Below are 57,671 nucleotides of genomic sequence, written 5' to 3'. Positions count from 1 at the left end.
TGGAGTTGTGGCCGGCTGTCCGGGCTTCGTCGAGGGTGGCTGCGAGGGCGGGCCAGCCGGGTTCGGCGAGGATGCGGTCGGCCAGTTCGGGCAGGGCTTGGCGTACGGCGGTGGCGTGGTGGCGCTGCCGGGCGGGAGCCAGGCGGCTGCCCTGTTGGTGGAGCACGGCCATGGAGTGCCCGGCAGCGGCTGGGTAGGCGGCGCGGAGGTGTGCGGCTGCCTGGTGGGCGGCTTCGGCCTGCTGATCGTGCTGCTTCCTGGCGTGCCAGTGGGCGGCGGCGGTGATCAGGAAGAACAGCATGTCGATGACCATGGCCGTGGTGGCGCCGTCCTCGCCCCGGCCGAGGGCCGGACCGTTGTGGACGAGGTCGCGGGCGGCTCGGCGCAGGGCGTGGTCGTGCCCGCGTGCGGCGCGGACGTGGGAGCGGGAGGCGCGTTCGAAGGCGGCTGCTGCGGCTTGGAGTTCGTGGCGGGTGTGGGCAGCAGAGGTTTTGGCGAGGGCGTCGAGGGCCTCCCCTGCGGCGGCAATCTGTGCGGCGATGACACCGTCGTCGCCGTGGTCGATGACGAGCAGGGCCTGCCAGGCGGCCGTGGTGGTGCGTCGGCGTGCGGACGCGGGCCCGGTCACCCACGGCTGGGACGGCTCCGGGGAGGGGGCTTCCGCGGACGTGGACCAGCGTTCGCGGATCCGGGGCAGCGAGAGGTCCGGGGCGAGCTTGGAGCCGGAGTAGAAGACCGGTTCGCCCTTGCCGTTGCGGTCGTCGGGGAGGGCGACGGTGTAGCCGAGGGTGTCGCCCGAGGGCGCGATGCGCCGCCGGACGAGTAGGCCGGCCGAGGCGAGGCGGTCGAAGAATTCCTCTTTACTGGCTGCGCCGGCCGCCGAGCGGCGGACCGCCTCGCGCAGCTCCTCGCGTGGGGTGCGCTGCCGACCGAGGCGGTCGGCTTTATGGCGTTCGGCGCTGGTGGGCCGCTTGGCGGCAGTACCGTCCCCCGCCGCCACGCGATGGAGGTCGTAGTCGACCTCGATCTGGCGGCATTCAGTCTGGGCGCGTTTGGCGGAGCGGTGGTGGTCGGGGCGGCGGCCGTCTTCGCGGACGAGGGTGGCGATGAGGTGGATGTGGTCGTCGGCGTGGCGGACGGCGGCCCAGCGGCAGCCCGCGCCGTCGCCGGGGTCGATGCCGGTGGCGGCGATGACGCGACGGGCGATGTCGGCCCATTCGGTGTCGGTGAGGGTGCGGTCGCCGGGGGCGGCGCGGACGGAGGTGTGCCACACGTGGGAGGTGGGGCGGGCGTCTTCGCCGAGGAGGTGCAGGGGCTCGTCCAGGAGCTGGGCGAGGTCGGCGAGGGTGGTGCTCGGGTCGCGTCCTGGGTCGGGGGCGAGGCCGTCGAAGGAGGCGACGAGGTGGGGGTCGGTGTGTTCTTCGCGGCGACCGGGGCCGTAGAGGTAGGCGAGCAGGCGGACGGTGTTAGGGCCCTGCTTGTGGATGCGGGGGATCAAGCGGCGGTGCCTTCGGAGTTCGGGTCGGTGAGGCGGGCGGTGACGTGGCGGACATCGTCGGCTGCACGTCGGACGGCGGCAATGGTGTCCTCCAGACCGTCGGGATAGGCACCGCTGTTGAGTGCGCGGGCTGCCTGGTTGAGGTTGTTGTTCGCGTACCCGAGCTGGCGGCGGAGCGCGAACAGGGCGGCCAGGGCGTCCTGGCGACTGGCGATGGCGGCCGCGGTGCGGTCGAGATCGCGGGCGGCGGCGAGTCCGCTGTGGGCAAGGAAGCCGGCGACGCTCATGCCGACCGCCTCGGCGCCGACGGCGACGGTCGCGTGCTCGGCAGCGCTGAGGCGGACGCTGTGCGCGCGGCGCTGCGTACGAGCACGTACGCGGGACTTGCCCCGGTGACGTCGCACCGGCTGCGGTCCGCCCTCGGCCGCAGGCCTTCCCTCCCGCGCCCCCTGGCGCGGGAGGGCGCCTGCCACCCCCGGGGCGGGCACCGGTTCGGACGCACCCCCGACGGGGGAGTGTCCGAACCTCCAACTTGCTCCGCCCGGGGCTGGGGTGGTCATCTCCTGCTGCGTGGAGGGGACTTCGTGGTGCGGGTTGTGCATGTCTGGTCTCCGTGTTTTTCGTCGTTGCGCGGATGGTTGGTGAGGGTGTGCACGCGGTGAAGAAGCGCAGCTGAGTCGGACGTCTGCGGGTTCCGCCGTCGCCTGCGTAGGGCGCCGTGCTCGGTCCCCGTTCCTGACCCCTTGGCCCCTCGTCCCCGCCGCGGTCCCCGGTCCCCTGGGGACCGGTCCCCACGAGGCTTCGGTCCCCAGCGGCCGGTCCCGTATCGGGGACCGTCTTGTGTGTGGGGGGTCTCCGCCTTGCTCGGTCCCCGGGCCGGTGTCCCTGCCTTGGTGACACCTCGCTCCGTCAGGTACCGAGTAGGGCGGTCCCGGCGGGCGAAATCTCCAGGGACCGACTCCGCATGCTGTAGGGGACGGGCGCGAGGACTGGCCTTGTGGCGCCCTGAGCAGCAGTTTCGTGCCTGTGGCGGGCGGGTTGGGCCCCGTTCCTCGGGCCTCGGCGGTTCCCTGGTGCAGGTCCTCACGGTCCCCGGTCCCGCTTCTGTCGCGGCCTCTGGCTGGAGCCCGGTCCCCAACATGCGTCGGGGGCCGGTCCCCGACAGGGACCGGGGACCGACGGGTCGTCAGGGGGACGGTCCCCGTTTTCGACGGGTTCGGTCCCCGCGTACGGTCTCCGCTGGACCTGTCGGGACCCCGCAGGCCGGGGACCGGGGCGAGCACGGTGTTCCAGTGCCCCGGGTGCGGGCAGGAGGGCAGCCCGGGAGGTCAGGCTGCGGGGTGGCGTCTGCGGTCGGGGCCGTCGAGGATGACGCGTTCGGTCATCTCGGCGAGGCGGGAGGCGACGCGGTCCCCGAGGGCGGTACGCAGGTCGGCGGTGGGGAGATTGGTGGTGATCAGGGTGGGGCGCAGGTGCTCGTACCGGTGGTTGATCAGCCGGTAGGTGAGCTCCTCGGTCCACTCGCTCGTCTTGGCCGCTCCGAGGTCGTCCAGGAGCAGTAGCGGGCACTTGGCCAGGGTCTGCAGCTCGCGTTCGCTGTCGAAGCCGGAGCGTGGACGCAGGCGGGCGTACAGGTCGGCGGCGGTGACGGCCTCCCAGCGCAGGCGGACCCCGGCGGCGAGGAGGGCGCGGATGGCGCCGTACGCCTGGTGGGTCTTGCCGGTGCCGGTGGGGCCGGCGATCAGCAGGGACGAGCCCTCCGAGATTCCCGGTGCGCCTGCCGGTCCGGGGCGGCCGGCGCGGGCGATCTCGTCCACCCAGGCGGTGATGTGGGGGTGGTCGGTCAGGGCGCCCCGGTAGCGGGCGGGGATGCGGGCATCGGCCAGCTCCAGCGCGGTGACGGGCTCCGGCGGCTCGTGCGCGGTGGCGGCGGGGCCGAGGCCCCGCTGGGTCAGGATGGCGCCGAGGCGGTCGGCGATCCGGCCGAACTGGTGCGGGTCCCGGGCGAGGGCGGCGGTCATAGGTCACCTCCGTAGGCGGCGGCGACGTCGGCGGGGTTGGTCCACGGCCGGTGGGCGGCGGCGGGCGCGGAGATGGTGGAGTTCATGGCCTCGTGCACCAGGCTGGGCAGAGTGCTCGGGTGCAGGCCCTTGGCACGATGCCGTGCGAGACCCGCCCGTATGTGAGCGGGGTCGATGCCCTCGCCGAGGAGCCTGCGTACCTGCACGCCGAGCTGGCCCAGGACGTCCCGGGGCGGGTGGTGGGCACACGCGGCGGCGTACTCGCCGATCAGGTCCTTCGCCGAGACGGTCTGCGGCGCGGGGGCGCTCGCGCCCCCCAACGGGGTAGTTCCTAGATCCCTGTTCCTAGGTCCTAGATCCGGACCGTGAGGACTCACCGCAGGCTCAGTGAGTCCGCCCCGCGTCTGCGGCGAGGACTCACTGACTCCGCCCTGACCTGCAGATCCGTCGTTCACGGATGTCCCCGTGAGTCCTCCCGGCCGAGTTACGGAGGGCTCCGTGGCCGCTCCGGACGCCTGCGGTGAGAGCTCACGAGGAACGCTGAGATCGTGCCACGGGCACGGGGGATTGCGGACGCCGCTGGGACGGTTGATCTTCTGGTGCTTGGCGAAGGTGACGATGTGCAGGTACCGCTTGCCGTCCCCGCCCTCGTAGCGGCAGATCAGCCCGGCGGCATCGAGCTGGGTGAGGTCGTCCTCGACCTCCACCGGGCCGTGCTCGCGGCGCAGCGACCACAGTTGGCCGGCGATGACGGCGGCCTGGTCGCGGAGGCGGCCCTGGTCGTCGGCCTGGGTGAGCAGGCCGAAGAAGGTCCGCTCGGCGGACAGGGGCACGGATGCGAGGGACTCCGACGCGAACGCCTCGGGCTTGATGGTGCGGATACGGGCGATGTCGATCGACCACCATTCGAAATCAGGGAGAGAGGCAGGGAATCCGGCGACGCCAGGGTGCATGGACAACACAGCCACACCCAGTGTGCGAAAGTCCAGACTTGGTTCTGGAATCATGCACAAGTCGTTTCGCTCGTGGCCTGGTGGCTGTAGAACCGAAACGCCGGTCGGCGAAATCATCGCCGGAAATCGCCGTGTGATCCGCATCGCTCACGGCAGACAGGAATGCCCTTCCGGAAGGGCTGGCGCGCAAGCTACAACACCACCCATGCCGCCACCCCCCCTCGAAATCGGACCCGCCGGACGAGCCGCCGCCCACGTCATCGAACGCATCCGCACAGCCCGCAGCTACTCCCAGTGCGCTAGCTCGCCGACCGCGTCACCGCCCTCGGCCGGCCCATGACCTTCACCGCCCTCTCCCGCATCGAACGCACCGTCCGCCGCTGCGACATCGACGACCTCGTCGCCATCGCCACGGCCTTCGGGGTCGCCCCGCAGGCCCTTCTCACCGGCCAACGCACGCACCTGGAACCGGACGGCGCGGGCGGAATATAGCCGACGATCGCCGGTTAGCCTAACCGGCGATTCTCCGGATGATTGTTGGTCCCGGAACGCCCGTCGTGCCGGTCCTTTCCAGAAGTCTGCCCACCTTCCCAGAGGACGCCTTGCTCGATTATCCTACGCGCCGATTTCAGATTCCCCGCCGCGCACACGTAACTCCGCTTGCTTCCTCTTCTGCTCCGCTCGGAGATCCCGGCCGTACGTAGAAGCCCTATTCGGCGATCTCGCAGCATCGGCGGGGCTTGTTAGCTCCCGCCCCAGCTGGATCTCTCAATTCTCGTCGCTCTTTCTCACGCAAAGGAACCGCCTATGGCCCCGCGTCTGCTGTCCATACCTGCCGTCGCCGCCGCCCTGGACGTCGACCGCCGAACGATCTACCGCTTCATCGCCGCCGGCGAGCTGCCCGTCGTCGACCTGCGCACGGGACCGGCTCGCTCTCGCGTCCGCGTCCCCGCCGCGAGCCTGGACGACTTCATCAACAGCCGGGCGGTCTCCTCGCCCGCGCGGCGCCGCTGAGCAGGACCCAGTCCGCCCCGACGCGAAGCAGGAAGGAACGGAACCGCGTACTTCCGGAAGCTGAAGTCCGGCAAATGGCAGGCGACCGTCCGCAACCGGGCTGGAGACCGGTTCAGCGAGTCGTTTCCCCTCAAGGCACAGGCCCGTGCCTGGGGTACCGAGATGGAGACCCGGTTCGCCCGTGGAAGCATGCGGGATCCCCGAGCGGGCGAGTTGGCGTTCCGTGAGTGGCACGACCGCTGGTGGCAGGCCCGCGTGGTCGAGCCCCACACGCTGCGCGGTGATGCCTCCAGCATCAAGAACCACGTGCTGCCCCACTGGGCCGACTGGGAGATGCGGGCCGTCACCCGCATGGATGTACAGAGCTGGATCCGCGGACTGGTCGAGAAGGGGGTCGGCGCCTCGGCGATCAAGAGGGCGTACAACCTGCTGTCGTCCATCATGCGTGCGGCCGTCGACGACGATGTCATCGCGGTTAGCCCCTGCCGGAACATCGACCTGCCGCAGATCGCGGTCAAGCCGCCGCAGTGGTTCACCCTCGACCAGGCGCAGAGCATCGTCGACGAGCTCCCGGCCCCATGGCGCACCATGTGCCTGCTCGGCTTCTACACGGGCCTGCGCTGGGGCGAACTCGCCGGCCTGCATCGCCATCGGATCGACCAGCGCCGTTCCCGCCTGTTCGTGGTGGAGGTCAACACCAAGAGCGGCATCAAGGAGTACCCCAAGAGTTCGAGGAGCCGCCGGGAGGTCCCGCTCCCGCCACACGTCCTGGACGCCCTCGAACGGCACATCCACCCACTCGGCCGCGACGCCCTGGTCTTCACCACCGTCACCAAGGGCCGCGCTGGTCGTCGGCTCGACGACGGCAACTGGCGCCGCCAGACCTGGTGGCCGGCCATCGGGAACGCCCACTACTTCGACACCGACGGGGAGCAGCTCCCCGTGCCGCACTATCCGCCGCACTCCATGCGCCACACCTGCGCCTCGTGGCTCGTCCAGAAGGGGGTCTCGCTCTACGAGGTCCAGCACCTCCTCGGCCACGAGAGCTTCCAGACCACCCAGCGCTACGCTCACCTACAGCCTGATGCCCACAAGGCAGTGCTCGGGGCGTGGGAGCGGCTGGACGTTCCGCTCACCGCCGCAGCATGAGCGAAGCTCGCCCCGTCCGGTATCGAACGGGGCGGGAGGCGGTTGTCTGCTCAGAAAAGGTGGCTGCGCTCAAAGACGACCAGGGTCGCCTGGTGTGCCGTGTGCACTGCGTCGTAGGTCGATCCTGCTGCAGGCCCTGGTGGCTGAGGCGGTATGGCGAGGATGCCAGGTGCGCAAGACCAGCTGTCCTTTCCCTTACGCGAGGGCGGATTGGACGTCACTGTCGACGGCTTCGCGTACACCGTCACTGTTGCAAGCAGGAGTTCCCGGCGTCCACGGAGCCGGTGCGGCCCGCTCGTCTCGTCGTCGAGCTTGCCCATGGTCTGATCAGTCGGTCCGGTCGCTGGCGGGACAGGGAGAACCGGACCCTTGAAGAAGCCCTGGGCGTGATCCTTGGAGAGATCGAGGTACGGGCGGTGGAGCATGCGCGGCGCAGGCAGGGCGAGCAGCAGGTCAGGGCAGAACCCAAGGTCCGCTGGCAAGCCGCCATGGACGTGGTGAAGGAACGAGTGTTCGCGGTCAACTCGCTGAGTTACTTCGCGAAGAGGTCGGGCGATGTCATGAGGCTGCTGTCCTCAGCGCGTATTGCACGGCATTGGAGCCTCGTATCGGCGAGTTGGACGGCGCTGTGGACGAGTCGGCCTTGAATCGGCCTGGTGCTGGGTGCAGTGGGCAAGGGGCTACGTGGGGTTGATCGACCCCTTGATCCGGCTTCCAGGAATGCCGCACACACGTGAGCCCACGCCGGAGGAAGTGAAGCCATACCTCTAGGGAAGCCTCTACGGACAGGAGCGGCGCGACGGACGATGACGTGAGCGGCCGGTCAAGGTGCAGATGGGATGACTGGTGGGGACGGTGCTCGTTAGCCATCCTTCGCGATCACGAAGGCGCGCAGGTCGGAGAGTGTCCGGGTTGTGCCGTCCACCGTCAACGACCAGAAGGTCCACCCGTCCACCTGGTCGTCGCCAGTTGCCATCCGCGCCGCGGACATGGGTGTGGTCAAGGGCCGCTGGAAACAAATTATGCTGCCGTCCGCCAGCAGGGTAGCCCTGGCTGGGCCCCGCTTCCCTCGGCCTGTCAGCACGATCCCGCCTGCGGAGAACGCCTCGGGAGGTAAGGCTGCTACCAGGGTCCGCAGGTCGATGTGATGGCCCGTCGTCGTAGCCGCTGAGGGCTCGGTTCCGTCGTTGGCGTGTTCGGCGACGTCGCCCCCCGTCCCTCTCTCAAGGGGTGCGCCGTTTTCCGAGCGGTCGTGGGCGAGGAAGGCCAGACGTTCGGCTGCAGTGGCCGCCGCACTCCACTCGGCGGTCGTCTGGGTCAGGTGGTCGAGCTCGGTGCGGGCGTACAGCGCCGCGCCAGCGTGGCCTTCGCTGGCGAGGTACAGCTGGACGAGTCCGTCCACCCTGCCGATCAAGGTAGATCTGCTCTCGATGAGTAGGTCGGAGTTGAGCGCGAGCATGCGTATGGTCTCGTCCACCCGACAGAGGTCTTGTGCCACTTCGTCTTTGGAGTACGGCCGCTCGGGACGTCGCCGGGCATGGCCCTGGCCGTCGAATCCGATGAGTTCGGCATCCTCGACCACAACGGGATCGAGCAGAACCGGTAGCTCATCCTCCAGACTTCCGCCTGCCGATGTGCGTTGCCCGAGTAGGGGGAAGCGGGCTCCCTTCCCAGGTCCGGCGCTCTGATTGCCGTAGCGGGCACCGCCGCTGTTGCAGTGGTGGCAGGAAAGGCGGTAGTTGGCAGGGTCGTAAGCGAGCCACCAGTAACCGCGGCGCTCTGCCTCACCGACGATGACCGACTTCGGCCGGTAGTGGTCTACGTGATAAGGCGAGCGGACGAACCTGGTCTCGCAATACCAGCATTTCTCCCCGATGAGGGCGATCATCCGGTCCCGGATCGCGTCCTCCCGCCACATCTCGCGGAAGGAGAGCTCCTTGTCCGCGTCCTTCGCGTCTTTTTGGAGCTTCTCGAGTTCCGTAGCGGCCCGGTCTGCCCACTTCTGCGGCGCGGTGAGTCCGCTGTTGTCCACGTGGCGCATCGCAATCAGACCCCCCGGGAGAAGCGCTCGTCGAAGAGCACACGTGCGGTCGCTTCGAGCTCCTCGCCCGTCATAGTCCCGTTTCGGGCTCGTTCAACGAGTTCCGTGCGCCGACGGTGCAGCTCCGCCAGGAAGGAAGAGAGCACCTTATCGCGGCGCGATGTGGAGAAGCCCAGTCCATCGAGCTGGTCGGTCACATTCTGGAGCTCCTGACGAGCTTCGGGGTCGTCCTCGGCCACCGGTATGAGGCGGTACTGGGTGTCGATCAGATCCTGCGTGTGTTCGTCGAGTTGGCTTCGGAGGCGGAATAGGTCCGAGGTGAGCAGCCCGCCGGCCCCCTGGCCGCGCGGGGTCGTGTCCGGGACGAGCGCCTTGGTCCGCCCATCGGTGTCCGTGTCAAGCACCCGGATCTGCTGCCGCAGCATGTTCGAGACGAGGAGGGGCTCGTGGGTGGCAGCGATGAACTGCGAGCGCTGTCCATCGCCGAGCATGCTCTGCACGGACGAATACCAGCGTCGGCTCCACTCGGGGTGGAAGTGTGCGTCGGGTTCGTCGAGCAGGAAGAGCGACTCTTGGCCCCGCTGCAGCCGCAGTAGCCCGAGGACGGTGAGGATCTGCTGTTCGCCGGAGCTCAGTTGGTCCGCCCGGACGACGGCGCCGTCCGCCTTGCGGACGCGCACGTCGACGGTCAGATAGCCGGCCATCTGGAGGGTGGACAGGAGCCCAAACATCGACAGGTCGCTGTCGAAGAGATTGCGGAACGAGAGCACGTCCTCGGGGTTGCTTATGGTGAGGGCGAACCCGTCATCGGGGGTGCCAGTGCTGTAAAGCGGGTCCGATTCTGGCACTGGTCCGAAGCGGCCGGATGCCGCTGCCTCGGCGAAGAGGGCGCGCGGCGGCCCGCCCAGCCCCCAGTACGGTAGAGCCGTCAACTCCTCCCCCACCGACGTAGGGGCGCGCAGGTGCAGTGTGGCGGACACCATCCCATCCACCCCGGCCTGTTCTCTGAGGTAGTCGCCGAAAACGTCCGCCCACTGGGCGGCCAGGGAGAGCAGGATCAGGGGGAGCCAGTCGGGCGTGCACAGGAATCCCGGGGCGTACAGCGGGCACGTGATCGGCAGCCCCAACTGTTCCGACCACACTCCCTCCTCGCTCTCCGGCCGGTCTTGCCATGCGAACCAAGACTCCGTCCACTGCTCGCGCCACGTTGCTAGCTCCGCCTCGGCGAAGCGCACATGGCGCTCGAACTCGGAGCCCCAGGGGACCCGTCCGTGGACCTGATAGCCGAAGACGTGGTCAGGAAGATGGTGGAGCCAGTCGTGACGCGGTGTCTCGTCGTGCGATCCGGCAGCGTCTGTCACCCACATGACTGGTTCCACCTCAGCGGATGCCTGCACGATCTCGACGGTCGTGTCGCGGAGCCGGTAGCGCACCTCGTACCCGAAGTCTGTGCGGCCTGTATGGCCGAGGGCGCAGCGGTAGAGAGCCCCGAAGAGCTCCGCGAGCGCGTGCAGGACCCGGGACTTCCCCCCTCCGTTGGGGCCGATCAGTACGGCAATGGCTTGCCCGTTGTCGACGGCATTCTCCAGGTCGAGGGTGAAGTCCCGCAGGCCACAGTAGTCGGGCAGCCTCAGCTGTAGCAGCTGCATCGGTTCCCCCTCAACCGGACCGGAATGTACGGGCACCGCGCGGTGGCGTGAGCTCTTCCGCGAGTCTGGCGAACCGTCGCCAGGCGTCCTCCAACTGTCCAGAGATCTGCTGGGCGATCAGATGCGGTTCTGGAGCGTCTGCCGGCTCCTCCTCGCGCGAGTAGGCGCCGAGGTCTAGGTTGACGCCGGGCCTGGCGAGGAGTGCTCCGACGGAGTAGGGCTTGAACAAGCTTGACGCGGCACGGGTGTCGGGCGGGTGCCCGGGCCGGTAGGCGGCGACGAACGCGTCGAGACTGAAGCCGGGGGAATCGGCGACAGTCGGGTGCTCGGCCCGTGCGTCGTAGACCCAGAGGCGGCGGGTGGCTGGCGATCCGTCGGGGCGGGCTGTGGCCTTCTCGAAGAACAGGACGTTGAGCCTGACTCCTGAGAAGGATCTGGAGAAGCCGGTAGGGAGGCGGAGCAGGGTGTGCACGTCGCACTGCTTCAGCAACTGCCTCCGTACCCGTTCGCCGGCGCCTGTCATGAAGAGGAGGCCGTCCGGTACTACGACGGCGGCCTGGCCGCCGATCTCCAGCAGGGTATAGACGTGCTGGAGGAAGTTGAGCTGTTGGTTGTTGGTAGCCGCCCAGAAGTCCGGTCGGGCGAAGGCGAGGGCCTCGGCGCCGTTGAGGTCAGGTGCGCCGGTGGACGAGGTCGTTGAGCGCCGCTGCCCCAGTGGCGGATCGGTGAGGATGAGAGTGGCCCGGCGGTGGCCGGGGCTCACGGTGAGAGAGTCCCGCACCTCGATGGCTGCCCGGTCGCCGTCGAGGGGTTCGACGCCGTGCAGGAACAGGTTCATGGTGGCGAGACGCGCCGTCGCGTCGACCAGTTCCGTCCCGCGGATCGCGCCGTTGGACAGCCGCTCCCGCTGGACGGGCGGAACGCCCGGCGGTAGCTGTCGGGCGATGTGTTCGAAGGACCGCACCAGGAATCCACCGGTGCCCGCAGCCGGGTCCACGATCGTGTCCTCGACGGTCGGACGCGTGCAAGCAACGATGGCGTCGATCAGTTCCCGGTTGGTGAAGTACTGGCCTGCGGCTGTCCGGTGGTCTTGAGCACACCGGGCGAGGAACGCGTCGAAGACCGGGGCGCGCCACTCTGGCCGTTCGCCCCACCACGAGAGCCCCTCCCTGACCTGCTGGATCAGGTTCTGGAGGCGTGCTGGGTGCCGCAGACGGTTGTGGGCCTTGTGGAAGATCCGGCCGACCACGCCGCCGCGCTCGCCAAGCTCCGCCAGGAGGGCGCCGTAGTACTGCGTAAGCTCCGTTCCTTCGCGCAGAGTAAGTTCGTCCCAGGCATCGTGCCCTAGGACGTCGACGCGGTTGAGAGGTCGGTGCCGCAACTCCTGCGCCGCCTTGAAGAAGAGTAGGTACGTCACCTGCTCGCCGTACTCCAAGGCTGTTAGGCCGTCGTCGCTCAGTCGTGGGAAGGAGGACCAGAGGCGCTCGGCCCGGCGCTCGACCTCGGAAGGTCGGTTGACGGGCCGGCGTCGGGCCGGCGTCATCGGCGGCACAGTCACTGCTCCCTCGAGTAGTACGTTGTTCTCGCTGCTTGGCAGGGCGCTGTGGGGCAGCCTGCCTGCCAGGGCCTGCTCCCGGCAGCCATCGCGTAGCCGGTCAGCCATCGCCAGAGCCCCCTCGGCCGAGGCCGTGGCGGCGGTGAGTTCGCCATCCCGCGCCTCCAAGGAGGCGACGAGCGCGTCCTGTTCGGCGAGCGGAGGAACGGGGACGGGGGTCCGCCGCAACTGGTCGAGTCCCAAAGAGGCCAGACCGGCTGTGTTCCGTGCGGCGCCTTGCAGCTGGCGTCGGCCGGGCCCGTTCGCGTACAGGGCGAGCAGCCGAGGATGCAGGATGTCCCTGGTCATCCGGACCCGGGCCACGTGGTGGTTCGGCACGTACATGCGGTGGGAGGCGTCCTGTTCCCACACTCGGGCGAGGCCGACGCTGTCGGGCTCTCCTCTCAGTACAAATAGGACGTCTCCGGGGCTCAGTCGGTTCGCCTCCGCTTTCCGGGCGTCCAGCTGCATCGTTGGCATCTGGTCGGGTGCCCATTGCTCGCCACGGAATTCGGCCGGGCGCAGGGAACCCACTGCGACTTCGTGTGGTTCGCCGGCGCGTCGGCTGTCTGCCATGGGCCCGCGTACGACTTCGGCCAGCTCGCCGAGGGCGACCCAATGCCATCCCACAGGGACGGCGGGCAGCGGGGCGCGGTGCGCGGTAGTGGAGGGCTCCGGGCCCGCGTGAGGTCCGGTCGTGGTGTGGCCGAGGACGCCGTGGTCTATCACGAGGGTGCGGAGGTCTTCCATCTGCCGCAGTGTGTCGCGAACGGCGGCTTCCTCCTCGGCGACCCGGGCTAGCCAGAAGGCGAGGGAGGTCTTGATTCGCTCCTGCTCGGATCGGGGGGGCAGCGGCAGCCGAACTCGTTCCAGGTCGCGTGCTGCGATGCGATGCAGGCCAGCGCCCTGACGTACGGACGAATCGATCTGGCGGCGTACGGCGCGGGACTCCCACGCCAACACCAAGTACTCCGGGTCGATCAGCCGCTCGTCGACCCGCACCCGCACCATCGTGCCGGGGTACATCGTGGGCCCGTTGGTCTCGCGGACCAGGGCGGCCTGCCCGACCCTTGCCTCCGGCCCGCCATTGCGGCTCAACAGGATGTCACCCGTCCGGATCAGAAGGTTGGCCGCTTCCGCCACCGAGGCCAACGGGCCTTCCCGGGACTCAGCGAGGTCGACCGTCGCCGATCGCAGGGCGGGCAGACGGAGGACGGGCACCCCTCCCTGGACGGCTTGACCGGACCGGCCCGCCGCCAGCGGCTCGCGCAGCAGCTCGCCCAGCGGAACCTCGGCCCAGCCGTGCGGAAGTCCCGCGCTCACGTGAGCACGCTTCGCAGCTCGTCCAGCAGGCGGACCGCACCCTGCTCCCCGAAGGCGCGCAGGAAACCCGACGTACCGCCCCTGAGGGTGAAGGGAACGGCGTCCAGAGATGCGGCGGCGAAGTGTCCGTAGGCTGCCGTGCCGTCCGCGATGTGCTCCATCCACCAGACCTGGTCAGAGTTGAAGGGCCGTCCCGTGCGTCCCTGATGGCCGATCCACGCGTCGAGCCGGTCGAAGACCTGGTCGCGGTAGGGACGCGGGTGCGGCTCCAGACCCGCTTCGTACCGGACGATGGCGAGGAGGTCCATGGGCCCCTTCTGTGCTCGCGGCCGACGGGGATCCGACACAGTGACACCGGCGCGTTCGTACGCGCTCCAGATCCGCTCCGCCGTCAGGCCATGCGGCGGCTGCCCCAGAGACTCAGCCCATGAGTGAAGCCTCCGGACGTCCCTGTCAGCCAGGTGCATTGTGCCGGTGATCAGCTTCCGTGCCGGGCCATTGCCCGCCCGTAGGAAGGACCGCCAACGCTCCATGACCTCGTCGTCGTCGACTGGTGCGGCGGCGGCCGGGGCCTCGTACGCTTCCTTCCCCCGCCCTCGCTTCCGCGTCGTGGAGGGATGACCGGCATGGTGTCGTGTGACGTTGATCGGATCCACGACTACGCAACGGGTCTTGGCCGACGCACCGGGGGTGACCGCTCTCAGTTCCGCTGACGCGATGGGGCGCGTCCCGACCGCGAGCATCTGAAAGTAGCGATTTGAGGACTTGACGTCCCGCAGGAACAGCAGGCATTCGACGGGGGCGATGTCCGTCCCGGTAAGCAGGTCCACCACGACGATGACCCGCAGTTCGACTGTGTTACGGAACTGCGAGAGCAGCCTGTACGGTGATCCGCCTTTGAGCGTCACCTTCTGGCAAAAGTTCGGCCCCTCCCCGAACACCGTGCGCACCGCATCGACTACCTCGTCCGCATGCCGGTCGTTCGCCGCGTAGACGACGGTCTTGGGCAGCACCACATCCCTGGAATCGAGCCCCGCCCGCTCAGGGAACATTGACGGCAAGCCCTCCTTGAATGCCGTCAGCGCGTCGTTGAGTTCCTTGCCGGTCACCGCTGAGTGACGATGCCCGAGGGGCTCTTGCACGTCGAGGCCGAACTCCTCCTCTAGCGTGTCGGCTGCCCACTTCGGTCGCGTAGGAATACTGCCAATGTGGTAGACGGTGATGTCCACCGCTCGGCCGTCGGCGACGGCCTCCTCGAAGGTGTAGGAGCTGATCAGGTTGCCCTGGAAGACTTCCAGAGCCTGGTCCGACGGGGTGGCCGTCAGACCGAGCACCGGGGCGTCGAAGTAGTCGAGCAGAGCACGCCATCGGGAGGAGACGGACCGGTGACAGTCGTCCGCGATAACGAGGTCGAAGGACTCGGGGGGCAGATCGGGTCGGTAGCGGACCCCGGACGCCGGATTGCCCCCGGACAGGACGTTGTGGAGTCGCGGCACGGTGCTCACGACTACCCCCTGGGACGACACGGCAGCCGGGCCAAACCGTTCTACCCGATACGACTCGGTGAACTTCCGGCCATCGTCACTCGGGCCGGAGTACGCCGAGAAGGTCGCCAGTGCCTGCGTCTCGAGTTCCAGTCGGTCGACCAGGAAGAGGACACGGCGGGCCCGGGCATGGCGCAGCAGACGGTGGGCCACGGCGACCGCCGTGATCATCCGGCCGCCCCCAACAGCGATCTGGACCATGGCTCGGCACTCACCCCGTTTCAGCGAGCTCTCGAACGCCCGCACTGCGGCGTACTGAACCGGTCCGAGGGAGTCTCGAGGGGAGTCATCATCACAGAGGTCCGGAAGACGGCGGCGCACGCGGGCCTGGAACGTTGGTGCCTGAGGGTCGGCCGCAGCTTCGCGTAGCCAGCGGGCCACGGTGGCCGGCTGGTGGAAGGTAAAGACCTCCCTGAGGCGTGGCTCGGGGTCATCCCCGTTCCGGAACAGCACCTGGACGCCGTCAGTGGCGTATGTGTAGGGCATCCGCCGCTCTGCGGACGCCGTCCACGAGGTGTCGGCCTTACGGATCCGGGCGATCCCCGCGCGCAGGTCTGTGCCACGGGGCTGCACCTTGACGATTCCCACCGATTGGTCGTCGACACGGAGAACGTAGTCCGTTCCTGCCGTCCAGTCCAAGGCTCCCGTGCTTCGCGCCGCGACCCCGCGCACCGGTAGTTCGTGTGGCCCGTCAGAACCATCCCGCACGATCCATCCCGCCTCGGTCAGCAGGTCCGCGACGCGCCAATCCCCTTCCAGGAGGGCCGAACGTGCCTTTAGGGACCGGCGGCTGGCGGTCTCTGTGGGCGTACGTCGGTCGAAGGACCGCTGCAGCACCGGGACGTACTCGTTTAGTAGGGCGGTCTTGGTGGCAAGGCCGGGCAGTGCCTCTCGCGCAGTTACCGGCCGGCGCGACGAGCTCGTCGGTATGTCGTCCCATTCGGCTGGTGGGACGAATGAGAGTGCGTCACGTACTCCGGTCCGCAACCGGAAGTACCAGACGCCCAGATCGAAGCAGTGCCGCACGAGAAGTCGGGCACGGGACTGGTCGTCTGGTCCGGCCCCGTCGCCGAGTTCAGGGGCTGTGGAGCAGCGCAGTTCGCTCAGTGCCCGGTGCACCGGGCCGTCGGCTGCGCCGTCAACGGACTCTGGGCCAAGCAGCCGGGCGCGCTCTGCTGTCAGCACGTCCGCGAACTGCTGAGCCTGGGCGAGGGACCGCTCCGGGCGTGCCTGCGCTTCAGCCTCGGCACCCGCGCCGTACAGCAGCAGAAGGGGCTCCAGGGGTAGCAGAAAGCCGAAGTTCACGGAAGCAGCGGCCAGCTCCGCAAGGGCTTCCTCAGCGTCTGCCTGGTGCACTCGGCTCACGTCCCCTTCATTCCGCGTCAGTGCCACCGGCGACTGTGGCACGGCGCCGATCAAGCACCCCAAATCTATCGCTTCGGGTCGGGCCTCAAGCCAGCCCGGCGGAGACCGTTAGCCGAGGAACGCTCTGGGTCTCGTCATCGTGATCGGCAACGGGAGGTTCCACCCTAACTTGAGTTAGGAACACCGTTCCTGAGCCCGACCGGTCGCGCAGTTGCTGCCTGCATTGAGGAGACACGCTCTCTCGTCGGCGGGGGCAAGGATTAGCTGTGTCCACTTGCTGACAGGTTCGGTTCCGCAGCCGAGCCTGCCTCGTGACGACCAATCCTTGGTGAAGTCACTCGGCGGTCTTCCCCGGAGAAGTAGGTCTCGCTCGCCATGACGCTCGTTTGACGCTCCAACCACATCACTGCGATCAGATGAGGTTTGAAAAATGCATCTGACCTGCGCTTTTCCCGGTGGTCTGTTGCTGCGACATCTTTCCGATGACGCACCATGTGGAGTGCGTGGCGATTCTGGAGCCGGTCTCGAAGGGCTCCTGACCTGCGGTTTTGTGAGGGCGGGGCTGAGATTCGACGTCTTTCCCTGGAGGAAACAGTTCGAGGTGTGATGGCTGGGATCTGTGGGCTCTGGCCTCGGCTTTTCCGGCGTAGTGGCTGATTGTCGCCTGGTCTGCGGACGGGGTGTCCTGGAAGTCTTGACGCTGAAACGACGCTCGTTCTGACGGGCTTGCAGGTGGGGTCGTACGTGGCACGGGTGGCTTTCAGTGGGCGTCGGCCCCCGTACTGCAGATGTTGAACCAGGTCCTCGGCCGTGACGCGGCCGATGCGCCGCGCGCATACAAGGCAGGCTCGGCGCCAGAGGTCCGCAGACTCGGCAAGGAGGCGCTGCCCGCACTTCCGTCCACCTACGACGACTGCGACGACCTGCTGGCCGTCGCCGCACGGGAGGAGCAACTGGCCCCCATGCTCGAACTCGCCCATGCGGAACGGATTTCCCGGACGCCGCACATCTGGTGGCTGACGTTGAGGATGCAGCCAGGTCGGGCTTTGCGTAGGAGGAGTTCTCGCGGGCCTCACCGGCCGAGGCCCGGCGGGCGTGGCAGAGGCGGCAGCGATGCCTGGAGGAGAGGCGAAGAGACCTGGGGCGATAGCGGAACTCACGCTGCCAGGAGCGGAGTTCACATCCCCCATTCGAGCCGTACCGGCCCTCGCGCCGTGGTCAGTGCCCCGTCGAAGTCCGCGAGACGTTCGGCCAGTGTGGCGGTGGCCACGCGCGGCGGGAGGGCAGCCGAGAACTTCAGGCCGCGGACGGCGCGCGGGTCGACGGTGGGCAGGGTGAGGGAGACCGGGAGTTCGGCGCGGGCGGCCTTCCAGTCGGCGGGGGAGAGGTCCTGGCGCAGGCGGAGATGGATGTCGGAGGGCCGCTGGACGGGATCGGCGAGGTTGCCGAGGGAGGCGGCGAGGGTCGCATTGGCGCGGTAGCCGGCCCAGGTCCACCAGCGCGTGGCATCGGCATCGCGGACCACGAGAGTGCCGGCCGGGTGGACCTCGTGAGGGGCGCGATCGGTGCGTAGCTCGGCGAGGGCAGCGGTGGCGCGGCGGGTGAGCCGAACGTCGGGGTCGGTGCCGAGGAGGACGTCGCGCATGGCGCGGGTGAGGGTGAACGACAGACCGCGCGCCTCGCTGCCCTGCCATTTGGCCACACCGCCGTCCTCGACGGGTTCGACGAACGCGCGGCGGCGGGCCCAGTCGATGAACGTGACCTGCCAGCTGCGCCCGGCAAGCAGGAGACGGCGCGGGCCGGGGCGTTCCTCGGTGAGCACGGTGGGGTCCGTGGTGCCGATCTCGGTGCGCCCGGCGAGGACGGTGAACTCGGGCGGCGCGGTGAAGGAAGCGGTGAGTTCCATGAAGTGGCGGCGGCCGAAGTGCTTCTCGGCCTCGGGGCCGATGAAGAGCATGCCGTCGTCGCTGTCCAGGAAGCCTTCGTCGACCAGATGCTTCAGGAGCGGGGCGGCCGACCGGTCGAAGGGCGCGAGGCCGTTCCACTGGTCCGGCCAGAGCTGGTCGCCGATGCGGTGCTCCTGCAGGGTGAGTGCGAGCAGCTGCTGGGCGACGAGGTGACGGGGCGACGGTGGCGGGGTGACGGGCTCGACCCAGCCCAGGGCCCAGAGGGTGAGCAGCCCGGCGGCCTGCAGCAACGACTCGGTCCTGGTGGCGAGGAAGAGACAGTTGCGGGAGGTGCCGGCGCGGCGGCCGGTGCGGCCGATCCGCTGCAGGAACGAGGCGACGGTGCCGGGGGAGTCGATCTGGATGACTCGGTCGAGGTCGCCGACGTCGATGCCGAGTTCCAGGGTGGAGGTGGACACGATGACGCAGTCGCGCGCCTCGGCGAACGCCTGCTCGGAGCGGGCCCGTTCATCGGCGGAGAGCGAGGCGTGCGAGAGGAACACGGTGACGTCGCGGGCCCGGAGCGCCGCACCGAGTTCCTCGACCTGCTTGCGGGAGTCGCAGAAGACGAGACGCTTCTCGCCGCGGTGCAGGGCGGAGATCACCTTGGCGGCGTTGGCGAGCGAGCCGACGTAGTCGAGTTCGACGTCTCCCGCGGGCCTCGGCAGCGGGGTGTCCCCGGCCGTGTCCGGCAGGGTGATGCCGGGCGCGACGACCCGTCCCGGGCGTTCGGCGGGGCGCGCCCCCTGCAGCCAAGTGAGCAGTGCGTCCGGGTTGCCGACGGTGGCGGAGAGCCCGATCCGCTGGATCCGGTGACCGGCCAGCCGCTCCAGCCGCTCGAGCACGGCAAGCAGGTGCCAGCCCCGGTCGTCACCCGCGAAAGCGTGCACCTCGTCGATGATCACGGCACGGACCCGGCCGAGCATGTGTGTGTGGTCGGTCTTGACACTGATCAGCATTGCTTCGAGCGACTCGGGTGTGGTGAGCAGGAAGTCGGGCGACTCGGTGCGGATACGGCGGCGTACGGACTCGGGGGTGTCGCCGTGCCAGAGCTCGGCGCGGCGGCCCAGCCACTGGGCGTAGGTGTCGACGCGATGGACGAGGTTGTTGAGGAGGGCTTTGAGTGGGGCCAGGTAGAGGACGGAGGTGCCGGTCCAGTGCTGCTCCCGCATGGCGGACAGGACGGGGAAGGTGGCGGCTTCCGTCTTCCCGCCCGCGGTCGGCGCGAGCAGGATCGCGTCCTCGCCGTCCATCAGTGGTTTCACGGCGGCCTTCTGCAGGGGGCGCAGGTCAGGCCATCCGAGCGTGTTGACGATGTGGTGCAGGACGACCGGATCGAGGCGTTCGAGCGGGTCAGGGCCGGGCGGCTGGTCCTGCACGTGGATAGCTCCCTGCGCTTGGTCTTCCGGGAACGGGAGGGGAAGGCGACGGATCAGAGGTCGAGATCGAGGTCGTCGGCCGACGCGGCCGCGGGGGGCGCGGCGAGGTTGCGTTCGGTGGCAGTGAGATCGCTGCTGCCGAGGGTCAGCTTGTAGTGCGCACGCGGATCGAAGTCGTCGAACTGATCGACCCGGTCGAGTACGTCCCCGACCAGCTTCTTCAGGTACAGGCGCGGTGCCACTCCGACTTTCCCGCCCAGCGCCCCGCCCACGGCCCTCGCCAGGTCCGCAAGGTACGCGTCGTCGGCGAGCCGCTTGATCCGCTCGGCGGAGTCGGGAGAGGTGACGCCGTCCGCGTACAGGTCGCGGATGGTGACGCCCAGACCGGTCAGGGACTCCTCGGTGAATCCGGGAAGCCGGATCTGCACGGCACGCGGGTTGTCGAAGCGCGGGTCGGTGGTGAAGTCGGTGGCCAGGCGCTGGGCGAGCGGGGCGAGACGCTGGACGCCCTGCTGCCCGTCGTAGAAGGCGGGCGTGCCGGTGATGACGAGGTAGAGACCGGGGAAGCGGCCGGAATGCACCTCGTCGATGAGCTGGCGCAGGGCGTTGAGGGCCTTGTCACGGGCGTCGGAGCGGACCCGCTGCAGTGTCTCCACTTCGTCCAGGACGAGGACGAGCCCGGCGTGCCCTGCGTCCTTGAGCATGGTCAGCAGGCCTTGCAGAAAGCCGAAGGCGCCGAAGTGGTCGAGGTCGCCGCGGACTCCTGCGCTGCGACGTGCGGCAGCGGCGACGTGCGGCTGGCCGCCGAGCCAGGCCATCACCGCGGCGGCGGTCGCCTCGTCGCCGGCGTCCAGGGACTGCTTGTACCCGCGCAGGGCGGTGGCGAAGGCGGGGGCCTGGCGGGACACCTCGGCCAGGCGGGCGGTGAGCAGCCGGTCCACGGCCTGCGGCAGTTCGCTCTCGGCCGCGCCGTCGGCGAGCGCGTCCTCCTCAAGGGCGTAGAACCAGGCATCGGCGACGGGCCGCAGCGCGCTGGGCGGGAAGCTCGCGGTGGTCAGACGTTCGGTGAGCCGCCGGTAGACCGTCTCCAGCTTGTGCAGCGGGGTCTCGGTCTCCGACACCTGCACCTCGGCCACGGCGAAGGTGCGCCGCTTGGCGCGTTCGCCGAGCCAGCGGGTGAAGAAGGTCTTGCCGGAGCCGTACTCACCGCGCACCGCTTTGAACACCGAGCCGCCGGCGGCGACGGTGTCCAGTTCCTCGTCGACCGCCTGCTCGAAGCGGCCCAGGCCGGTGGCGAGCAGGTCGAGGCCGCTCTCGGGGACGGCGCCGCGTCGCAGTGCGTCCACGACGGCGCGGCGGCGTACGGCGCCGACGGGGGCACCGGCACGAGGGGCTGAGGATCGAGACGCGTTCACCCGGACAGTCTCCCATCAGGGCGGTCGCCGGACCGCCGGAATACCGGCGGACGGATCCGGCTCGTCGTGCTCACGGGGTGCGCAGTCCGAACTGTTCGATCAGCTGGGCCCGGTGCAGGCGCAGGGTGCGGTTGTCGGGGAGGATCTCCAGGATCTGGGCGCCGTCGTAGTTGAGGAGCTGGGCCAGGGTCGCGGCGAAGCCGGGGGCGCGGCCGACGGGCTGGCCCGCACGTTCGGCCAGGGCGGTCATGGGCAGGGTGCCCGCTTCGACGAGGGCGACCAGCGCCTTGGGCAGGACGGACGGGTCCCGCGGCTTTCGGGCGAGCAGGTCCAGCTGTGCCGCGTACAGCTCGGTGGCGACGAGCCGTTCCACGAGCGCGACGGCAGGCGGCTGGGCCTGGGTGGAGGGGGCTTCGGTCTCCGGTGCGGGGTCGGCGGGCTCCTGGGACGCGAGAGGCGCGAGAGGGGCGAGTTCCTCCTCACCGAAGAGACCGATGACGCCCTCCGCCACGGGCGGGGCGGCCTTCTTGGACTGCTTGGCGAGCGGACGCGACGGCGTGGCGACGGGGGCAGCGGTGCCGGACGAAGTGACGGCCTCTGCGCCGGATTCCGTCTCGATGCCCGTCTCGTCCGACCACCACAGCGGAGCCGGATCGCCCAACTCCCGCCATCCTTCCGGTGGTTCGGTTCCGAAGGGCAGCAGGGCGAGCAGCGGGATGGTGAATTCGGCGAGGGTCGCGCCGCCGTGGTAACCCGCCTTGAGGGCGGTGTACCGGGCGTCGTGGTCGCGCAGAGCGACGATGTGCGAGCCGGGCTCCGGCCAGACCACCCGCGGCCCGGCCAGTGCGATCTCGGAGGGTGCGACCGGGCCGCCGGGGTCGCGGTGGCGGGCCGAACCGATGGTGCCTGCGGGTGCGTCGAGCTTGCTGCCCCGCCGTTCGATGACATGGCCGTGGTCGGAGGTCAGGAGCACGGTCATGCCGTTTGCACGCGCGGCCCGCAACAGCGGTTCGAGACCGCCGACCTCCTTGGCCTGCCAGGCGCCGTCCCCGAGTTTCTGTTCCTTGGCAAGCCGGTCGTCGACGGTGTTGAGGACGACGGCGACATGCATGCGCTCGTCGGCGAGGGCCTCACCGAGGGCGGTGGAGAAGGGCGAGCCGGTGTCGGGGCCGCGCAGGTCGTCCTTGTGGAAGACGGCCGCCGGGGCGCCCTGCCAGCAGGAGTGCTGGGGGAAGAGCCGCTTCTCGTCGTTCTGGTCGCCCTTCATCAGGGTTCCGGTGAAGAGCGAGGCGCGCGAGACAGCAGTGAGTGTGGGCAGAGCAGCGGCCACGGCACGCCGCACTGGTGCGCCGTGCGCCCCGGGAACCGGGTCGAACTCGGCCCACTGCTCGCGCAGTTCCTCGCCCAGTTCGGCCGCTATGGCCGCGCTCATCCCGTCCAGGAGCAGCAGCAGGACCCGGCGCCCCGGCTCGGCGACGACCGGCGCGACGATCCGCGTCAGGAGAGACTCGACGGTGAGCAGGGAACCGGGGGAGCTGCCGTCCGCCGTCCACACCGCGAGCCGTTCGCTGAAGGCGTGGTCGAGCGTGCGGCGGGTCCGCCGCACCTGGTCGCCGATCCGGCTGTACGCGGCGGCGAGTACGGAGTCCGGGTCGCCGCCCGCCTCCAGGTGTTCCAGGGCGCGGTCGGCCCAGCCGAGTTCGCGGATCTGGCGGTCCGTCCCGTCGGTCACCGACCCGATCTCGTCCGACGGGTTCCCGGCCAGCCACCGTTGCAGCCGTACGGCCATCCGGACCCGCTCGATCCGGGCCCGGGTCTCACCGTCGCCGGTGGCAAGGGCGTGTGCGCGGAGCGCGGTGACGGAGTCCGTGACCGCTTCGGTGGAGCCGCCGGTCAGCGCGTGACCGGCCGCGGTGAACCGGGCGTCGAGCCCGGCGGACAGGAGCGGACTGGCGGTGGCGGCGGCCTGCGCCCCGAACTGGGCGACGAGCTGTGCGGCCCGGGTCAGGACCGGGTCGGCGAGACGGTGCTCGCCCCGGTCGATGAGATCGCGTACGTACGCCTCACCGCTGCGGGCGAAGGAGGCCAGGAGCCGGTCGAGTTCATCGCCCTGGGCGGGCGGCTGCTCGCCGAGCCATCGTTCGGCCCGACCGCGCGCACGGTACAGGTTGTGGTCGGCCTCCGCGTGTCCCCACAGGGCGGCGCAGACCACCGCGTACGCAGCTGCGTCGGGGCCGTGCTCGGCATCGACCAGGGCGGTGATCACCCTGCCCGTGGAGCCACCCTGCTCAGGTGCGGCGAGGAAGTGGGCGAGGCCGGCCTTCTCCGGTCCGCGCAGCTCGCGCAGGAGGTCCGGGCCGCCGGGAGTGAGGGTCCACCGGAACAGGGCGACGGGGTCGACCCGGTCCGCCTCCCCTGGCAGGACGCGTCCTGCCAGCGTGTCGCCGCTGCTGTCGTCGAGGCGGAGGCGCCGCCGGGCCAGCCGGGTGAGGGCTTCGTCGCGGGAGAGCACCCCCCTGCCGATCGAGCGCCAGCCCCGGGTGCCCGCCGCATCCAGGAGCGCTTCGGCCGCCCAGGTCTCGCCGCGCAGGCGGGTGTCGAGGCCGCTCGCGCCGAACGCCTCCTGCACGACTTCCCAGTTGTCGACGGACCTGATGCGGCGACTGTAGACGCGGGCGAGCAGACCGGGGTCGAGCTCGGTGTTCTCCCGGTCGGTGAGGACGACGAGGACCCGCGGCTCCGACGGGACCTGCGCCTCCAGGTGGTCCAGGATCTGCTCGTGCACCGCGAGGACGGACGGCGCGACGGCAACCCTCACCTGTGTCCCGCCTACCGTCGGCTGCATGGCAGCCCCGTCCCACTGTGGGGCGGCCCGCAGCAGCATGACGCGGACCGCGCCGTCGCAGAGCTTGCTGCGCGCGGCGACGAACTGACGGACCGTGCTCACCGAAAGGCGGGCGGGACCTGCAGCCGAGGGTCCCGGCCCGGCGGCGGGCGCGGTGGTGATCGTGCCGGACATCAGTGGGCGACCTTCCAAGCGGCGTCGACGGAGGGACCGGGGCGGGGCGAGGCGGACGTCGTGGCTTTTGGGCCGGACATCAGTCGACGACCTTCCACGTGACCTCGACGGTGGCGTCGGGGTGTGCCGCGGCGAGTGCCGCGATCTCGGCCTGCAGCTCCGCAGCAGCCCGGGCGGCTGTCGTCCGGCCGCCACCGGAGCGGGCCACCGGGCGTGCCGGATCACGCGGCGCGGGCGGCGTCGGCAGCACCTGCGGATGGGCGGAGCCGCCGTCCAGGGTCACCGTGTCGGAGCTGGGTGCCGGGGCGGCGGGCTGTTGTGGGGCCACCGGTGGACTCTGCCGGGATCGCAGCAGCGCCATCACCTCCCGGCTGCCCTTCTTCAGCACGGCCGGCAGGTCGGGGTAGTCGCCGGGGTCGCCGGCCGCGGCGTCGCGCACCCGCTCCAGGATCGCCGCACCGTCCCGGCCGAGCGTGTCCGCCAGCTCCAACTGTTCACCCCAGCTGGTGTTCTGCAGCGCATCGGCTACGGTCCGGGCACTGGTCAGCGACATGCTGTACCGGTGCGCGGTGAAGGCGCCGAGGTCGAATCCGGCCAGCCGGTCCACCACAGCCTTGGCGCCGAGGTTCTCCGCCCGCACCGCGTCCACCAGCTCCTGGGCCTGCCGGGCGAGTACGAGGCGGGGCGAGGCGTCGTCCAGGTGCAGGAAGCTGCGGTGCTTCTCCAGCTCCGTGACGAGCCGTGCCGCATCGGTGGCGAACGCGGTCGCGGCCCTGCGGATCTCGCCAGCGAACTGGTTCACGATCCGCCCGCGCCGCAACTGCGGTGCGGGCGTGCCGAACACCGTCTCGTACCGCTTGCGGGCTTCAGCCCAGTCCGCCTCGGTGGGCAGCGGCTGCTCCCGCAGCGCGTAGTCACGCTTCAGATCGCTCGGCAGCGGTGCGGGCTCGACCGCGACCCCGCCGCGCACCCACACACGGTCGGACATTTCCGCGTACGCGGCGGCGAGCAGCCGTCGCAGCGGGTCGGGCAGGCCGCGCGGGTCGGGCTGGTCGCTCCAGTCGGCGAGCTTGACCAGGGTCGGCTCAGCGACCCCGTCCCGCCGGGCCTGCGCGTTGAAGTGGTCGAGCCAGGCGTTGGACTGCCGGTAGTACGCCTCCTGCATCACACCGAGCTTGAGGCCGCCTGCGATCCGAGCCATGACCTTGCGGTCCTTGGACTCGACCTCCACCTGCCCGTCACGGTCCTCGGCGGCCTTGCGCACGTACTCGAAGACGGTCTTGATCTCGGTGGCCCGCAGTGGCTTCCCGGTGCCTTCCGGATCCAGATCCGGGTGGGCGGGGAACTGGTGGGCGAGCAGCTTCCCGGACAGCTGACGTGCGGCGTCGTCCATCTGCGCGCCGATCGGCAGTTGCAGATCCGCCACCTGCTGCTGGGCCTCCAGGTGGTTGCCGAAGCCGAGGTCGACGACGCCTTCCTGCTTCTGCGCGAGTCCGTACGCCTGCTTCAGCGCGCCCAGGACCCGCTCGGTGAGGACCTCCCGCTGCGACTGCAGCATGCCCTTGGCGCGGGCTTTGTCGTCGGCGTTGAGGCTGCGCGCGAACTCGGAGTCGAAGCGGGCCTCGTCGGACAGTGCCTTGTCGATGACGACGAGACGCTCGAAGTCGCCGCGGGTGGTGTCGGTGAGATGAGTGGGCAGCCAGGCCAGGGTCCGCGAGTCGCCGCCCGTCTTCTCCCGCAGCGTGCGCAGCCGCTGGAGGTCATCCATCGGCCCGAACTCGCCCTCGTCGTAAGGGAAGTCGACGACGAGCCGCCAGGCGTCCTCCTGGTTGGGCCGCAGTGCCGCGTCGGAGAGCGAGTCGACGTCGGCGACGTTCCCGAAGACCACCTCGACCTGCCGCTCGGTGCCCTTCCACACCAGGTCGAGTGTGTCGTACGGGTCGAACCCGCCGGTCCCGTCGGTGACACCGAGCGACTCCTTGAGCAGGGTGCGCATCTTGGTCCGGCGGTTGCCCAGGTTGTTGTGGACCTGGGCGTTGGCGAGCACCGCGTCGAGGTCGACACCGGTCAGCTCCAGGCGCACGACCGCGCCGGGACCGGTGCCGGCGACCTTGATCTCGGGGAAGGTCGCCGCCCATTCCTTCGTCTTCTGCTCCAGGCGGCCGATCTCGGTTCCGGCGATCCGGGTGGTGATGGACCCGTGGTTGAGCGCGTTGAGCCGGGCCAGGGTCAGGTCGGACAGGGCGGGGACGCTCGGCGCGAGCGCGGAGAGTAGCAGCGTCTGGATCAGCCGGCTGTCACCGGTGAAGTCCCGGCAACGGGCCTTCAGCTGCGGGTCGTTGATCGTCTCCGGACGGCGCCTGTGCGTCTCCACGTCGTCCTCGGTGACCTGGTTGGTCTTCAGCAGGTACGGGCGCAGCTTCTCGCGGTACAGCTTGTCCGCCGCTTCGAAGTGGACGCTGGTCTCGCCGCTGAACGCCTTGTCGCCGCCGCCGACGATCGCCGGGTACAGATCGCCGAGCGGTACGAGCTGGCCGAGGCGCCAGTCGTCCCGGTGGTCGACCAGGAGCTGGCTCATCAGCTTCAGGCCGGTGCGGGAGCGCTGCAGCGCCCCGGAGATGTGCACCAGGGTGTCCATGAACGCCGGCGGGAAGGGGTACGTCCGCCGGAAGGCGTCCTCGTCCGCGCCGGTGGTGGAGTCCTTGTGGCCGAGCAGTGTCTGCCAGACGTCCGGGCCGAGCTTCTTGGCCTCGTCGAAGGCTGCCGCGACCTTCGCCTCGGCCTCGTCGTCGACGGGATTCAGCAGACGGGCCTGCGCGATCGTCGGCAGGTTGCGGTCCTCCAGGACGATCGAGTCGTACCGGCCGCCGTTGAGCTTCAGCGTGTCCTGCACGGCGGCCTCGGCAGCGCCGGACATCTCCTCGCCGACCAGCTCCCGCAGGTCACGCTGGCGGGCGATGAACGAGACGACGGGGATGGCACGGCGCTCGTCGGCGCCCTCCACGAAGTTGGTGACCTTGCCTGCCTCGCGGCCGAGCGCCTTCTGATCGTGGATGAGGGTGGCCAGCCACAGGATCAGCTCGTCCATGAAGAGGACGAGGCCGTCGTAGCCGAGGGACTTGGCGTGCGCGGCGATGATGCCGAGGCCCTTGTCCAGGGAGACGAACCCGTCGGCGTTCTCCGAGGCGTTGCGTGAGAACGACGGGAAGAGGGTCTTGGTCAGGTCCTGGACGAGCCGGGCCCGCAGCTCCTGCGGGGTGGTCGGGTTGTCCAGGTCGAAACCCTTGGTGTTCTCGTGCTCCTCCTGCGCGGCGACGGCCCGGTCGAGCAGCTCGGTGGTCCAGGCGAACGCCTCGCCCCACTCGTCGCCCTCACCGCTGTCCGCCTCGGCGAGCTGCGCGATCACCCGGTCGTCGCCGCTGCCACGGCGATGGGCGGCGAAGTCCTCGAAGAGTCCGTCGGTCAGATAGACCTGCGGCAGATCGCAATCGGGGTGCACCTTGCGTACGTGCTCCACGTACTTGCCGAGAATGCGCTGCTCGAGGGACTTGGCGCCGAGCATGTGGTACGGGACGAGGAGGAACTTGCGATCTCCCGCGTCCAGCCAGGAATGCTGGGCACGGACGGGGTCGAGGCCCGTCTTGGTGCGGGCGGTCTGGTGGCCGGAGAGCAGGGCGTAGAGCACCGCCATGAAGTGCGACTTACCGGAACCGAACGAGCCGTGCAGGTAGGCAGCCTTGGAGGAGTGGCTGTCGAGCGCGGACTTGATCAGGTCAAGGGCCTCGTCGAAGTTGCCGCGCAGACGGTCGGTGACGACGTAGTCCCGCAGGGCAGCCTCGGCGCCCTCGGGGGTGACGGCCTCACCGAGCTTCAGCACGAAGTCGGACGTCGACACCCGCTCCGGGATGTCGATCAGCTCCCGGAGAAGGGGCCGGTCCTCGGGACGGGGAGTGTTCCTGCTCAAAAACGCCATGGTCTGCCTGCGGCTCCTCACTCTGCGGGTCCTTCAGCTCACAGAACCGAGCTGCCCGATTAATCGTAAGGGGCGGCACTGACACCAGGAAGGAGAGATCGTGTCCCGCTCTCCCGTCCAGCTCTCCCTCACATGGTGATCGAGCGCACGCCGGGCAGGCCGTCGAAGGCGGCCTTGCCGTCCGTGGTGACCACCGTGCGGGCGGTGCATGCCGCGGTCGCCGCGATGATCAGGTCGTGCGCACCGCGCGGCTTGCCCTCGTGCCGTACGTGCGCGAGCAGGCGGGCGTGGACCCGTGCGACATCGGGGGTGTAGTCCTCGACGGGGACCAGGGCGTGCACGCCGTCGACGAACGCCTGCCGGCCGGGGCGCCGTGCCTCGTCGGCCAGCTCCACCCCGAGCAGCAGCTTGCCGAAGGTGAGGGGGTGATGGCCACGTCGTCGCCGTTGTCGAGCAGCCGGGCGAGGCTGCCGCCCCCGCGCTCGGCGCGGATGATCACGCCGGTGTCCAGGATCAGGCGTCGGGCCATGCCGTCCCCAGCTCGTCGGTGGTGAGATCGCGTACGGACTCCACGTCCGCGGCGAAGTCGTCGTCCACGGGGTGTCCGGCCAGGAACTCCATCAGCGCCGCGCCGTTCCCCGCGGGAGCCGGGGACAGTATGGCCAGGCGCCGGCCACCACGGGTGATCGCGATGGTCTCGCCGCGCTCGGCGCGGTCGAGTACGGACGCGAAGTTCCTGGAAGCCTCGGTTGCCGTCATCGTCTTCATGGAGTCCGAGTGTCTGATTTCTGCAGTTCGTGGCAGGTCATGCAGGGTGGTTGCCGAACGTCGTCCCGGGGTGGGCGGGCTGCTAGGCGGGGTGGTGGTCGTGGAGCTGCGGCCTGGTCGGGTCCGGCGGGTCGGCCGGCTTGGTCTGTGCCCATAAGGTCTTGCCGGGGCCGGTGCGGTCCGCGACGCCCCAGCGGTGGGCGACGGCCTCCACGAGGGCGAGGCCGCGTCCGCCGTCGGCATCCGGGTCGGCCATGGTGGCCGTCGTGGGGTCGGGGCGTCGTGGGTGGGTGTCGGAGACTTCGACGTGTACGGCGGTGGCCGCGTGCTCGTACTGGAGGCGCAGCTCGAAGTTCCGTCCCGGTACGCGGCCGTGGCGGGCGGCGTTGGCCGCGAGCTCGGCGACGAGGAGGGCGAGGGTGTCGGAGAGCGGACTGCCGGGCGGGACGCCCCAGTCACCGAGCGTGCTCATGGCGGTCCGGCGGGCGAGGCTCGCGCCGAGGCGAGTGGCGGGGAAGGCGTGCGTGAACTCGCGGATGGTCTGGGGCGGTTGGACCTGCGATGCCGTCATGCGGTCAGCCTTTCGGCTGCCCTGTTGTGTCGACAGGAACGGCACCCATACAGATCCATCTGTACTGGTTCATGCCCTGGACTGGGCGGGTAACTCCCTGTAACCCTGGGCAGGTTGACCGACGCGGGGCGCGGGGCGCGTGGTGTACGGCACGGAAAGCGGGGCGGCGATGACGGCGGACCAGGACGGCAGTGGTACGGCGGCGGGTGGTGAACCTGAACTGTCGGACAGTCTCAAGACGTTCGGGGCTGTCTTGAAGGCGCTGCGGGAGGCTGATGGCCTGACCCAGGAGGAGTTCGCACCGCGTGTGCGCTACTCGGCGGCGTACGTCGCGAAGATCGAACAGGGCAAGCGGTTCCCTCCGGAGAACCTTCCGGACCGGACGGCCGAAGTGCTGGGGCCGGTCGCGGGCAAGGTCCTCGCGGCAGCGGCGAAGAGCCTGCGGAGGAAGGCCGGGCTGGCGTCCTGGTTCCTGCAATGGGCGGGGATCGAGGAAGAGGCGATCACGCTGTACGCGTATGAGTGCCGGGGGATTCCGGGGTTGTTGCAGACCGAGGGATACATCCGGGCAGTCTTCGACCGACGCCTGCCGCCCTTGTCGGAGCAGCAGTTCGAGCAGCAGGTTGCTGCACGCCTTGAGCGACAGGAGCTGTTGGGCGCGCGACCCAACACCTCGTTCTCGTTTCTTATCGAGCAAGCCGTCCTGGAACGCCAGTTGGGAGGACCTCAGGTGACTTCCGCCCTCATCGACAACCTGCTGGCGCAAGGCCGTCGACGCAACGTAGAAATCCTTGTCATGGCACTCAAGCAGCCTGACCACTCGGGCATCGACGGCCAGATGTACCTCGCCGAGACCTCGTCCAACAGCTGGTTCGGATACGTCGAAGGTCACGACAGCAGCACTCTCATGGCCGACCCGAAAGTGGTCAGTGCCATGCTTCAGCGCTATGGCAAGATGCGCTCACAGGCGCTGAGCCACGAGGCCACAGTCGGCCTGCTGAAGCAGATTCAAGGAGCGCTATGAGCACCGAACTTGACTGGGTCAAGAGCAGCTACAGCGGCAGTGGTGGCGACAACTGCGTTGAGGTCGCGGTGGGCGCCGAAGCGGTCCACGTCCGGGATTCCAAGGACCTCGGCCGCGACTCGTTCGCCGTCGCCTCCGGCGCCTGGGCAGCCTTCACCGCGCACGTGTCGGGTTCCTGACTGTCGTGGGGGGGGGGGGGGGGGGGGGCCCCCCCCCCCCCCCCCCGGCGGGGGGGGGGGGGGCGGGGGGGCGGGGGGGGGGGGGGGGGGGGGGGGGGGGGGGGGGGGGGGGGGGGGGGGGGGCGCGCCGGGGGGGGGGGGGGGGGCCCGGGGGGGGGGGGGGGGGCCCCCCCCCCCCCCCCCCCCCGACGCACTGCTCAGTCGGACTCTGCGGAGGCCGCCGTCTTCTTCTTCGGGGCGGCGGCCTTCTTCGCGCGGGTGGCGGGGGAGGGGCGCCAGGCGCGCAACGTGTCGTCGGTCAGGCCGAGTTCACCCTGCTTCTGCTGCCGGAAGGCGAGAATCTCGGCGGCAGGGGACGCGCCGAACTCGGCGTCGTACTCGCCGTACCACTGGTTCAGCCAGGACTGGAGCTCAAGGAGCCCAGCCAGGAACGGCACGATCTCCTCGCTGCCGAGACCCGCGGTCTGGATGTACGAGGCGAGCGCGAGCGCCTGCTCCAGGTGGTCCCAGCCGGCCCACCCATACAGCTCGGGCGACTGCGCGTTCACCGTGCCGTACGAGACGAACCGCTCCTTGGGCACGTCGAGCTTGCCGCGGGCACGCCAGTAGCTGGGCTTGAGGAAGTCGGGGGGAGAGGATGTGTACTTCGGAGGCACGGGCGTCCGCTCACGGATCTTCCGCTTCGCGGGCTCGTCCGGCGCAGCATCCTCCTCACGCTGGAGATCCCAGACGTGCTCCCAGTCCGCACGCTTTTTCAGCCCGGAAGGCTTGTAGCGGAGAGCCGAGACGAAGGGGACATGCTCCTCGGAGAGCAGGTCACGGACGGTCTTGGCGAAGTCCTGACGGGGGGCGTAGAGATCGGCGACGGAGGTGAAGTCCTCGTCGGCGGACAGGGCTTCCGCGAGACGGGCGAGGGTGGTGACGGTGGGGTTACCGTTCGCGTCGAACCAGTACGAGCGGTCTTCGATGCGGTCGAGCAGCCAGGACTTCAGCGCCTCCTGGCGCATCGAGTCCCAGCCTTCGGTGGCCCAGCGGCGCTTGTACTCGGGGCGCTCGATCATGTTGATGGCACGATTCGACTCGATGACGTCGATTCGCTTTTGGACGATTGCACGGTAGTCGTCAGGCCAGTGGGACGGGATTTCAGTGATGGGCGTGTACTTGTGGTTATGGTGACGGAACCAGGATGTGTTTACTTCGCCGCATTCCAGTTTACGGGCGAGTGCAATAGCGAACGCGCGTTCTGCTGGGGTGATTTCTGGAGTCGCCTCAGGATCGATGGTCAAATCCTGGTCCAGGATTTCGTACAGGGAGTAAACCTTCCAGTCGAGCTCCTCTTGAATGGCAATCATTTGGGTTCTAATTGTGCGGTATTGGGCTTCTGCGTCACGTAGTGCTGCAGCTGTGGGAGTGCCCGTCGAGGTGACGGCTGCAGGGGTGCTTCCAATCAGCTGCAGGGACAGTTTTTCAAGCTTGCAAGAGAGTTGATGAGGATACTCGGTGGGGAGTGGGAATTCGGCGAGTTTTGCTCCGTTGAACTGGAATCGATGCTCCCAGGGTTCGTCGGCTCCACCAGAATCAGCGCCAGGGCGCCCCATGTCGTGACTGACCTGGCGAAGCCAAAGTCCAGCCGTTGAGCTATTTAGCAACCCGAGCAAGTTCAAATGGTCTGCTTCGGTCGCGTTTGCTTTCAGCTTGATGTAGAGGGCTGAATTCTTGAATACGGTTTCCTCCCTGTGTAGAACGAAATGGTTGTGTGTTGCGATGAATGCGTAGGCGATGGTCCAAGGGTGCGCCGAGGGGCTCGATGTCACTTGATGCCATTCGTACCAAGGGCGCCCGTCGGAAAAGTATGTCCCCTTGGAGAAGGTTGCCCGATTTCCTAGGACGGTGCGTCCAGGCCACATGATTTTGTGTGCGGACGATTTCATGTCGAGCGGAATGAGTTCAAACTTCCCATTTTGGTGCTCGTATGGGAAGAAGGCGTAGGTCTCTTCGGAGTGTACCCAGTCCCGCAATTCGTCACCGAGTACTACGGTGCGGCCAGATTTGATTTCTCCACCCTGGCGCGTCCAGTTCTCTCGAGTGGTCAGCATCATGCTGTCTGCATTGGTTTGTCCTGTATACCCAATGCGCTCGGTGATTTCCTGAAGTTTATGACCTGCAGCGCCGAGGGTGCTCGAAATTTCTTGTCCGCCTGCGTTGAGGATCCACGGGTGCCACGCAAAGAAATCGCGACTTGCGAGATCATCGACTGCTACCCACTGGCTTGTCGAGCCGGGGGAGTCGATTTGAGCGCTGATTGAACTCCAAACCAGCCCTTCTTCCTCTTTCCCTTCCTCTGGCACTGAGGGTTCCCCCTGTACGCTGCGCACTGTGCGGATCGTAGTCCGCCGTTGCGATCCCTCTTTTGAGGATCCAACCAAGATCACAGTCGGAGTTCCGTGCCCAGGGATGAATGCCCCCGATGTGTCGATGACCTCAGTGAGCTCGACCTTGTGGGCGAAGTACTCTTCGATTAGCTTGGCTCCGAACTCCCGCTTCATAAACGAGTTCGCTGTGATCTGCCCGACCATGCCATAGCCGTGCCCATCACCCCCACCCCGCCTGGCCAGCTCGAAGAATCGCTGGGCGAACGGCACGGACAGCGCGTACGTTCCCGCGCACGCGTCATACAGCTCCCGATAAAGCTGGTTGAGTTTCTTGTCCTTGACCGTGATGTACGGCGGGTTGCCCACCACCACGTGGTACCGCCCCTGCTGCAGAATCCCCGGGTACTCGTGCACGTCCTCCGTCGCGTACGAGAATTCGGCCAGGGGGTCGCCAACCGCACCCTCCTCGCCGAGCCCCAGCTGAAGTTCCAACTGCCGGTCCTTGATGAGCGAGTCGCCCACCGCCAACTGGATCGGCCACTCGTACTCCCGAGCCGCCCCCAACGTCCGCAGCCCGCTCGCAGCCATCGCCGCAACGAACAACCGGAACCGCGCCACCGCCACCGCGAACGGGTTCAGGTCCACCCCGTGCACCGACTCCAGCGACGCCCGCACCCGCTCGTACGGTCCGACCTCCGGCCGCTCCTCGGCCCACAGCCGCACCAGCCGCCGGAACGCGCCGAGCACGAAGTGCCCCGACCCACACGTCGGGTCGATCATCTTCAGTTCTTCGAAGCCGAACTCGCGGACCGCCGGCGTCATCGTCCGGTCGAGGATGAACTCCTCGACGAATTCCGGGGTTTGGAGCAGCGCGTACGTCTTACGCGCCGCCTCGCTCAGGTCCTGGTACAGGTCGCCCAGGAACCGGGTGTCCCAGCCCTTCGTGCCGTCCTCGCTCAACGGGTCGGTGAAGTCGTGAACCAGCACCGACGTGCTGCCGGAGCCGTCCTCCGCCTCTACTGACTTCTGCTCCCGCCAGAACGCAAGGAGCGCGCCAGCCCCGTCGTGCGACAGCGGAATCTGGTACAGCGGGTTGTGATCCCGGTCGAACAGCAGCCGCCCCGCCTGCCCCGCGCCCAGTTCCGCGAACGCCGTCTCCAGCCACCCGCGATACGTCGGGTCGGCGTCCTTCGCCATGTACTCCTCGTACCGGGCCTGGGCGACCTCCCGCCCCGCCACGTCCGGCGCCGTGATGTACGGCTCCGCGATCAGCCGGTTGTCCTCGCTGAACCGGACGAAGACCGTGCCGAGCACCCATGCCACCGCGACCTGGGTGACCCGCTCACCGAGCCAGGAGTTCCAAGTCGCCGCCGTACGGCCCAGCTTCTTCGCCTGGTCGTACTCGCCGCGTAGCCGTGCCCCGACCTCGGGAACGGCCTTGACCTGCGCGTCCAGGTCGGTCTCTGCCGCCTTGACCTGCTTCTGCAGGTCACTGAGGAGGCTCTTGCGGTCGATCACGGACTGCTCCCGAAGTTGTGACTAAAGGCGAGACGAGAAGGAGGAAGGAGGAGAGAAGAGGCGACGATCCGCCGCACGTCAGGCGCCAGCCATCAGACGTCCGGCCCCAGATGTTTCCGCGCCACCCACGCATCCGGCACGACGATCCACTCGTCGAACCCAGCCTGGTACGGAACACTCTGCCCGGCCAGCCTCGGCGCGCGCGCCGGGTCGGACTGGGCGACGAGCAGCCACAGCGGGCTGCCGCCCTGCCGGGATTCCTCGGCGAGCCGACCCAGGAGGTCGAACGCGTCGTAGCGGGCGAGTGCCGCCGTGTCGGTGAGGAGGAGGGGACCGCCGCCCGTGTCCGCAAGGCGGTCGCGGAGCAGCGGCTCGACCCGGCCCCAAGCCTTGTCCGTACGGACCCGCAACTGCTGGTGAGGCCGCGTGCCCGCCTCGGCGGCGTCCGCCTTGAGGACGGTCTCCCAGGTCGGCCGAGCCGCCTCGGCGATCACGCCGCGCAGCTCCGCCAGGAACAGCCCGGTCAGCGACACCACCGCCGCGCCGTAGGGCTCGCCGGCCAGCCGTCGTGCCGCCGTCTCCGCGCCCCGGTCCGGCACGGTCAGGACCCGGAACCCGTCCTGACCCGCCGAGTGCACGAGCCGCTGCTCGGCCTTCACCGCCGCCGCGACCGCCGCGTCCGCGTCGTACTGCGTGGGCGCAGACCGCCGCACCGCCGAGGCCGCGACACCCCAACTCGCGGACGTCAGCCCGCTGGTGAACTCCCCGGCGGGCCGGTCCGGGACGAGCCGGAGGGTCTTGTCGTAGCGGGTCGCCAGCTTCAGCTCGAAACCGGCCTGCTTCAGCAACCGCACCAGCGTGCTGCCGACCGGCAGTTCGCGCGGGACGAGGGGATCGTCGCCCAGGTCGGGGAAGCGGGTCGCGACCCGTTTGTGCAGGGCTTCGACGGTGAGCCCCGGCTGGCGCTCCTCCTCGACACCCGGCTGCACGGCGACCACACCGGCCTGGGTGATCCGCAGTGCACGTACGAGATCCAGATCGCGTGGGTAGATCTCCAGGCGGGGCGTGAGCGCGGCCCCCGGGGACGCCGCGACCGCGATCTCGGCCGTCCGCCGCTCGTCCCAGCCGAGCGCCCCCGGCGGCTGCCGCACCGCGGCCAGCTTGGTGAGGACCGTGCTCGCCGTCGGCAGGGACTCCAGGCCCGCCAGCTCGTCCGCCTGCGTACCCAGCTTGAGCGCGTACTCCTGGAGGGCCGGCAGGGTCGGGGTGTCCGCCCCGTCGTCACTGTCCTCTCCGTCGCGGACGTCGATGACGATCAGTCCGAGCACCGGCTCTGCGCCCTTGGGCAGTCGGGCGTGGAAGTAGCGGAACCGCGGCGGCGTCTCCTCGTACTGCTCCCGGAACTGCTCCCGCTCCACCACCGCACGCAGCAGCGACAGCGCCAGCGCACGCCGATCCCGACGCTTCGCCACCTTGCTGCCCCGTTGGGCGAGCAGCGCGTCGGCGAGTTCGAGCACCGGCACGACCCGGCCGCGCTCGGCGACCAGGTCGATCAGTTCGTCGCTCAGGAGCTTCAGCGCGGGATCGTTGTACCAGCGCTCGCGCGATTTCTTCACGATCTGCGGGATGCGGCCCACCGTGAGGTCAAGGGCCTTGGCGACGTCCGTCTGCCTGACCCAGGGCAGTCCCTCGGGCAGCTCGCCCTGCTCGTCGGGAAGCCGGAGCAGCAGCCGGACGGCCTCGCGCTCCTTCGCGTTGGAACGGGCGCTGCCACCCGACGGACGCGGCACGAGGCGGGACGCCAGCGCGTCCAGACTCAGCCCGCGCAGCACCTCCGGGCCGGTGTCGCCGCCGCCCGCCGCGACCGATTCGGCGACCGCCTGCTCCAGCTCGGTGAACTCCTCGCGGGCGGCCTTGAGCGCCTCCTTGCTCATCGGCGCCGGTGTCTTGACCAGCCGCAGGTTCCACTGCTTCTGCCGGTTCTGGATCTCCGTGCGGGTCCGTGCGCCCATGCCCGGAGCGGTCAGGAACTTCCGCACCGAGTAGTCGAGGACGTCCCCCACCGTGTTCAGGCCCAGGTCGAACAGCTGAGACTGCGCCGCAAGGGTCAGGCCCGCCACCGACAGTGGCGTGGAACGGTCGGCCCGCTCCGCCTGCTCGTTACGGATCTCCTCGGCCGAGGTGTCGTCGTCGCCCTGGCCGATCTGCGGCGCCTCCTCCCGCACCGCGTTCTCGACCGCCACCACCTTGTTGCCGTGCCCGGAGCTCGGCGCAGTCGTCCGCTGGGCGTCCAGGAAGATCGCGTTCCAGGCGCGCTCCATCGGCTTCAGGTCCGGGAAGCGGTTCTTCACGTCCCGGGCCAGGGCCTTGCGGAAGAAGGCCACCAGGCCGTCCCGCACCGGGTCGTCGAAGGCGTCGGCGGCCAGCTGCGGGTACGGCCACTCCTTCGGATCGGTCTGCCGGGGCGTGACCGAGCCGTCGCCCCAGCGAGGCAGCTCGCGGGACGCCATCTCGTGCAGCGTGACCGCCAGCGCATACCGCTCGGCGTGGCCGTCGTACGAACCGCGCGTGATGATTCCGACGAAGGGGTCGAGATAGCCCTCGGTGCCCGCCTCGATCTCCTTCGCGGGATAACCGGCGAGCGAGAAGTCGATCATCACGAGCTGGCGGGTGCCGTTGGGACGGATCCGGATCGCGATGTTGTCCGGCTTCAGGTCCCGGTGCCAGATGCCCTCCGCCTCCAGGTGCTCCACCGCGCCGAACAGGTACTTTCCGTACGTCTCCAGCTGGTCCATGCGGAGGCGGCCGTAGTCCCGCAGCTGACGGGCCACGGTGTCCTCGCGTCTGCGTGCGGGCTTGCCCGTGCCCTCCGTGTCCAGTGCGCGGCTGTCACCCACGTACTCCAGGGCGAGCACCCTGCGGCCAGCGAGGGTCAGCGGCTCCCGCTCATACAGCGCGATGATGCTGGAATCCCGGTGGATGCGGCCCAGGACATCGGCCTCCCGGTCGAGCACCATGTGCTTCGCCTCGCTGAGCGCGACCTTGAGCACCGCGACCGGCAGGCTCCCGCTGCGCCGCGGCTCACCGGCCAGGTCACGGACGAGAAACGCCCGTGACGTCGAGCCCGTACCGAGACGGCGCACGACCTCCCACCGCCCGGCCAGCACGTCGCCGGCCACGGACTCCAGGGGGTCCTTCTCCGGCTCGGCCTGCTCCGCGCCGGATTCCGGGGGCGAGCTGTCACCGGCCGACCCCCCGCCCGCCGCGGCTTTCTCGGCGAACGCCTCCTCGACGAATTCCAGCATCTCCAGGAAGTCGTCGACCGTGGAAAGACGGCGGATCGGCTCGTACGCCGTGGACGCCTCCACCAGGTCGTCGATGTCGGGGTTGAGACCGTCCACCAGCGCGCTCGGGGCAAGCGTCTCACCCGCCTCCAGACGGGACAGGACCTCACTCTGGGTCGCACCCGGCGCCTGCCCGGTGATCAGGAGATACGTGAGAACGCCGAGCCCGTACACATCGAGCCGGACCGGGTCCGCCTTGGGGATCCGCAGCTCGGGGGCCAGATACGGGTCGGCCTGCTGGGAGACGTGCAGACCGGACACATGGGAGGTGGCCAGTGTCAGCGGCTTGCCCTGGCTGGCGCTGTGCCCGGAGGCGATCTGCCAGTCCGCGATCTGCAGCCGAGGGCTCAGCCAGCGCTGCTCCTCGCCCAGTTCGCGCCCGCGCGGACCGCGGTTGCGCGGGATCACGTGCACCGCGTGCGCCGACAGCGTGCGGTGATGGAGCCGGTTGGAGTGCGCGGAGCGGAGCGTCTCGGCGAGCTGGCGGACCAGCGCGAGACGGCCCGGCAGGCTGAGGCGCGCGCCGTGCTCCACCAGGTAGTCGTCGAGTCTGAGGGTCTCCGGGTGGTAGTCGAAGAGAATCGTCGGGCCTGCGGGATGCCCCGACGGCAGGTAGCTCTTCAGCTGGACGACGCCCGGGTGCCGGAACCGGCTGAGTACCGTGGCCTCACGCGCGGCGGCCTTCTCCACCGAGGCGCGCTCGGTGTCCGAAGCGCCCCGCTCGCTGAGGAAGACCCGCACCCGCGCCAGGTCGTGCAACTGGGTGTGACGCCCCAGGTAGTCGGCCCAGGTCGGACCGGAGTCGAACGACTTCGTCTCCAGGAGATACGACCCCACCTCGTGCTGACGGCGGACGGACGCGATGCCGAGCTGATTGAGGGCCGCATCGACCTGGCGCGAGACCCCGGCGGTCATCTGCCCCCGGGCATCCTCCGGCGGAACGGCGAGCATCTCGACCAGCTGCCTGATCTTGAAGACGCCATTCAGGTCGGCGCCCGCCAGGTTCACCCGGAACCTGTCGTCGGTGAAGCAGACCGCCTCACCCACCCAGATCCTCGGCCGCCCGGGGCCACGACCCACGACGTTCCCGATCAGGCCCGCCAGCTCCTTGGCCTTCTGATTGGTCAGGTGCAGCGGATTGCCGTGCCGACGCTGAGTGCCGCCGGGTGTCGTCTGCACCCAGCTGTTACCGCCGCCGCTCACCGACCCGTGCCAGTCCTTCAGCTCGACCAGGAACACACCGGCCGGCGCGGTGACCATGAGATCGATCTCGCGGACGTGCCCGCTGTTCGCCGTGAAGGTGAAGTTCGACCAGGCACGCCAAGGTTCCTCGTTCGGCAGGAGCCTGCGGATCGCTTCAAGACCGCGGCGCTCATGCTCGAACTCGGACTCGGTGACTGTCGTCCACCGGCCATCCTCCATGCGGCTCCTGCCCCGTGTCAGCTCATGTGTGTGTGCCGGTCGTATTCCTGCTGGTGCGGCCCAGGCAACCCGGCTGAATTCCCTCGAAGAAATCTTAAACGGTGACACTGACAACAGGCGGTCCAGAAGTGACAGCGGCCATACAACGGCAGGCCAGAGGGCTGGAGGGGGTGCCGGCCGGACTGTCGGGTCGGCCGGTGGCCGAGGTGAGCGGCAGGACGGGCGTCCCGTCGAAGTCGGCGGGGTGTTCGGTGAGCGTTGCGGTGGCTGCGCGGGACGGCGTGGGTGAGGGGTGTGGGCGAGTGACCGGAACGCGGGCCCTGTGGTTCGTCCGAAGATGTACTGGTCGGAACGCGCGACTCTCCGATACATATGAGGGATTGATCGGGGGGGGCAGTGCTGCTTGTCGTGGGATTACTGGGCCTAGGCGGATGTGTGCTGGTGTCCCGTTGCGGTGGACCGACGCAGTACCACCGGCCGTGCCGCCGCAGGCGCAAAGGACTGTTCGCCCGTTGCCAGGATCACGGCTTCACCTTTGTCACGGTCACCGACCTGGCGGGACTCGCGCTGTTCGGCCTGGCCTTCGGAGTGTGGACGCTCTTCGGGGCGGCCGGCTGATGCGGCGCAGCCGCAGCCAAGGTGGGTGGGCCGCGATTCCCTGGTGGGCGTGGGGGCTCGGAGGCATGGCAGGGCTCATCGGGCTGTGGCAGGTGGCCCAGCAGTGGCCGGTGTGGACCGGGTTCGGGCTGGCTTCCGCAGCTGCCGGGCTGGTGCTGAAGCCGGGGCGATCGGCCCTGATGGCACGGGCCGGCCGTTCGGCGCTTGCCGCAGAGCCCGTGCGCTATTCGCTGGCACATCTCGATTCTCTGGACCCCACGGCGTTTGAATTGGCGGTCTGCTCCCTGCTGCGCAGGGACGGACTGGCTGCGCAGCATGTCGGCCGAGCCGGGGACAAGGGAGCCGACGTGCTGGTCGTCGACGGGTCCCGACGACGGGTGGTCGTGCAGTGCAAGCGGCTGCGACCGGACCGAAGGGTTGGAGACCAGGACGTCCAGCGGGTCAACGGAACCTACCGCCACGACCACGGTGCCGAATTCGCTGTGATCGTCACCACCGGAGGGTTCACGGCAGCCGCGAGAGCCAGTGGCCCGCGCTACGGGATCCATCTGGTCGACCGAGACGCGCTGGAGCGGTGGGCTGACCTGGGTGAGCCCTTGTACCGGATTCTCCGGATTCCCAATGAGCGGGCACGGAGCGGGAAACGAGGCCCCGGATCTTGGCGTGCAAGAAGGTCGCTGGGGTGACATCGCGTCAGCGGACAACACAACTCACCTTACATACAAGTGCATTGACGACCCGAGGGGGAGTATGACCGGCCAGATCGAGTCCGTACGGATTCAGGTGTCCGGGGCGGACCCGCGTCACGCGGAGCTGGAGGCGCGAGAACTCCGCGACGTTCTGCGCCGGTTGGACGACACAGAGGTGCGCTTCGCTCCACCGGAACCAGCACATGACGCGGAGGGCTCGAAGGGGCCCGCACTGCTGACCCCGGACGTCGTGCTCGTCCTCACGGGAGGATCCTTCACGCTGGCCGGGACCGCCATCAAGGCGTGGGTCGCCGTCCGCAAGAGCCGCAAGGTGCGCGTCCTGCACCCGGACGGCACGGTCACGGAGTTCCAGGGCGGCGTCTCCGGGCGTGAGATCAGGAAGCTGCGGGACGGTGGCAGCGACGACAGTTCGGGCCCCGGCCCCGGAGCCGGGCGGTGAGCCGAAAGCATGCCCTGCTCGTGGGCACCGCCACCCACCATGATGTGAGCTACCCCGCCCTGCCTTCGGTGCGCGCGGACATCCACTTCCTGGGCCAGGTGCTGGAGATGCCCGCCGTCGGGGGGTACGAGAAATGCGCCCGGGTCGAGGACTCGCCGAAAGCGGCGGTCAAGCAGGCCATTGAGGGATTCCTGAGCGCGCGGGAACCCGATGAACTGGTGGTGGTCTACCTCAGCGGCCACGGGGCGTACGACCGCGAGGACGGTCAGCTCTACTTCGTCACCACGGACACCGAGGCCGGGCGGGAGCGGCAGACAGCCCTCGAAGCAGCCTTTGTCATCGACCAGTTGGAGAAGTGCGCGGCCCGCCGCAAGGTGCTGCTGCTCGACTGCTGTTTCAGCGGCAGCGCAGTGCAGGGCTTCCGCAGCAAGGGGGCACCCGCGACGGCCGCCATGCCGGTGGTCGAAGCCGGTGGAGTACACGTCATCACCGCCTCCCAGCACTGGGAGAAGGCGTTCACCACGGATGCCGACCAACCTTCGCAGTTCACCCGGGCGATCGTCGAAGGCCTGCATTCGGGACGAGCGGACCTGGACGGCGACGGGCAGATCTCCGCGAACGACCTGTTCCGTCACATCAGCCGGGACCTGCAGAAGGCGCCGGACGGCCGTCGGCAGACGCCGACCCAGTCCACCTTGTCCGTGACCGGCGACATCTATCTCGCCCGCGCCGCCGCCGGCCGCCAGATCCCCGCGCTCAAGCCACTGCCCGCCGGGCTCACCGCAGTGACCGACGCCGCGGGGGACAAGTCGCCGGCACCGGTCGAGCCCACCGAGGCGGCACACGACGACTCCGCCTTCACCGAGGCCGAATGGGCTCGGCTGCTGGCCTACTACCAGCAATGCCTGGAGGCGGAGAACCGCACCGGCGGACTGCTGCCGCTGGCGGGCAGCGACCCACCGCGAACGGTCTGGCCGGCCGCGGAGGAAGTCCTTCTTTCCGGCACGGAATCCAGTGTGCAGGCACCACAGCGCGTCGTGGACCTCGTCGAGCAGGCGCAGAAAGACGGCGCCGACCTCTGGTACGGGTACCCCGTCGCCGTGCTGTACGACGGCACGCGACAGGTGTGCGCACCGCTTGCCATGCGCCGGATCGAAGTCGAACCCGGACCACAGGGGCGCAGCGTCGTCACGCCTTCCGGACCGATCGTCCTCCACCCCGAACTCGTCCTGAACCGGCTGGGCAAGGACGAAGGACGGGAACTGCTCGCCGCCTACCAGCCCAACTGGCGGCCAGGATTCCGCGAGGACATGATCCGCGACCTGCGCAGCCTGCTGCAGGAACTCGGGCTGCCCGACACCGAACACCTCGATCCTGGGGCCCTCGGTGATGGCAGCTCGCTGCGCGCGGCACACGAGGGTGCCCGCAACGTGGCGGTCGTCTACGCAACCCGGTCGGACAGTGCGGCCACGGCGCAGCTGATGAAGGACTACACGACGCTGCAGCAGAGCATCGGGCAGTTCCCGGGCACGGCACTCGGAGCATTCACCGCGCAGGACGCAATGGATCCGAGCGCCGAGCAGGACGTACAGATCGTCGCGCCACTGGAACTCAACGAAGGACAGGAAGCCGTCATCCGGGCCGCCATGGTCCGCAGGCTCACCGTCGCCACCGGACCGCCCGGCACAGGCAAGAGCCAGCTCATCGTCAACACGGTCGCCACCGCCAGAGCGGCCGGACAGACCGTGCTCGTCGCCTCCACCAACAACAAGGCGGTGGACGAGGTCTGGCAGCGGTGCGAGGAACTCGCCCCGGGGCTTCTCGTGCGGACAGGCGCGCAGTCGGTCGTCGACAAGGAGGTGAGCACACTGGAGGAACTCACCCACAGCGTCCGGCCCCGGCAGTCCTCCCAGACATACCGGGGCGAACTGCGGAACCATCTCCGGACGCAGGAGTCGCTGCGGCACCGGCTCGCAGAGATCGCCCGCCGGGAGCGCGACCTCGCCGACCTCGGCCGGCTGCGTTCCGCCTACGCGGAGAAGCACCATCAGGACCCCCTGGCACTCGCCACCGCGCTGGGCGACGACGTCGCCCTGGGACGGTGGCTGCGCCGGGCCCGTACAGCCGCCCGTCTCGGAATCTTCGGGGGATGGCTGCGCAGTCGGTGCGTGCGCAGGCTCGACCCTGTGCCGGTCCAGTTCGCGGACCGTCAGGACTTCGCCGAACTGCTGATGTTCGCCGAAGCGGAAGCCGGCTGGCGGCGGATGCGCACCGCAGCCGAAGCGGCGCCCGACGACGCCCAGCTCCACGCCACGCTCCAGGATGCCGACCGGCGAGTCCGTGAGGCCGCGACAGCACTGCTGCAGTCGTCGGTGGCGGAGCAGGCGATGACCGCCCGCGCTGCCATCCACGAGCGCATCGAGGCGGTGCGGGCACGATCACCGAGGCAGTGGTCGACCCTGGACCGCATCCTGCCGCAGGTCTCGGGGTGGGCGGTCACCGCGCGGTCCGCACGGCGGTTCCGGGACCGGGCCGCCCTCTTCGACCTGGTCATCGTGGACGAAGCCAGCCAGTGCTCCGCACCGGATGTGCTGCCGCTGCTCTTCCGCGCCCGGCGTGCCCTGGTGATCGGCGACCCCATGCAGCTGCAGCACATCACCACACTGCAGCCACGCCAGGAGGCGGAGGCGCACCGGGGAGCAGGACTGCGGGCCAGCTGGCTCGACGAACACCGGCTCGAGCACCGCCGCTACTCCTCCTTCCATGCTGCTGCCCATGCGGCAGGGGAGACGCTGCTGCTCGACGAGCACTTCCGCTGCCACCCGGACATCGTCGGCATCGCGAACCGGCACTGCTACGGCGGCCGGCTGACCGTCCTCACCGACCCCCGGTCGCTGCGGCGCATCGATGGAGTCGACGCCGTGCAGTGGCTCGACGTGACGGGAACGGCGCGCAGGGGCCACAACGGGTCGTGGCTGAACCAGGAGGAGGCCGACCGCGTTCATCTCTCGGTGGAGCGTCTGCTCAAGCGGCTTCCGCACGGTTCGACCGTAGGTGTCGTCACTCCCTTCCGGGCCCAGAAGGAACTGATCGCAGGCCGCTGGCAGCACGAACCACGGGTCAGGGTCGGGACGGTGCACACCTTCCAGGGAGGACAGCAGGATGCGATCCTCCTGTCTCTCGTCGCGTCCGACCGGATGCGTCCGAGCGCGGTCAACTGGCTCTCCCGCGAGGTCAACCTCTGGAACGTGGCCATCACACGGGCCCGTTCGCATCTCATCGTGTTCGGCGACCGTGACTTCTGGTCGGTCCGGCCCGGTATGCCGCACGCACTCCTCGACGCGGCAGAGGCCAAGGACGGCCTCCCTTCGCTCGGCGTGCACCCGGAACATTCCGACGAATACGTCGGCGACCGGCTGCAGTACCTGCTGACGGACGAGATTCCGGGAGTCCTGATCGACCGGAATGCCATGGTGGACGGCTATCCCTACGACTTCGACGTCCGCCGCAGCTCAAAGAGCGTTCGGATCCGGCTGGACCACGGTGTGTCCACCGGCGCAGAGGCCGCACGTCACCTGAGACTCGCACTCGGCCGAACGGCCCTGCTGCCCAACGGTGTGCGGATCCCTGCCTGGCAGGTGTGGGACGGGCGGACGGAACGGGTGGTGGGCCGACTCGACAACTGAAATGCGCAAGGAGGGGCGGGCAGCGCTGCAGAACGCACCGTGACGAGCGCGAAGCGCGATACGACTGCGACAACCTAAGCCTGTCCCTATCATCGGACCGGGGGATCTCGGTGTCCCGGCCCGCACGCCGGAGACCGCTGCGTCGGCATGCCGTACGAGCTTCTCCGACGACCGGTTTCTTCTCATTCCGCCAGGAGTTCACCGTGCCGTACACGGCAGAGATCAGCCGCTCCAACCCGACGAGCATCATCTTCCTCGTCGATCAGTCGACCTCCATGAGCGATCCCATCGGTGGTGAGGTACCGCAGCAGAAGGCCGATGTCGTCGCCGACGCCATCAACCGCCTGCTCACCGAACTCTCCGTCAAGTGCGCGAAGGAAGAGGGCGTACGCGACTACTTCCACGTCGCGGTCATCGGCTACGGAGCCACCGTGGGCTCAGCGCTCGCGGGGCCGCTCGAAGGACGGGACCTCGTCCCCCTGAGCGAGGTGGCGGACAACCCGGCCCGCATCGACGAGCGGAGCAAGAAGGTCCCCGACGGTGCCGGCGGCCTGGTGGAGACCGCCGTCAACTTCCCACTGTGGATGGATCCGGTCGCCCACGGCGGGACCCCGATGAACCGTGCGTTGCAGTACGCGGAGGGACTCGTCGCCGGCTGGACCGAGCGGTATCCGGCCGGATTCCCGCCCATCGTCATCAACCTGACGGACGGCGAGTCGACCGACGGTGACCCCACCGCGGCCGCTGAGGCCGTCACCTCCCACGCCACAGCGGACGGAGCGGCGCTGCTGTTCAACCTGCATGTGTCCGCGGCAGGCGGCACACCGACTGCGTTCCCCGACTCGGCGGACACCCTTCCGGACAGCTACGCCCGGACCCTGTTCAGCATGTCCAGCCCGCTGCCGAGCCACATGCGCTCGTACGCGGCCTCGCAGGGGCAGCGGGTCAGCGAGACCACTCGCGGTTTCGTCTACAACGCCGACATCACCACGGTCGTCCAGTTCCTCGACATCGGTACCCGGGCCACCGAACTGCGGTGACGACCTCCACTTCCTGCGTGTACGTCACGCACCTGGTGGCCCCCAAGAAAGGAAGCACGGCAGCGGAATGCGAGGACGCCGTCGCCGTGCTTCCCGGGCATCCGCACGATCACATGCTGCGGGAGCCATTCGCGGCAGGTGTCTGCGACGGAGCCACGGAAAGCGCACTGGCCAAGGACTGGGCCAGACTGCTGTCCCGCGCCGCGGCCGAACACGCCATGACACTGCCGGACGCGCTGGCGGGCGGGGCCGCCTTCGAGCAGTTCGCAGCGTCCGTGGTGGCCCGGTGGGATCCCTGGCTGGCCGACTACACGCTGGCTCGCCAGGCAGAAGGGCGTCCACTGAAGTGGTACGAACACACCAAGCTCGCGGAGGGGGCCTACGCGACGCTGCTCACGGTGCGCGTCGACCCGGAGAGCGTCGCCCACGACGGCGCAGCGGCACTGTCCTGGCGGTGGCGTGCCGCTGCGCTGGGGGACAGCTGCCTGTTCCACCTGCGTGACAACCAGCTGATACAGACGTTCCCGGTGTTGTCCGTCGAGGAATTCGGCACCACTCCCGATCTCTTCGGCAGCCGCAACCGTGACGCCGCGCTCCTTGCCGACCGCACGAGATTCACCGGAGGGAACTGTCATCCGGGAGACCGCCTGCTCCTGATGACAGATGCCCTGGCCGCTTGGCTCATGTCGGCCCCGGACCAGGCCGACGCAGTCGGCCAGCTCCTCGAGTACGCCGGGCCCGACGACCTGGACGATTTCAACAACTGGCTGAACGGGCTACGGGACAGCCGGCAGTTGCGCAACGACGACGTGGCATTCGTACGGATCGATTTCGAAGGACGGTGAACATGGGCCCGGCCACCGGTTCGCAGCGCCGGTTTCCCAGCGGCGCCGAGTACGCGGAAGCCCTGCAGCACACCCAGCTGTGCTTCCGTCATCCGGAACTCAAGGGCGCCCGGCCCGAGCTGACCGGACTCGGCCTGCCGCGCCCCATCTCCGGCGCCTTCGCCAGTGTCTTCTCCCTGACCTCGCCCTCATCGGGCCGTCGGTACGCGGTCAAGTGCTTCACCCGTCACGTCCCGGACCAGGAACGCCGGTACGAGGCCATCAGCTCCCGACTCGCCCTGCTCGATCCGGCGGAGCTCTCCCAGCCGTGGAACCTCGGCTTCGAGTACCTTCCCGACGCCATCAGCGTCGGGCGGGAACGCTACCCGGTCCTCAAGATGGAGTGGGCCGAGGCCGTCACCCTGTCCTCCTGGCTCGACGACAACCATGCGGACCGGATCGCCGTCGATCGCCTGGCTGACCGGTTCGAGGAACTGGTTCGGGACCTGGCGGACCACCAGATCGCCCATGGCGATCTGCAGCACGGCAACCTGCTCGTGGCGAGCGACGACACCCTGCGGCTGGTCGACTACGACGGCATGTACGTCCCGGCGTTGGCCGGCCTGGGCGGGACCGAGCGAGGGCACCGGAACTATCAGTCGCCCCTGCGGGGGAACGACGACTTCGGAGTGGATCTTGACCGGTTCTCCGCCTGGGTCATCTTCCTCTCGTTGAAGGCGATCGCCTCCGAACCGGCTCTGTGGTCCCGGTTGCACGAACCCAGCGGCGAGTTCCTCCTGCTCACCGAGGACGATTTCACGAGCCCGGCCGGGTCCGCACGACTGCAGACAATGCTCACTCATCCCGACCGTATGGTGAGCGGACTCGCCGACCAGGTGCGGACCCTGGCCTGCCAGCCCCTGGATATGCTGCCGCCGCTCACCCTGGCCGTGCCCAGGCAGAGCCCAGCCGCAACGGTGATCACGGACACTACTGCTCACAGCGGAGCCGCCGCCCCGGGTACGGGCGGTCTGCCCGGCTGGATGGCAGGACACGTCGCCTCTGCGGCGTCGCCGACGCAGCCCGCGCCCTCGGTCGCCTCACCGGACAGATTCCAGGTCAGGACGCCACTGGATGTCGCCGTAGCCGTCGTCTGGCCCCTGATGCTGGCAGTGACCGTACTGGCTCTTGTCGTGGGCCTCTCGACAGCCCCATTCGGTCCGGCAGTCCCGGTGTTCGCCGCCGCCGCGTTCTCGGTGTTCGGGCGGGCCCGCCGCACGGAGCGGGCTCAGGCACGGGCCGTTCTCTCCGGGCTCACAGCAGAACTGGACCAGCTCGACGACCCGGTCAAGGCCGAGGGGAAGCTACGCAAGGACCGGGCGAAGTTCGACGCCGCAGAGGCGAAGCGCACCGCGGACCACCCACGAGCACAGAGCAAGCTCACCGCGAGCTACCACGGCGAGCTCCAACAGATCGAGAAGCGCCGGGTCCGTAGGCGGCAGGAGCTGGACAAGAAGATCGCGGGGCTTTCGGAGGAGCGAGGGAAGGCACTGAGAACGGCGCTTGCCACCCGGCAGTCCGCCTACGTGCGGGAGCGTCTCGGGCGACGGCTGATCGCCCAGAATCCGCCGCACGGCATCGGACCGAAACTGGCCGCGCGGCTTGCGGCAGCTGGAGTCCGTACCGCAGCCGACTTCACCGGATACCGAACCGTGCACAATGCGCGCTACGACAGCGTCGGTGCCGAACTGGTGCTCAGCAACGGCCGCCGTATCGACGTAGAGGGCATTGGTGAGGCCAGGGCCATGGCGCTCGATGCCTGGCGCAGGCAACTGGTCGCCGCTGCCGAAGCCGGTCAGCCCACTGCGCTCACCGCACAGGAACGACAGTCGATCGACCAGGGCATCGAGGTCCGGCGCGCCCGCCTCACCGCTGAGCTCCGCTCCGTGGACGCGGCAGCCGAAGCCTCACGGACGAAGGCAGAGAAGGAGCTGGAGGACGGCCAGGCGCGGCTCACCCGGGAGAACACTCTGGCCGGCGACCGGGCCCGCCGACAGCGGCAGGAGTTCAGCCGGCGCGCGGTCACGCTCCAGCAGAACAGTGTGCGCCATGCGGCGCTGAGCTCAGCTGCCGAGACTGCCGAGGCACACCAGCGCAGGCTGTCCCTCGTGCGATACCTGCGATTCCTCTACACCGGGCGCTGAACCGCGCCCCTGGAATGCGCGATGTCGCATCCACGGTCGACCTCGTGCTCCATACGGTCCGAAGGCGCGCATCGCTCCGGACGCGGGATCGCGGTGGCTCAGACCGTGGAGGAGCGCACAGTGATGTCCGCCAGGTCTGCCGGGCGGGTGGTGGCGAAGTCGAGTTCCTGGCTCGGGCGGTGGACGATGCCGTGGGCCCGGACCGCGTAGCTGCCCCGGAAGGCCAGCCCGCAGGGGAGTCCCAGGTCGAGGGTTTCGGTGAAGAGCCGCCAGTGATGATCGGGCAGGCTCTGCCGAGTCACGCAGCGGCCTCGTTGGAGTTGGTGTACAGGCCGGGAATGATTTCCTCCCATGCGGTGCGGATGCCGCGGCCGACCATCTTCTGCAGCCGGGGCCAGGAGCAGGCCAGCAGGTCGCCGTCGAGGTAGCGGACGTAGTCTTCGTACAGGCCGTGTTCAGGGCGATGCGGCACATGCCGAGGCGCAGATTCTCGTCCGAGAGGGCGAACGTACGCAGGCCGGAACAGGCGAGGTGCAGGGGGAGGCTCACGGTGCCGCTGGTGGGGCCGGTCGGCTCGGACAGGGCGGCCGGTAGCTGATCGGGGTCGGGACCCCGCCGGGATGTCGGACCATCGGCCTGCCGGAGTCCGCTCTGCTCTCCCGCCTGGAGTGGTCCTGGACCGTGCGTGTTCATGGGACCGCGGTAGGACGGTGGAGGACTGGAGCGCAGGGTTGCGACGGACGGAGCCTGGACCCGCGACGCTCGTTTGACGCTCGCACCCCTTCGAGGCGTGTCAGGGGATAGTGTAAATGTTTGCCTGACCTGCAGTTTCTCAAGGTGTCCTTTGATTGGACGTCATTCCTATGACGCACCACGTGGAGTGCGTGGCGATCCTTGAACCTGTCGCAAAGGGTGCCTGACCTGCGGGTTTGGGTGGTGTGCGCTATGTGCATTGTGGGCGTTACGGGCGATATCTTGACGCTGAAATGACGCTCTCAGAGGCATCGTGACGCTCATTTGACGCTCGTCCTGATGGGCCGTCAGGCGCGTTGCCCCGCTGATCAGGGGGCCTCCTGACTGTGCGGGTGTGGCAAGGCGCCGGGAATTTCGTGGTGCTGAGCGATCCCACTCAGTCACCTGCGCAGAGTGCCCGTAGGTTCTTCGTCTGCTGGTGGTACAGCATTCATGGCGTTGTGACCAGGGGGAATGAAGATCGTACTCACTCTGACTGGGGTCTTGGCCCGTGTATGGTCCGGATCTTGGTCTTGATCGGTTGGGCGGGGGTAACTCGCGGAGAAGTGCTGCACTTCAGGCGCTCATGGGAGAGCGAAGGCCAGCTCGCGGTTGCGGCGAGCCCGGATTGGCGGCGTGGCGGTCGCCGGGGGGCGAGGGGATCGCAATCGCCGTCCTTGGGCGCGGGCAGTGATCCGTGCGGGTTCCGCGCGAGTGTGGGTGAGTCCGAGAACGGCAGTGTGGCGTCGTGCCTGGGTAAGGGCGACGTACAGGGAGCGATGCTTTTCGCCTTCGAGGACGAGGCTGCTGTACATCGGGTGTGGGGAGCAGATGGCTGCGCCTGCCTGGCATGCAGGCCGAGATGGGAGCATTCCCGCGGGTGCGGGGATGCTCCCGCGCAGAAGGCCCGCCGGACTGCCAGGCTCGGCTGCTCCTCGCGCCCACGGGGGTGGCCCCCGAAACGGCGTTCAGGATGAGTCTGGGGCTGTGCGTTCTCTACAGCGTGGTCATGGTCCTGAGGCGGAGGGGTTGAGGTAATGGCGAGATATACGGTAGCTCTGCACGGTCACGCGGCGCTGCGCGTCGAGGCGGAAGCGGAGTCCGTGCAGGAGGCCAACCGCCTGGCGTTCGCGAAGGCGCCGAAGGTGAAGTATGTGCAGAGCCGGACGCCGGTGACGACGAGCAGGCTGGAGGGGTCGAAGTGAGCGAGATCAGGCGCGACGAGTGGGTTGGGATGACCGAGTCGGCCAGGAGGTACGAGCCGTTCTGGGAGAGCGTCCGGGAGGCGGAGGCGCAGGGTCGTCCGGTGATGCACGTCGTTAAGGTCGGCAAGTTCATCATGCAGGCGTCCACAGACATCGAGCTGGCCAAGCTGTTCGCGGAACACCAGGTCTTCGACCAGGATGAGGTCGGCGAGTTCGACTGGGTGCCGGACGAGTTCGAGGTGCTGCATCTTCGGTTCAAGAACACGCAGACCGGGGAGTGGGAGTCCACCATCCAGTCCATCTCGACGGTGCCGGTGCTGCCGGAGGCGCCGAAGTGAGTGGGCCGCAGGTCGATTGCGTGTGCTGGAGAGCGGCCTGCTGCGGCGGGCTCTTTTGCTGATCATTTCAGAATGAGGCTCGGAGTCGTCTCAAGCAGATGATGCTGCAGGCGAGTTGGAGCAGCACGAGGTGGAGATCGGCTCGTATCTCGTAGCGGATCCGGAGCCGTTTGAACTGGTGGAGCCAAGCGGTTGGGTCGGCCGCGCGGTGAGGTGCCTGCCATGGCAGATCCTGTTCCGCGCGGCCTCCCGCCGAACCGGACATGGCGGAGCCGTTTCCAACCTGACGGCGCTGGCCGCGTGTTGGGCGGGTCTACGGGACGACGAAGCTCCTGGTAGACGGGTTCACGATCAAGATCGGCCGTCTGCCAGGAGCTTCGCGTGCTTGTCCACCCGTCGTCGATCGACCTGTCCAGTCGCACCCCGCGGTACCTGACCGGACGACTTGCTGTGCGGCGAGGGGAGATCGGGACCCGGTGGCGGCGTCTGACCGCCGGCCGTCAGACTCTCCCCGCCCCGGCCCATCTGCGGTGCGGTGACACCTACGCCCAGCTTGCCGCCGGGATCGGGATCGGCATCGCGACCGCGTACCGCTACATACGCGAAGCCGTCGACCTGCCGGCCGCGCTCGCACCCACCCTGGCCGAGGCGATGCGCGTCGCGCGGACAAAGGCGTTCATGATCCTGGACGGCACCCTGCTGCCGATCGACCGGATCGCCGCCGACACCCCGCACTACTCGGGCAAACACAAACGTCACGGCATGAACGTCCAGGTCCTCACCGACCCGTTCGGCCGCCTGCTGCGGACCTCACCCGCGCTTCCCGGATCCACCCACGACCTGACCGCCGCCCGCCCCCACGGCATCGTCGACGCACTCACCGACGCCGGCCTCAAGCGCTGGGCCGACAAGGCATACCAGGGCGCCGGCAGCTCCATCCGGGTGCCCTTCCGCGGCCGTCGCCTCAAGCGGTGGCAGCGCCGCCACAACAGCACACACGCCAAGATCCGCTGCCTCGGCGAGCAGGCCATGGCCACCCTGAAGGGCTGGCGCCTCCTACGGAAGCTCCGCTGCAGCACCACCCGCATCACAGCGCTCGTCCAGGCCATCCTCGTCCTTCACCACGCGTCAGCGTGAGGTTGGAAAGGGCTCAATGACCGCTCCCAAGTGGTAGCTGCGATCGATGCGTTGGGAGCCATCACCCGATTCGAGTACGACCGCTATCACCGGCTGTTGTCCCGCACCGACCCGCGCGGTGCCATCACCCGCATTACACGCGACGCCTTCGGTAACCCCGCCATGCTCACCGACCCACTTGGCGCCGTCACTCGCTTTGAATGGAGTATTGAAGGCAAACTCTCTCACCGCACCGATGCAGACGGCACGACACAGTCCTGGACCTACGACGGCGAGGGTAAATGCCTGACTCACAATGACGCTTCTGGAAGTGTCTCAAGCTACGAATACACCCACTTCGACCTCCCTTTCGCCAGCACCCGGGCCGACGGCGGCCGCTACGAGTTCGAGCACGACAACGACCTGCGCCGCACCCGGGTCACCAACCCGAAGGGGCTGACCTGGTCCTACGAGTACGACGCGGTTGGCAACACCGTGTCCGAGACCGACTTCGACGGGCGCACCCTGACCTACCGCGTCGACGCTGCGGGCCAGCTCACCGAGCGTGTCGACGCCCTCGGCGGGACCATTTCCTTCGAGCGGGACCGGCTCGGCCAGGTGTGGAGGGCAGCGCCGGAAAGCTCATCTTCCGGAAGGGCGAGGACGTCGTCGTGACCCATGGTCCGATTTCCCAAGCCGACCAGGCCATCACGGCGTACGGGCCGTCAGGTATCAAGGGCGAGTCTGGTGCGAGGACGCTGGGCGGCGAGATCACTGACCCCGGTGCGCCGATCACAGACAGGGACATCGTGGAGGGAAGAATTCCGGGCAACGGCGGATTCATGCCCCCCGCAAAATTATTGAGGGAAAAGTCACGATGAGATTGACCTTCGGCAACGACTGGCACGCAACAGTGACAGCCGATCCTCTGTCCATCATGCCCCGTTTCTCGGGCAATTCCGTGGACATCGCGCACTACACGGACGTGAAGGAACGTGAGCGGTTCCTCCGGGCCACTTTCGGCAGCCAGGAGCAGCTGTGGGAAACGCCCGACGTCCTCCGGTTCGACCCGGACAGCCGGAGGCTTGCTGGTGCCGAGTTCCAAATGCCTGCGGAGTCCGCTTCCGCCGAGGACTTCGCCCGCATCATCCCCCTGCCCGCAGTACGCCCGGGTGGGCTCCGCGCGGACGAGGTCCGGGACTTCCGGCTGGAGATGTGCGAGGTGCTGTACCGCACTCCCGGGGACACCATGCTGGCCAGTCTGCGCGACCGCGATGTCCTCGACGAGCCGCTGGAGGCTCGCATCGGCATCGCCCTCGATGTGGCCCTCCTCGTCCAGCACGGCACCGTCGTCGGCTGGAGTCTCACGGATCCGGCGCGTCACCTGACTCAGGCGTTCGCAGCCCCCGACCCCAACCCGCCGTTTCCCGCTACCCGACGGCTGCTCACCGAGTGCCTGGACCTGATCACTGAGCCAGTGATCGACGACGTGTCGGACGGTAAACCGGCCGCCCTGGCCAGGCTCAGGGCCGCCGACCAGGCCCTGCGTACTCAGCACGAGGACCGCTCCCGGGCAGATGCACTGCTCGCGCTCATCGCCAATCTCGTGGAGGACCATCGAAACTGGTAACGGACAGCCGAAGAAGCCGAGGCGAACTTGGCACTGCACGCCACGCTTCGTGGATCTCATGGACGTGCCTCCCCAAAGGCTCAGCCGGACGGACAAGCGGTCTCAGGCAGCGCTGGGTAGCGAAGCACACGCATAGCATCCCCCGGCTGATTCGGCATCCGCTCCGTGAGCGGGTGCGCCTGGCGGGCTCCGCCGTGTTGTGGGGCCTCGTCATCTGGTCCAGAGCCGGTGTCCGGGGCCGGCTGCACGAGGCCGTCATCGGGAGGATCGACGAGTGCAGCCTGCTCGACGTGACCCGCGTGGTCCTCGACTCCGCGCACGTACGGGCCAAAGAAGGGGCGAACTCACAGGCCCGGGCCCCGTGGACCGGGGCAAACCGGGTTCGAAGATGCACGTCCTGTCGGACGCGAACGGACTGCCCCAGGGTGACGGCATATGAAACAGTGCCTAGCAACCGTTGATCGGCGTGCTCGGAATCGGCGAGGTTCGGTGTCCCCGAATCCTGGCAGCGCCTTGTGCCGGGTGGCCGACTCGTCCTGATCGGTGTCTCGACCGTTGATCTCATAGCGCATGCTCAGGCAGCACGAGCCGCAGCGCGGCGCCCGTGAGGGTGGGGTGGGCTGACTCGAAGACCTCGAGCTCCGTTTCGACCGACGGCGTGGCGAAGGCTCGCAGGAGTTGCCGGACGCGGTGCAGACCTCCGGCGCGGCCCTGCTCGCGGCCTGCCGCGCTGAGAGCGAAGGTCCTGCGGCCGCGGTATCCGGTAGGCAGGCCCGGGCCGCTGTCCTGCACCTCGACGAACACCTCGGGACTCTCCGCCTTCGCCACGACCTGGATCAGGCCTGCGTCCGTGCCCGCTGCCACGCCTGCCGCGTTGCCGAGCACTTCGTAGAGCCACGGCCCGCAGCACGGGTTCAGGCACGTTCACGGACAGCGTGGGCGGGCAGCGTACGTCCAGCACCGTGCCTGGGTACTGGTCGCGGCACTGCGAGGCCAGTGCGAGAAGCAACGGCGCCAGTTCGGTGGCCGACGGCTCCGCGGCTCCGGCCAGCACCGCGGGGTCCTGGGCGTGCGGCTCGGCCTGGGCTCGGCGGGCAGCGTGGCCAGCTCGTCGCCGTGCGCGCCGCTCCTCTCCTCCGCCGTGGGGCGGGCGAGGGCCGGTACCGTTGCAAAACGCTTGCGTTGCCACGGGGTCCAACTCACGGGCGCCGGGGGCTCGTCCGGTGCGCCCACATGGTCCGCTTCCTGCCCGTTCGGCGTAAGCATCAGGCGGGCGAGCATGCCGGTCAGCTGCTGCTCGGCTCCCGCCCGCAGTATGCGGACGATGCCGCTCCGCGACACGGCCAGGTGGTCGCCCGTTCCCTCCCCGGTGCGGACGAGCAGGCCGCGGGAGACCAACGCGTCGACTCCTGCGCGCACCTGGTCCCTGGCCCGCGGCCGTTCCGAGCACATCTCGACCAGCAGGAGAAGGTCCTCCGCACTGGCCTCTCCGGTCGCGGGATCGCTGGCGGCCGGATCGCCGCAGCGAGCCACCAGTTCCTCCCGGAGGGCCTGTGCGAGAGCCTCGTCCCGCTGCCAGCCGTCGTCCGCCGCGGACCACGGATCGGTCCCGGCGGAGGCCATGCGGTGTTCGGCGTAGCGGAGCATGACCCGCAGCGTGTGTGTTGTGCGGGCCGTTGCGGGCGATGTCTTCACGTTGGGACAGCGCTCGTGACGCCCATGCGGCGCCTGTCCTGACGGTGTGCCAGGAGCGGTGCCGGACACGTCGTGCTGAGGCGTGAACGAGTGAACGGGCAGTGGAGATAGTTGACATGTGGGCATAGGCGCCTACGCCCTTGGGCTCTACGCAGGGCAGTCCGGTCTCGGGAGTGGCGCCAGATGGCTCACCTTCGCTCGCGCGGCGAGGGCTGTATGGCGTGAGGAAAGACGCAGCTGGAGTGCAGACACATTGCTGGGCGAGGAATAATCTGGCCAGCGGGGTGCCGTCATGGCATAGGAGGTGACGGACCCCTGAGATCCGTCACCGTTGGCTCAGAAGAGCCAGCTGACGAGTTCGCTGATCAGGACACGGAGTACCGCGCCAGCTGCCACACGTGAGACCTCAAGGAGGACCTCGCGTCGCAGGACGAACTTCCGCAGGAACCGGGACACTGTTTCTCCAGAGCGCGGTACAGGACCGAGGTTGCGCCACGTCCCTCGGGAGGGTCGTGCGTTCATCTCGATATACCGTCGGCCGGAGAGCCAATGGGATTCCGCGCACCTCCCAGGGAGGCGTGCAGCAGTAAGTACTCTACGGGAAGACAAAGTTGGGGCGCCTGCGGTTGACCGTTTTCCCCTCCGGTTCCTGCGGGGCCCGGCAAGGCTGCGATGTTTGCAGGCCGGGTTCGTTCTGCCGCGTGTCTTCGGAAGGCACCTGAACCAAACCCGTGACAAGGAGCACCATGCCTCTGGACTCCCGCCTCTGGGGCAAGGCTGCCGGGCTGGGCAAGGACGCCCGCGGAGTACCCCACACACATCCCGTGGTCTGTCATCTGCTGGACACGGCTGCGGTCGCCGAGGTCGTCTGGGACGAGCTCCTGACCGAGTACCAGCGGAGCAGCGTGGCGGCAGCGCTGCGCGTCACGGACGAGCAGGCGAGGACGCTCGCGGCATTCTGGGCCGGGTTGCATGACATCGGGAAGATCACTGTGCCGTTCCAACTGCACAGTGGCGGACCGAGGTACGAGGGAAAGCTGCGGACCCAGGAGCTGAGCGGTGAACCGGGATACGCGTTCGGGACTGCCGCCATGCAGGACAGGCAGTCGCACGAAGCGGCGGCACACTGGTGGCTGGTGGGCAATTTCGAGGAGATCGGTTATCCGTCGTCGAAGCGGCGTCCGCAGTCCAGGCTCAGCCATGCGGTGGCCCAGCTGCTTGGCGGGCACGGTGGCGGATTCCACCCGGTCGTTTACGACAAGGACTCGCGATGTCCCGTGGCGCGTCATCCCGGTATGGGTTCGGGAAGTTGGGAGGAGCAGCGGCGCATCCACTTCGACGAGGTGCGCAGAGTGGTCGGGGCGCAGTCGGTTCCGCAAGGGCGGATGACGCCAGGAGCGGCTGTTGTCCTGACGGGGTTGGTGACCTTGTCGGACTGGCTGGCCAGTATCGAGGAGGAGATCCTGACCCGGCTCAGGGAAGAGGGGTGGGCCGGAACCCCCGACGACCTGGACTCCTACTGGCAGATCGCCCGCGCGGCGGCCCCCCGCCTGTTGCGGCAGACGGACCTGCTCGGGACGGGTTTCGCCCGGCCGTCGAGCCCCGCCCACTGCGCGGGGGAGGACGGTCTGGGGGCGAGCATGGCGCGCCGGATGCCCGATCTGGTGGCCGATCACGGGCCGGGCATGGTGGTTGTGACGGCCCCGCCCTCGGAGGAACGTACGGAAGCGTCCCTTCGCGCGGCGGCGGTCCTCGGGCATGCGGCGAACGCGCGGGGCCTCTTCTATGCACTGCCGACCGGTTCAGCAGCCGACAGTCACATGGCGCAGGTGCATGCGTTCGCCGAGCAGGCACTGACCGGCCCCTGGCGTTCGCTGCTGCTCCACAGCTCCTCCCGGTTGAAGCCGGCGGAAGCCGCGGAGCAGTGGGCGCGCGCCCATGCGACCGACGGAGTCAGCGCGGAGCCCGGTGAGGAGTGGGCCCCGACAGCGAACAGCTGGCTCAACTCCCATCACCGAGCCCTCTTGGCCGCGCTCGGCACGGGGACGGTGGACGAACTGCTGCAGGCTGTACTGCCTGTGAAGTTCAACGTGATGAGGCTCTTCGCTTTATCCGGCAAGGTCGTCGTGGTGGACGAAGCCCATGCCCGCGGCGCCTGGGGCCAGAAGCTGATGCTTCGGTTCCTGGAATGGGCCGCCGCGTTGCGGATTCCTGTTGTCCTGGCTTCGACGGCTGCGGACAAGTCGGTGGACGCGATGCTGGCCGCCTACCGCCGGGGCGCGGGAGGGGGCGGAGAGCCAGCCGTGCAGCCTCGTCGGTCACCTGGGTGGTCGTTCGTGGACGCCCGGTCCGG

Annotated in this window: 40 protein-coding genes and 3 pseudogenes (2 of these 43 cut by a window edge); 21 read left to right on the top strand and 22 right to left on the bottom strand. The window is 68.9% G+C overall.

Annotated features, from left to right (window positions below):
• From ACIQGQ_RS25310 to ACIQGQ_RS25295, 4 genes are all read right to left on the bottom strand, one after another.
• Window positions 1-1,498: the 5' portion of a relaxase/mobilization nuclease domain-containing protein gene (locus ACIQGQ_RS25310; protein WP_402399122.1), read on the bottom strand. It extends 209 nt beyond the left edge of the window; the window shows 1,498 of its 1,707 coding nt (coding positions 1-1,498); the start codon lies at window positions 1,496-1,498; its stop codon lies beyond the left edge, outside the window.
• On the bottom strand, window positions 1,495-1,902 hold the full coding sequence (locus ACIQGQ_RS25305) for a plasmid mobilization protein (RefSeq protein WP_402399119.1): 408 nt from the start codon (window positions 1,900-1,902) through the stop codon (window positions 1,495-1,497). The genes ACIQGQ_RS25310 and ACIQGQ_RS25305 overlap by 4 nt, the downstream gene beginning before the upstream one ends.
• Before the next feature lie 924 nt (window positions 1,903-2,826).
• Window positions 2,827-3,519: an ATP-binding protein gene (locus ACIQGQ_RS25300; RefSeq protein ID WP_402399116.1), complete on the bottom strand. Its 693-nt coding sequence runs from the start codon at window positions 3,517-3,519 to the stop codon at window positions 2,827-2,829.
• Window positions 3,516-4,409, bottom strand: a complete 894-nt coding sequence (locus ACIQGQ_RS25295; protein ID WP_402399213.1) for a hypothetical protein — start codon at window positions 4,407-4,409, stop codon at window positions 3,516-3,518. Before ACIQGQ_RS25295 ends, ACIQGQ_RS25300 begins: the two co-directional genes overlap by 4 nt.
• Window positions 4,410-4,808: 399 nt before the next feature.
• Here ACIQGQ_RS25295 and ACIQGQ_RS25290 point away from each other — a divergent pair, with 399 nt between their 5' ends.
• The 4 genes from ACIQGQ_RS25290 to ACIQGQ_RS25275 all read left to right on the top strand — a co-directional run bounded on the left by ACIQGQ_RS25290 (window position 4,809) and on the right by ACIQGQ_RS25275 (window position 7,282).
• On the top strand, window positions 4,809-4,964 hold the full coding sequence (locus tag ACIQGQ_RS25290; RefSeq protein ID WP_402399113.1) for a helix-turn-helix domain-containing protein: 156 nt from the start codon (window positions 4,809-4,811) through the stop codon (window positions 4,962-4,964).
• Between the two features lie 315 nt (window positions 4,965-5,279).
• On the top strand, window positions 5,280-5,486 hold the full coding sequence (locus ACIQGQ_RS25285) for a helix-turn-helix transcriptional regulator (protein WP_402399110.1): 207 nt from the start codon (window positions 5,280-5,282) through the stop codon (window positions 5,484-5,486).
• A 189-nt stretch (window positions 5,487-5,675) separates the two neighbouring features.
• A complete protein-coding gene (locus tag ACIQGQ_RS25280) occupies window positions 5,676-6,635 on the top strand; it encodes a tyrosine-type recombinase/integrase (RefSeq protein WP_402399107.1) in 960 nt (319 codons plus the stop codon).
• A gap of 386 nt (window positions 6,636-7,021) precedes the next feature.
• Window positions 7,022-7,282 carry a hypothetical protein gene (locus ACIQGQ_RS25275; protein WP_402399104.1) on the top strand — a complete coding sequence of 87 codons (261 nt, stop codon included), beginning with the start codon at window positions 7,022-7,024 and terminating at the stop codon, window positions 7,280-7,282.
• Between the two features lie 215 nt (window positions 7,283-7,497).
• Here ACIQGQ_RS25275 and ACIQGQ_RS25270 read toward each other — a convergent pair whose 3' ends face one another.
• From ACIQGQ_RS25270 to ACIQGQ_RS25255, 4 genes are read right to left on the bottom strand one after another with little or no spacing between them, the layout of a single operon-like run.
• Entirely contained in the window at window positions 7,498-8,667 is a 1,170-nt protein-coding gene (locus tag ACIQGQ_RS25270; RefSeq protein WP_402399101.1) for an HNH endonuclease, read from the bottom strand.
• A 14-nt stretch (window positions 8,668-8,681) separates the two neighbouring features.
• Window positions 8,682-10,325: an AAA family ATPase gene (locus ACIQGQ_RS25265; protein ID WP_402399098.1), complete on the bottom strand. Its 1,644-nt coding sequence runs from the start codon at window positions 10,323-10,325 to the stop codon at window positions 8,682-8,684.
• A 10-nt stretch (window positions 10,326-10,335) separates the two neighbouring features.
• Window positions 10,336-13,242: an N-6 DNA methylase gene (locus ACIQGQ_RS25260; RefSeq protein ID WP_402399095.1), complete on the bottom strand. Its 2,907-nt coding sequence runs from the start codon at window positions 13,240-13,242 to the stop codon at window positions 10,336-10,338.
• Window positions 13,239-15,425 (bottom strand): DEAD/DEAH box helicase family protein, encoded by a 2,187-nt coding sequence (locus ACIQGQ_RS25255; protein WP_402399093.1) that lies wholly within the window; start codon window positions 15,423-15,425, stop codon window positions 13,239-13,241. The genes ACIQGQ_RS25260 and ACIQGQ_RS25255 overlap by 4 nt, the downstream gene beginning before the upstream one ends.
• 378 nt (window positions 15,426-15,803) lie before the next feature.
• On the opposite strand from ACIQGQ_RS25255, the gene ACIQGQ_RS25250 reads away from it, so the two are divergent.
• Window positions 15,804-16,073, top strand: a complete 270-nt coding sequence (locus ACIQGQ_RS25250; RefSeq protein WP_402399090.1) for a hypothetical protein — start codon at window positions 15,804-15,806, stop codon at window positions 16,071-16,073.
• A gap of 1,255 nt (window positions 16,074-17,328) precedes the next feature.
• Here the strand turns inward: ACIQGQ_RS25250 and ACIQGQ_RS25245 are convergent.
• The 7 genes from ACIQGQ_RS25245 to ACIQGQ_RS25215 all read right to left on the bottom strand — a co-directional run bounded on the left by ACIQGQ_RS25245 (window position 17,329) and on the right by ACIQGQ_RS25215 (window position 29,222).
• A complete protein-coding gene (locus ACIQGQ_RS25245; RefSeq protein WP_402399088.1) occupies window positions 17,329-19,476 on the bottom strand; it encodes a DEAD/DEAH box helicase in 2,148 nt (715 codons plus the stop codon).
• A gap of 53 nt (window positions 19,477-19,529) precedes the next feature.
• Window positions 19,530-20,891: a BREX system ATP-binding protein BrxD gene (gene brxD, locus ACIQGQ_RS25240; protein ID WP_402399085.1), complete on the bottom strand. Its 1,362-nt coding sequence runs from the start codon at window positions 20,889-20,891 to the stop codon at window positions 19,530-19,532.
• A 70-nt stretch (window positions 20,892-20,961) separates the two neighbouring features.
• Window positions 20,962-23,910, bottom strand: a complete 2,949-nt coding sequence (pglZ, locus tag ACIQGQ_RS25235; protein WP_402399082.1) for a BREX-2 system phosphatase PglZ — start codon at window positions 23,908-23,910, stop codon at window positions 20,962-20,964.
• 79 nt (window positions 23,911-23,989) lie between these two features.
• A complete protein-coding gene (locus ACIQGQ_RS25230; protein ID WP_402399079.1) occupies window positions 23,990-27,883 on the bottom strand; it encodes a phage resistance protein in 3,894 nt (1,297 codons plus the stop codon).
• 128 nt (window positions 27,884-28,011) lie between these two features.
• On the bottom strand, window positions 28,012-28,278 hold the full coding sequence (locus tag ACIQGQ_RS25225) for a hypothetical protein (protein WP_402399077.1): 267 nt from the start codon (window positions 28,276-28,278) through the stop codon (window positions 28,012-28,014).
• A 118-nt stretch (window positions 28,279-28,396) separates the two neighbouring features.
• The gene (locus ACIQGQ_RS25220; protein WP_402399075.1) at window positions 28,397-28,651 is read right to left on the bottom strand and encodes a type II toxin-antitoxin system Phd/YefM family antitoxin; all 255 of its coding nucleotides are present in this window, start codon (window positions 28,649-28,651) and stop codon (window positions 28,397-28,399) included.
• A gap of 82 nt (window positions 28,652-28,733) precedes the next feature.
• Window positions 28,734-29,222 (bottom strand): ATP-binding protein, encoded by a 489-nt coding sequence (locus ACIQGQ_RS25215; RefSeq protein ID WP_402399073.1) that lies wholly within the window; start codon window positions 29,220-29,222, stop codon window positions 28,734-28,736.
• Between the two features lie 169 nt (window positions 29,223-29,391).
• On the opposite strand from ACIQGQ_RS25215, the gene ACIQGQ_RS25210 reads away from it, so the two are divergent.
• Together ACIQGQ_RS25210 and ACIQGQ_RS25205 are read left to right on the top strand one after the other, a co-directional pair.
• Window positions 29,392-30,246: a helix-turn-helix domain-containing protein gene (locus tag ACIQGQ_RS25210; protein WP_402399211.1), complete on the top strand. Its 855-nt coding sequence runs from the start codon at window positions 29,392-29,394 to the stop codon at window positions 30,244-30,246.
• Window positions 30,243-30,425 (top strand): DUF397 domain-containing protein, encoded by a 183-nt coding sequence (locus tag ACIQGQ_RS25205; RefSeq protein WP_402399071.1) that lies wholly within the window; start codon window positions 30,243-30,245, stop codon window positions 30,423-30,425. The genes ACIQGQ_RS25210 and ACIQGQ_RS25205 overlap by 4 nt, the downstream gene beginning before the upstream one ends.
• Before the next feature lie 197 nt (window positions 30,426-30,622).
• On the opposite strand, the gene pglX is transcribed toward ACIQGQ_RS25205, so the two are convergent.
• Both pglX and pglW read right to left on the bottom strand, forming a co-directional pair.
• Window positions 30,623-34,315 carry a BREX-2 system adenine-specific DNA-methyltransferase PglX gene (gene pglX / locus ACIQGQ_RS25200; protein WP_402399069.1) on the bottom strand — a complete coding sequence of 1,231 codons (3,693 nt, stop codon included), beginning with the start codon at window positions 34,313-34,315 and terminating at the stop codon, window positions 30,623-30,625.
• Window positions 34,316-34,407: 92 nt separating this feature from the next.
• The gene (gene pglW, locus ACIQGQ_RS25195) at window positions 34,408-39,081 is read right to left on the bottom strand and encodes a BREX system serine/threonine kinase PglW (RefSeq protein WP_402399067.1); all 4,674 of its coding nucleotides are present in this window, start codon (window positions 39,079-39,081) and stop codon (window positions 34,408-34,410) included.
• Between the two features lie 683 nt (window positions 39,082-39,764).
• Between pglW and ACIQGQ_RS25190 the strand changes: the two genes are divergently transcribed.
• From ACIQGQ_RS25190 to ACIQGQ_RS25165, 6 genes are all read left to right on the top strand, one after another.
• Window positions 39,765-40,385, top strand: a complete 621-nt coding sequence (locus tag ACIQGQ_RS25190; RefSeq protein ID WP_402399065.1) for a restriction endonuclease — start codon at window positions 39,765-39,767, stop codon at window positions 40,383-40,385.
• A 64-nt stretch (window positions 40,386-40,449) separates the two neighbouring features.
• On the top strand, window positions 40,450-40,848 hold the full coding sequence (locus ACIQGQ_RS25185) for a hypothetical protein (protein WP_402399064.1): 399 nt from the start codon (window positions 40,450-40,452) through the stop codon (window positions 40,846-40,848).
• A complete protein-coding gene (locus tag ACIQGQ_RS25180; RefSeq protein WP_402399062.1) occupies window positions 40,845-44,534 on the top strand; it encodes an AAA domain-containing protein in 3,690 nt (1,229 codons plus the stop codon). The genes ACIQGQ_RS25185 and ACIQGQ_RS25180 overlap by 4 nt, the downstream gene beginning before the upstream one ends.
• A gap of 203 nt (window positions 44,535-44,737) precedes the next feature.
• A complete protein-coding gene (locus tag ACIQGQ_RS25175) occupies window positions 44,738-45,574 on the top strand; it encodes a vWA domain-containing protein (protein WP_402399060.1) in 837 nt (278 codons plus the stop codon).
• 17 nt (window positions 45,575-45,591) lie between these two features.
• Window positions 45,592-46,419 (top strand): hypothetical protein, encoded by an 828-nt coding sequence (locus ACIQGQ_RS25170; RefSeq protein WP_402399058.1) that lies wholly within the window; start codon window positions 45,592-45,594, stop codon window positions 46,417-46,419.
• A gap of 2 nt (window positions 46,420-46,421) precedes the next feature.
• Window positions 46,422-48,602: a hypothetical protein gene (locus ACIQGQ_RS25165; RefSeq protein ID WP_402399057.1), complete on the top strand. Its 2,181-nt coding sequence runs from the start codon at window positions 46,422-46,424 to the stop codon at window positions 48,600-48,602.
• Between the two features lie 98 nt (window positions 48,603-48,700).
• Here ACIQGQ_RS25165 and ACIQGQ_RS25160 read toward each other — a convergent pair whose 3' ends face one another.
• Both ACIQGQ_RS25160 and ACIQGQ_RS25155 read right to left on the bottom strand, forming a co-directional pair.
• Window positions 48,701-48,904, bottom strand: coding sequence for a hypothetical protein (locus ACIQGQ_RS25160; RefSeq protein ID WP_402399055.1), 204 nt, complete (start codon window positions 48,902-48,904; stop codon window positions 48,701-48,703).
• Window positions 48,901-49,074, bottom strand: a complete 174-nt coding sequence (locus ACIQGQ_RS25155) for a hypothetical protein (RefSeq protein WP_402399053.1) — start codon at window positions 49,072-49,074, stop codon at window positions 48,901-48,903. Before ACIQGQ_RS25155 ends, ACIQGQ_RS25160 begins: the two co-directional genes overlap by 4 nt.
• A 1,297-nt stretch (window positions 49,075-50,371) precedes the next feature.
• Between ACIQGQ_RS25155 and ACIQGQ_RS25150 the strand changes: the two genes are divergently transcribed.
• Window positions 50,372-50,539 (top strand): hypothetical protein, encoded by a 168-nt coding sequence (locus ACIQGQ_RS25150; protein ID WP_402399051.1) that lies wholly within the window; start codon window positions 50,372-50,374, stop codon window positions 50,537-50,539.
• Entirely contained in the window at window positions 50,536-50,877 is a 342-nt protein-coding gene (locus ACIQGQ_RS25145; protein WP_402399049.1) for a hypothetical protein, read from the top strand. The genes ACIQGQ_RS25150 and ACIQGQ_RS25145 overlap by 4 nt, the downstream gene beginning before the upstream one ends.
• A 67-nt stretch (window positions 50,878-50,944) precedes the next feature.
• Here ACIQGQ_RS25145 and ACIQGQ_RS25140 read toward each other — a convergent pair.
• Window positions 50,945-51,067: pseudogene (locus ACIQGQ_RS25140) on the bottom strand (IS5/IS1182 family transposase); the annotation flags it as partial.
• Window positions 51,068-51,258: 191 nt separating this feature from the next.
• On the opposite strand from ACIQGQ_RS25140, the gene ACIQGQ_RS25135 reads away from it, so the two are divergent.
• The 5 genes and pseudogenes from ACIQGQ_RS25135 to ACIQGQ_RS25115 form a co-directional block, all read left to right on the top strand.
• The gene (locus ACIQGQ_RS25135) at window positions 51,259-52,014 is read left to right on the top strand and encodes a transposase family protein (RefSeq protein WP_402399047.1); all 756 of its coding nucleotides are present in this window, start codon (window positions 51,259-51,261) and stop codon (window positions 52,012-52,014) included.
• Between the two features lie 27 nt (window positions 52,015-52,041).
• Window positions 52,042-52,383: pseudogene (locus tag ACIQGQ_RS25130) on the top strand (hypothetical protein); the annotation flags it as partial.
• A 33-nt stretch (window positions 52,384-52,416) separates the two neighbouring features.
• On the top strand, window positions 52,417-52,668 hold the full coding sequence (locus ACIQGQ_RS25125; RefSeq protein ID WP_402399208.1) for an RHS repeat domain-containing protein: 252 nt from the start codon (window positions 52,417-52,419) through the stop codon (window positions 52,666-52,668).
• A 202-nt stretch (window positions 52,669-52,870) separates the two neighbouring features.
• Window positions 52,871-53,623, top strand: coding sequence for a hypothetical protein (locus ACIQGQ_RS25120; RefSeq protein ID WP_402399045.1), 753 nt, complete (start codon window positions 52,871-52,873; stop codon window positions 53,621-53,623).
• A 165-nt stretch (window positions 53,624-53,788) separates the two neighbouring features.
• Window positions 53,789-54,059: pseudogene (locus ACIQGQ_RS25115) on the top strand (IS5/IS1182 family transposase); the annotation flags it as partial.
• A gap of 125 nt (window positions 54,060-54,184) precedes the next feature.
• On the opposite strand, the gene ACIQGQ_RS25110 reads toward ACIQGQ_RS25115, so the two are convergent.
• Window positions 54,185-54,508 carry a hypothetical protein gene (locus ACIQGQ_RS25110; protein WP_402399043.1) on the bottom strand — a complete coding sequence of 108 codons (324 nt, stop codon included), beginning with the start codon at window positions 54,506-54,508 and terminating at the stop codon, window positions 54,185-54,187.
• A gap of 39 nt (window positions 54,509-54,547) precedes the next feature.
• Window positions 54,548-55,270 (bottom strand): hypothetical protein, encoded by a 723-nt coding sequence (locus ACIQGQ_RS25105; RefSeq protein ID WP_402399042.1) that lies wholly within the window; start codon window positions 55,268-55,270, stop codon window positions 54,548-54,550.
• Between the two features lie 794 nt (window positions 55,271-56,064).
• On the opposite strand from ACIQGQ_RS25105, the gene ACIQGQ_RS25100 reads away from it, so the two are divergent.
• On the top strand, window positions 56,065-57,671 hold the 5' portion of the coding sequence (locus ACIQGQ_RS25100) for a CRISPR-associated endonuclease Cas3'' (protein WP_402399040.1). Its footprint extends 1,117 nt past the window's final position; the window shows 1,607 of its 2,724 coding nt (coding positions 1-1,607); the start codon lies at window positions 56,065-56,067; the stop codon falls past the right edge of the window.

Source organism: Streptomyces sp. NPDC092952 (assembly GCF_044754785.1).
Taxonomy (GTDB): domain Bacteria; phylum Actinomycetota; class Actinomycetes; order Streptomycetales; family Streptomycetaceae; genus Streptomyces.
The sequence above is the reverse complement of the archived record's forward strand: the minus strand, read 5'-3'. Positions and strand labels throughout refer to the sequence as shown.

Excerpts from the sequence above, each read along its gene's own strand:
- ACIQGQ_RS25300 (WP_402399116.1), bottom strand. The coding sequence starts at position 3,519 with ATGACCGCCGCCCTCGCCCGGGACCCGCACCAGTTCGGCCGGATCGCC.
- ACIQGQ_RS25290 (WP_402399113.1), top strand. The coding sequence starts at position 4,809 with ATGACCTTCACCGCCCTCTCCCGCATCGAACGCACCGTCCGCCGCTGC.
- ACIQGQ_RS25285 (WP_402399110.1), top strand. The coding sequence starts at position 5,280 with ATGGCCCCGCGTCTGCTGTCCATACCTGCCGTCGCCGCCGCCCTGGAC.
- ACIQGQ_RS25280 (WP_402399107.1), top strand. The coding sequence starts at position 5,676 with ATGCGGGATCCCCGAGCGGGCGAGTTGGCGTTCCGTGAGTGGCACGAC.
- ACIQGQ_RS25265 (WP_402399098.1), bottom strand. The coding sequence starts at position 10,325 with ATGCAGCTGCTACAGCTGAGGCTGCCCGACTACTGTGGCCTGCGGGAC.
- pglZ (WP_402399082.1), bottom strand. The coding sequence starts at position 23,910 with ATGTCCGGCACGATCACCACCGCGCCCGCCGCCGGGCCGGGACCCTCG.
- ACIQGQ_RS25230 (WP_402399079.1), bottom strand. The coding sequence starts at position 27,883 with ATGGCGTTTTTGAGCAGGAACACTCCCCGTCCCGAGGACCGGCCCCTT.
- ACIQGQ_RS25220 (WP_402399075.1), bottom strand. The coding sequence starts at position 28,651 with ATGAAGACGATGACGGCAACCGAGGCTTCCAGGAACTTCGCGTCCGTA.
- ACIQGQ_RS25215 (WP_402399073.1), bottom strand. The coding sequence starts at position 29,222 with ATGACGGCATCGCAGGTCCAACCGCCCCAGACCATCCGCGAGTTCACG.
- ACIQGQ_RS25210 (WP_402399211.1), top strand. The coding sequence starts at position 29,392 with ATGACGGCGGACCAGGACGGCAGTGGTACGGCGGCGGGTGGTGAACCT.
- ACIQGQ_RS25205 (WP_402399071.1), top strand. The coding sequence starts at position 30,243 with ATGAGCACCGAACTTGACTGGGTCAAGAGCAGCTACAGCGGCAGTGGT.
- pglW (WP_402399067.1), bottom strand. The coding sequence starts at position 39,081 with ATGGAGGATGGCCGGTGGACGACAGTCACCGAGTCCGAGTTCGAGCAT.
- ACIQGQ_RS25190 (WP_402399065.1), top strand. The coding sequence starts at position 39,765 with ATGGCAGGGCTCATCGGGCTGTGGCAGGTGGCCCAGCAGTGGCCGGTG.
- ACIQGQ_RS25185 (WP_402399064.1), top strand. The coding sequence starts at position 40,450 with ATGACCGGCCAGATCGAGTCCGTACGGATTCAGGTGTCCGGGGCGGAC.
- ACIQGQ_RS25165 (WP_402399057.1), top strand. The coding sequence starts at position 46,422 with ATGGGCCCGGCCACCGGTTCGCAGCGCCGGTTTCCCAGCGGCGCCGAG.
- ACIQGQ_RS25150 (WP_402399051.1), top strand. The coding sequence starts at position 50,372 with ATGGCGAGATATACGGTAGCTCTGCACGGTCACGCGGCGCTGCGCGTC.
- ACIQGQ_RS25120 (WP_402399045.1), top strand. The coding sequence starts at position 52,871 with ATGAGATTGACCTTCGGCAACGACTGGCACGCAACAGTGACAGCCGAT.
- ACIQGQ_RS25105 (WP_402399042.1), bottom strand. The coding sequence starts at position 55,270 with ATGCTCCGCTACGCCGAACACCGCATGGCCTCCGCCGGGACCGATCCG.